Annotated in this window: 42 protein-coding genes (2 of these 42 cut by a window edge); 35 read left to right on the top strand and 7 right to left on the bottom strand. The window is 66.3% G+C overall.

Annotated elements, in window-relative coordinates:
• Positions 1–943, top strand: partial view of an FAD-dependent oxidoreductase gene (locus BBTA_RS22670; RefSeq protein WP_012044843.1) — the 3' portion only. The gene continues 497 nt to the left of window position 1, outside the view; 943 of the gene's 1,440 nt are visible here — the last part of the coding sequence; its start codon lies off the left edge, out of view; it ends in the stop codon at positions 941–943.
• A gap of 82 nt (positions 944–1,025) precedes the next feature.
• Here the strand turns inward: BBTA_RS22670 and BBTA_RS22665 are convergent, their stop codons facing one another.
• From BBTA_RS22665 to BBTA_RS22650, 4 genes are read right to left on the bottom strand one after another with little or no spacing between them, the layout of a single operon-like run.
• A complete protein-coding gene (locus BBTA_RS22665) occupies positions 1,026–2,744 on the bottom strand; it encodes an ABC transporter ATP-binding protein (protein WP_012044842.1) in 1,719 nt (572 codons plus the stop codon).
• On the bottom strand, positions 2,723–3,565 hold the full coding sequence (locus tag BBTA_RS22660; RefSeq protein ID WP_012044841.1) for an ABC transporter permease: 843 nt from the start codon (positions 3,563–3,565) through the stop codon (positions 2,723–2,725). The genes BBTA_RS22665 and BBTA_RS22660 overlap by 22 nt, the downstream gene beginning before the upstream one ends.
• On the bottom strand, positions 3,562–4,563 hold the full coding sequence (locus BBTA_RS22655; RefSeq protein ID WP_012044840.1) for an ABC transporter permease: 1,002 nt from the start codon (positions 4,561–4,563) through the stop codon (positions 3,562–3,564). Before BBTA_RS22655 ends, BBTA_RS22660 begins: the two co-directional genes overlap by 4 nt.
• Before the next feature lie 34 nt (positions 4,564–4,597).
• The gene (locus BBTA_RS22650) at positions 4,598–6,241 is read right to left on the bottom strand and encodes an ABC transporter substrate-binding protein (protein ID WP_041751556.1); all 1,644 of its coding nucleotides are present in this window, start codon (positions 6,239–6,241) and stop codon (positions 4,598–4,600) included.
• Between the two features lie 375 nt (positions 6,242–6,616).
• On the opposite strand from BBTA_RS22650, the gene BBTA_RS22645 reads away from it, so the two are divergent.
• From BBTA_RS22645 to BBTA_RS22500, 30 genes are all read left to right on the top strand, one after another.
• A complete protein-coding gene (locus tag BBTA_RS22645; RefSeq protein ID WP_012044838.1) occupies positions 6,617–8,200 on the top strand; it encodes an ABC transporter substrate-binding protein in 1,584 nt (527 codons plus the stop codon).
• 527 nt (positions 8,201–8,727) lie between these two features.
• Positions 8,728–9,708 carry an ABC transporter permease gene (locus BBTA_RS22640; protein WP_041750829.1) on the top strand — a complete coding sequence of 327 codons (981 nt, stop codon included), beginning with the start codon at positions 8,728–8,730 and terminating at the stop codon, positions 9,706–9,708.
• A gap of 55 nt (positions 9,709–9,763) precedes the next feature.
• Complete coding sequence (locus BBTA_RS22635) at positions 9,764–10,783, top strand: sugar ABC transporter substrate-binding protein (RefSeq protein ID WP_012044836.1); 1,020 nt, start codon at positions 9,764–9,766, stop codon at positions 10,781–10,783.
• An 87-nt stretch (positions 10,784–10,870) separates the two neighbouring features.
• Positions 10,871–12,994, top strand: a complete 2,124-nt coding sequence (locus tag BBTA_RS22630; protein ID WP_012044835.1) for an SMP-30/gluconolactonase/LRE family protein — start codon at positions 10,871–10,873, stop codon at positions 12,992–12,994.
• A complete protein-coding gene (locus BBTA_RS22625; protein WP_012044834.1) occupies positions 12,991–14,088 on the top strand; it encodes a strictosidine synthase in 1,098 nt (365 codons plus the stop codon). Before BBTA_RS22630 ends, BBTA_RS22625 begins: the two co-directional genes overlap by 4 nt.
• Complete coding sequence (locus tag BBTA_RS22620) at positions 14,088–15,587, top strand: sugar ABC transporter ATP-binding protein (RefSeq protein ID WP_012044833.1); 1,500 nt, start codon at positions 14,088–14,090, stop codon at positions 15,585–15,587. The genes BBTA_RS22625 and BBTA_RS22620 overlap by 1 nt, the downstream gene beginning before the upstream one ends.
• 33 nt (positions 15,588–15,620) lie before the next feature.
• Positions 15,621–16,748: a zinc-dependent alcohol dehydrogenase family protein gene (locus BBTA_RS22615; RefSeq protein ID WP_012044832.1), complete on the top strand. Its 1,128-nt coding sequence runs from the start codon at positions 15,621–15,623 to the stop codon at positions 16,746–16,748.
• 27 nt (positions 16,749–16,775) lie between these two features.
• Positions 16,776–18,254: an aldehyde dehydrogenase gene (locus BBTA_RS22610; RefSeq protein ID WP_012044831.1), complete on the top strand. Its 1,479-nt coding sequence runs from the start codon at positions 16,776–16,778 to the stop codon at positions 18,252–18,254.
• A gap of 32 nt (positions 18,255–18,286) precedes the next feature.
• Positions 18,287–19,423 carry a CaiB/BaiF CoA-transferase family protein gene (locus BBTA_RS22605; protein ID WP_012044830.1) on the top strand — a complete coding sequence of 379 codons (1,137 nt, stop codon included), beginning with the start codon at positions 18,287–18,289 and terminating at the stop codon, positions 19,421–19,423.
• A 189-nt stretch (positions 19,424–19,612) separates the two neighbouring features.
• Positions 19,613–20,608 (top strand): LysR substrate-binding domain-containing protein, encoded by a 996-nt coding sequence (locus tag BBTA_RS22600; protein WP_012044829.1) that lies wholly within the window; start codon positions 19,613–19,615, stop codon positions 20,606–20,608.
• Positions 20,609–20,875: 267 nt separating this feature from the next.
• A complete protein-coding gene (locus BBTA_RS22595; RefSeq protein ID WP_012044828.1) occupies positions 20,876–22,126 on the top strand; it encodes an ABC transporter substrate-binding protein in 1,251 nt (416 codons plus the stop codon).
• Between the two features lie 122 nt (positions 22,127–22,248).
• Positions 22,249–23,073: an AraC family transcriptional regulator gene (locus BBTA_RS22590; RefSeq protein ID WP_012044827.1), complete on the top strand. Its 825-nt coding sequence runs from the start codon at positions 22,249–22,251 to the stop codon at positions 23,071–23,073.
• Between the two features lie 199 nt (positions 23,074–23,272).
• Positions 23,273–24,283: a branched-chain amino acid ABC transporter permease gene (locus BBTA_RS22585; RefSeq protein WP_012044826.1), complete on the top strand. Its 1,011-nt coding sequence runs from the start codon at positions 23,273–23,275 to the stop codon at positions 24,281–24,283.
• 1 nt (position 24,284) lies between these two features.
• Positions 24,285–25,370: a branched-chain amino acid ABC transporter permease gene (locus BBTA_RS22580; protein ID WP_041750828.1), complete on the top strand. Its 1,086-nt coding sequence runs from the start codon at positions 24,285–24,287 to the stop codon at positions 25,368–25,370.
• On the top strand, positions 25,363–26,145 hold the full coding sequence (locus tag BBTA_RS22575; protein ID WP_012044824.1) for an ABC transporter ATP-binding protein: 783 nt from the start codon (positions 25,363–25,365) through the stop codon (positions 26,143–26,145). Before BBTA_RS22580 ends, BBTA_RS22575 begins: the two co-directional genes overlap by 8 nt.
• Positions 26,138–28,357, top strand: a complete 2,220-nt coding sequence (locus BBTA_RS22570; protein WP_012044823.1) for an ABC transporter permease — start codon at positions 26,138–26,140, stop codon at positions 28,355–28,357. The genes BBTA_RS22575 and BBTA_RS22570 overlap by 8 nt, the downstream gene beginning before the upstream one ends.
• 5 nt (positions 28,358–28,362) lie before the next feature.
• A complete protein-coding gene (locus BBTA_RS22565) occupies positions 28,363–29,208 on the top strand; it encodes a phosphoenolpyruvate hydrolase family protein (RefSeq protein ID WP_012044822.1) in 846 nt (281 codons plus the stop codon).
• A gap of 76 nt (positions 29,209–29,284) precedes the next feature.
• The gene (locus tag BBTA_RS22560; protein ID WP_012044821.1) at positions 29,285–32,179 is read left to right on the top strand and encodes a flotillin family protein; all 2,895 of its coding nucleotides are present in this window, start codon (positions 29,285–29,287) and stop codon (positions 32,177–32,179) included.
• A gap of 6 nt (positions 32,180–32,185) precedes the next feature.
• A complete protein-coding gene (locus BBTA_RS22555) occupies positions 32,186–32,623 on the top strand; it encodes an SRPBCC family protein (RefSeq protein ID WP_006609919.1) in 438 nt (145 codons plus the stop codon).
• Positions 32,624–32,627: 4 nt separating this feature from the next.
• Positions 32,628–33,071 (top strand): SRPBCC family protein, encoded by a 444-nt coding sequence (locus BBTA_RS22550; protein ID WP_012044820.1) that lies wholly within the window; start codon positions 32,628–32,630, stop codon positions 33,069–33,071.
• 16 nt (positions 33,072–33,087) lie between these two features.
• Entirely contained in the window at positions 33,088–33,909 is an 822-nt protein-coding gene (locus BBTA_RS22545; protein ID WP_012044819.1) for a xanthine dehydrogenase family protein subunit M, read from the top strand.
• A gap of 3 nt (positions 33,910–33,912) precedes the next feature.
• Positions 33,913–34,392, top strand: coding sequence for a (2Fe-2S)-binding protein (locus BBTA_RS22540; RefSeq protein WP_012044818.1), 480 nt, complete (start codon positions 33,913–33,915; stop codon positions 34,390–34,392).
• Positions 34,393–34,403: 11 nt separating this feature from the next.
• Complete coding sequence (locus tag BBTA_RS22535) at positions 34,404–35,975, top strand: xanthine dehydrogenase family protein molybdopterin-binding subunit (RefSeq protein ID WP_012044817.1); 1,572 nt, start codon at positions 34,404–34,406, stop codon at positions 35,973–35,975.
• A gap of 1 nt (position 35,976) precedes the next feature.
• Positions 35,977–36,999, top strand: coding sequence for a xanthine dehydrogenase family protein molybdopterin-binding subunit (locus BBTA_RS22530; RefSeq protein WP_012044816.1), 1,023 nt, complete (start codon positions 35,977–35,979; stop codon positions 36,997–36,999).
• Between the two features lie 6 nt (positions 37,000–37,005).
• A complete protein-coding gene (locus tag BBTA_RS22525) occupies positions 37,006–37,887 on the top strand; it encodes a MoxR family ATPase (RefSeq protein WP_012044815.1) in 882 nt (293 codons plus the stop codon).
• Positions 37,884–39,002, top strand: coding sequence for a VWA domain-containing protein (locus tag BBTA_RS22520; protein ID WP_012044814.1), 1,119 nt, complete (start codon positions 37,884–37,886; stop codon positions 39,000–39,002). Before BBTA_RS22525 ends, BBTA_RS22520 begins: the two co-directional genes overlap by 4 nt.
• Complete coding sequence (locus BBTA_RS22515) at positions 38,999–39,886, top strand: amidohydrolase (protein WP_012044813.1); 888 nt, start codon at positions 38,999–39,001, stop codon at positions 39,884–39,886. The genes BBTA_RS22520 and BBTA_RS22515 overlap by 4 nt, the downstream gene beginning before the upstream one ends.
• 39 nt (positions 39,887–39,925) lie before the next feature.
• Positions 39,926–40,774, top strand: a complete 849-nt coding sequence (locus BBTA_RS22510; RefSeq protein WP_012044812.1) for an MBL fold metallo-hydrolase — start codon at positions 39,926–39,928, stop codon at positions 40,772–40,774.
• A 17-nt stretch (positions 40,775–40,791) separates the two neighbouring features.
• A complete protein-coding gene (locus BBTA_RS22505; protein ID WP_012044811.1) occupies positions 40,792–42,393 on the top strand; it encodes an isochorismatase family protein in 1,602 nt (533 codons plus the stop codon).
• A gap of 3 nt (positions 42,394–42,396) precedes the next feature.
• Positions 42,397–43,023, top strand: coding sequence for an FMN-dependent NADH-azoreductase (locus BBTA_RS22500; RefSeq protein WP_012044810.1), 627 nt, complete (start codon positions 42,397–42,399; stop codon positions 43,021–43,023).
• A gap of 89 nt (positions 43,024–43,112) precedes the next feature.
• On the opposite strand, the gene BBTA_RS22495 is transcribed toward BBTA_RS22500, so the two are convergent.
• Positions 43,113–49,616 carry a non-ribosomal peptide synthetase gene (locus BBTA_RS22495; protein WP_012044809.1) on the bottom strand — a complete coding sequence of 2,168 codons (6,504 nt, stop codon included), beginning with the start codon at positions 49,614–49,616 and terminating at the stop codon, positions 43,113–43,115.
• 234 nt (positions 49,617–49,850) lie between these two features.
• Positions 49,851–50,831, bottom strand: a complete 981-nt coding sequence (locus BBTA_RS22490) for an LLM class flavin-dependent oxidoreductase (RefSeq protein WP_041750827.1) — start codon at positions 50,829–50,831, stop codon at positions 49,851–49,853.
• Positions 50,832–51,252: 421 nt separating this feature from the next.
• On the opposite strand from BBTA_RS22490, the gene BBTA_RS22485 reads away from it, so the two are divergent.
• Positions 51,253–53,856, top strand: a complete 2,604-nt coding sequence (locus tag BBTA_RS22485; protein WP_012044807.1) for an ATP-binding protein — start codon at positions 51,253–51,255, stop codon at positions 53,854–53,856.
• 157 nt (positions 53,857–54,013) lie between these two features.
• Here the strand turns inward: BBTA_RS22485 and BBTA_RS22480 are convergent, their stop codons facing one another.
• A complete protein-coding gene (locus tag BBTA_RS22480) occupies positions 54,014–54,682 on the bottom strand; it encodes a helix-turn-helix domain-containing protein (protein ID WP_012044806.1) in 669 nt (222 codons plus the stop codon).
• A 206-nt stretch (positions 54,683–54,888) separates the two neighbouring features.
• Here BBTA_RS22480 and BBTA_RS22475 point away from each other — a divergent pair, with 206 nt between their 5' ends.
• The 3 genes in view from BBTA_RS22475 to BBTA_RS22465 are tightly spaced (at most 37 nt apart) and all read left to right on the top strand, a layout consistent with a single transcriptional unit that may run on beyond the window.
• Positions 54,889–56,385, top strand: a complete 1,497-nt coding sequence (locus BBTA_RS22475) for an amidase (protein WP_012044805.1) — start codon at positions 54,889–54,891, stop codon at positions 56,383–56,385.
• Between the two features lie 37 nt (positions 56,386–56,422).
• A complete protein-coding gene (locus BBTA_RS22470; protein ID WP_012044804.1) occupies positions 56,423–56,773 on the top strand; it encodes a RidA family protein in 351 nt (116 codons plus the stop codon).
• 17 nt (positions 56,774–56,790) lie between these two features.
• On the top strand, positions 56,791–57,671 hold the 5' portion of the coding sequence (locus tag BBTA_RS22465; protein ID WP_012044803.1) for an FAD-binding oxidoreductase. 358 nt of this gene lie beyond the right edge of the window; 881 of the gene's 1,239 nt are visible here — the first part of the coding sequence; the start codon lies at positions 56,791–56,793; its stop codon lies beyond the right edge, outside the window.

Genomic DNA, 57,671 nt, shown 5'->3' with positions numbered 1-57,671 from the left:
GCGGACGGAGACCACGCGCAAGGTCGTCCTCGCGAACGGCTTTCTCGGCGCTGGTGGACCTTACGTGCCGGAGGTGATTGCGCACAGGCTGCCGCCCTCGCTCTATGCGCATACGTCGCAGGCGATCGACTTTCCGGCGTTGCGGGGCAGGTCGGTGGCAGTGGTCGGAAGCGCGGCGTCGGCGTTCGACGCGGCGGCGGTCGCGCTCGAAAGCGGGGCGGCCGAGGTGCATCTGTTCGCGCGCCGTCATGAGCTCGCTTCGCTGCCGGTGATCCGCATCCGCGGCTATCCTGGCGCCTATGACAATTACGGCGCGCTCCCGGATGCGATCCGCTGGCACCAGGCCATCCGCTTCCGTCAGGCCGGCTCGACGCCGCCGCCGGATGCGATCGCTCGTGCCGTCAAGCATCGCAATTTCCATCTGCATCTGTCGTCCCCTTGGACCGATGTGAGGACCGAAGACGAGCGCGTGGTCGGCGTGACGCCGCGCGGCGACTTCAAGTTCGACTTCGTCATTCTCGGCACCGGGTATACCGTCGATGCGCATCGCCGGCCGGAGCTGGCGGACTTTGCCGACCACATTCTGCTGTGGCGCGATCGCTTCACGCCGCCGTCCGACGAGCAGGACGATGGCCTCGGCACCTATCCGTATCTCGGCGCCGGTCACGAATATCTCGAGAAGCAGCCGGGCCGGGCGCCCTATCTGAAGAACATCCACGTGTTCAATCCGGCGGCCTTCGTCAGCTATGGTCTGCCGGTCGGCGACGTCCCGAGCTTCAAGCGTGACATTCCGGGGGTGGTGTCGCGAATCAGCCGTGATCTGTTCCTCGACGACCTGCCGGCGCACGAGGCGCGCATCAACGGCAGCGTCGATCCAGATTTCGGCGGCGAGCTGTACGCGTCGGCGATCTGGCGCGGGCCCCTCAACGTCGCGGCGGAATAGATGGCAAGGGCCGGCGTCATGACGTCGGCCCTTGCCATTGCCTGCTGTCCACGACTCTCTTGGTGTCGACGAGAGCGTTGGTCTAGCCCGGCGCATCCGCCGTCACGACGGCGCGAGGCCGCGACGGCGACACGCGGCCGGTGGTGCCGGAAGGGATCGAGGCGAGCAGCGACCGCGTGTAGGGCTGCTGCGGATGATCGAAGATCTCGCCGACGGAGCCATGCTCGACGATACGCCCGCGATGCATCACCGAGACGGTGTGGGCGAGCTGGCGCACCAGCGCCAGATCATGCGACACGAACACGTAAGTGAGACCCAGATTGGCCTGCAGCGAGAGCAGGACCTCGACGATGTCGGCCTGGACGGTGACGTCCAGCGCGGAGGTCGGCTCGTCGAGCACGATCACATCCGGCCGCAGCACGAGCGCGCGCGCGATCGCCACGCGCTGGCGCTGGCCACCGGACAGGGCACCCGGTTTGCGCGCGAGCAAATGCTCGCCGAGACCGACATCGGCCAGGGACTGCCGGACCTGGGCGTTGCGCGCCTTGCGCGTACCGATCCCAAAGCGATCCAGCGGTTCGCGCACCAACTTCTCCACGGTCCAGGTCGGATCGAGCGAGGTGAACGGGTTCTGATAGATCAGCTGCAAATGCCGCCACGCCGCGCGCAGCGTGGCCGGCGACCGGCCGCTGAGCTGCTCGCCGGCGACCGAGATCGTCCCGCTGTCGGGCGTCTCCAGTCCGAGCAGCAGCCGGATCGTCGTGGTCTTGCCGGAGCCGGATTCGCCGACCAGCGCGTGCGTCGTGCCTGCCGGCACGGCGAACGAGACATTGTCGACGGCGGTCAACGTCCTGCCGTCGACGGCGAATGTCTTGGTGACGGCGCGCACCTCGATCTTCGCCGTGGCACCAGCCTCGCGGCGGCGGAAGCCCGGATCGCGCAGCGCACGGTAACGGTCAGGGTTGAGCGCGGGGACGTCGGCCTGCAGCTCGCGGGCATAGGCCGAGCGCGGCGAGGCGAAGATCGCAGCGGTTCGGCCGGCTTCCTGGATGACGCCGTCCTTGAGCACGACGAGTGCATCGGCGCGCTCGGCCGCGATCGCCAGATCATGGGTGATCAGCAGCAGGCTGATGTCGAGCTCGGACTGCAACCGCGTGAGCAGGTCGAGGATGCGCTTCTGGATCGTGACGTCGAGCGCGGATGTCGGCTCGTCGGCCACCAGCAACGCCGGCCGTGGCAGCACCGCGAGCCCGATCAGCACACGCTGCAGCATGCCGCCGGACAGCTGATGCGGATAGGAGTCGCAGACGCGCTGCGGATGATCGAGCCCGACCTGGGCGAACGTCTCGAGGATACGCTGCTTGCGGACTCTGTCATCCGGCTCGTCCAGCAGGGCCGCCGCCTCCATCGCCTGCGCCCCGATGCTGCGAACCGGATTGAGCGCATTGCCGGGATCCTGCGGCACGAAGCCGATGGCGCGGCCGCGCAGCGGCCGGAAGCGACGCTCGGACAGTTCGAGCACATCCCGGCCGTCGAACGTGATGCGGCCGGTGGCATGTCCGCCATTCGGCAGCAGCCGCAGCACCGCGCGTGCGATGGTCGACTTGCCCGAGCCGGATTCGCCGATCAGCGCCAGGCTCTGGCCGCGGCTGAGGGCGAAGCTGACGTCGGAGACGACCTGCTGCCGGCCATAGGACACCGACAGGGCATCGACGCGGAGCAGGGGAGTCGCCGGCTGCAGAGACGGCGCTTCGATGTCGTCACGGCGCGGCGTGGCGATCAGTCTGTTTGGCGAAGCCATCGGCTGATCCTGTTCAATGAGAGGACGGTCCCGATCGTGACGAAAGCGGGGGCGTACACCAGCCACGGCCATTTCAGGTAATCCTTGCCGATCGAAATCAGCAGGCCCCAGTCGGAGGCGGGCGGCGGGTCGCCATAGCCGAGGAAGGCGAGGCTGGCGATCACCAGGATCGACAGGCCGAACTGTAGCACCGCGAGCGGCAGCACCGAGCGCGACGCATTCGGCAGCACGTGACGCAGCAGGATGTGCCAACGCGAGCCGCCGAGCAGGAACGAGGCCTCGACGAACACAGCCTGCCGGGTCTTGATCACCTCGGCGCGCATCACCCGGGCGAACACTGCCACCGCCGAGATGCCGGTGGCGATCGCCGCATTGGTGGTGTCGAAGCCGAGCGCAGTGACGATGATCACGGCGAGCAGGAAATGCGGGATCGCCAGCAGCACGTCGACGAGACGGGCGAGCACGATGTCGACCCAGCCGCCGAAGAAGCCGGCGAGCAGGCCGATCAGGCCGCCGGCAACGGCCGCGATGACCACCGCGATCAAGGCCGAACTCACCGACGAGGACGTGCCATGGACGACGCGCGCATAGAGGTCGCGGCCGAGATGGTCGGTGCCGAACCAATGCGCGGCGCTGGGGCCGAGCAGCTTGTCGGCAGGAACACCGTTGATGGGACTGTGGCTGGTGAAGAGACCCGGTGCGACCGACCAGGCGATCACGAGCGCAATCACCACGAAGGAGAGCTGGACGGTCGGCGGTACCTTGAGGGCGGCGAGCCGGCTCGTTGTCGTGACGGGGGCGGTTGGGGAGAGCAGGCTCATGGTGTCACCGCCTGGGAGGCGCCGTCGTCAGCCGTGGTCGGACGTCGGCTGGCGGCACCGACGAGTTTTACGCGCGGGTCGAGCAGGGGGTAGACCAGATCGGCCAGCAGGTTCACCAGCACGAACACGACCGCGGCGAGCGAGACCACCGCCTGCAGGACCGGCAGATCCTGCGTGCTTACCGAGCGCTGCACCAGGCTGCCGATGCCGGTGCGTCCGAACACCGTCTCGGTGATCAGCGAGCCGCCGAGCAGCTCGCCGAGCGTGAGCGCGATGATGGTGACGACCGGCAGCGACGACGGCTTGAGCAGGTGTCTGGCGAACAGCCGGAATGGCCCGAGGCCGCGGCTGCGGGCGACGGCGGCGTAGTCCTGCGCCCGCTCATGGTCGAGATTGGCGATCAGCACCTCGGCGATCTGCGCCGATACGGGAATGCCGAGCGCGATCGCGGCGAAGACCGTCGCCCAGAAGCTGTTGGGCGCGATCACCCTGAACAGTCCGAGCTGAAAGCCGAACAAATGGATCAGCACCAGGCCGATGACGAAATTGGGCACCGACAGGAACAGCGATGGAAAACCGCGCAGCAGCCCCTGGCCGTATCGCTTGGGGACCAGCTGGGTGCCGTAGGCAATGCCGGTCGCGAGCACGAGCGCGACTGCGAAGCCCGACGAAGCCAGGATCAGCGTCGAGGGAAGAACCTCGGCGATCAGTGTGCCAACCGGCCGGCTCGAGCGCATCGACAGCCCGAAATCGCCGGTCAAGAAGCGCGTCAGCGACGTCCACAGCTGGACCAGCACCGGCTGGTCCAGGCCCTGGGCGGCGATGATCTGCCGGATCTCATCCTCGCTGAAGCCGTTCTGCGGATCGCGCAGCACGTTGGTGATCGGATCGCCCGGCAGGATGCTGACGACGACGAAGGTGAAGACATAGGCCAGCAGGATGACGACGAGCGCCTGGACGAGGCGCCTTGCCGCAAAGGCAGCGTAGGCGTTGTTCATCCAGGCCGTCTCCTCGAACGTTCGTTTCGCACGGCTACTCGCCCTTGGTCGCCGTGTAGTAGCTGGCATAGGCGATGCCGTTGTAGACCTCGCCCTTGAGCCGCGGCGACTGCACGTAGATGCGCTGGACGATCTGGGTGCGCGGGATGAAATAGCCCTGCTCGAGCACATAGCGCTGCAGCTCGTCGAGCAGCGGAGCGCGGATCTCGGTGGTGCCGGCGCCGGCGATCCTGTCGCGCAGATCGTTGAGCTTGCCGTCGCTGTCGCCGAGCGCGAACCAGTTCTCGCCATTGTTGGCATTGGTCAGGATGCTGGCGACCGTGCCGGCGTCGATGAAGCTGCGCGTCACCTCATAGGCCGGCACAGCCGGGCCGCCGAACTGCACCTTCTCGCCGAAGGTCACGACGTCATAGGCGCGGATGAAGACCTTCCAGCCGATCTTGCCGAGCTGCTGGGCGATGAGCTCGTCGACCGCCTTGGCGGTTGCGAGATAGGGATTGGAGTAGAGTGTCAAGGTGAGCGGCTTGCCGTCCTTGCTGCGAACGCCATTGGCGCCCTTGATCCAGCCGGCTTCGTCGAGCAGCTTCCGGGCCTTGTCAGGATTGTAGGCCAGCAGCGCACTCTGGTCGGTCGCGCCGGGGACGTTGCTCTGGATGAACGATGTGGCGAGTTTCCATTCTGGCGTATAGACGGTATCGATGATCTCCTGGCGGTTGATCGACGCCTGCAGCGCCTGGCGCACCTTCACGTCGTTGTAGGGCTCCAGCCTGGTGTTGATCGCCCAGCCATTGACGAAGCCGAGATAACGCGGCGTCGCGATGGTGAAGCCGGCCTGCTTCAGCGATTTCAGCTCCTGTGGCGAGGCATTGTAGGCGACGTCGGCCTGCCCGGACTGAACGGCGGCCACCCGCAGCGACGGCTCGGAGACGATCTTGTAGGTGATCGACTCGAGGAAGGCCGGGCCGGTGTGTCCAACCGCCGCGGGCCCCCAATTGTAGTCCTTGCGCTTCACCAGCTTGACGAAGTCGCCTTCCTTCCAGGACTCGACCACGTAGGGACCGCTGCCGGAGGTCTTGCCGAGATCGGCCTGCTGGCTCGCCGGTTGTGCGAGCGTCTTCGGCGAGATCAGGATCGAGCCGTGATAGCCGAGCGTCGGAATGAAGCCCAGCGTCGGCGCCTTGAAGGAGACCTTGACCGTGCTTGCGTCGATCGCCTCGGCGCTCTTGTAGGTCTTCGGAAACAGGCCGATCGGGTTGATGCCCTCGCTCTTGCGTCCGGCGTACCAGATGTCGAGATTGGCGACCACGGCGGCGGCGTCGAGCGGCGTGCCATCGGAAAAGGTCACGCCTTTCTTCAAATGCAGGATGAACGAGGTCGCGTCCTCGTTCTGCTCCCAGCGCTCGGCGATCCAGGGGCTGACCTTGCCGTCGGCATCGACATAGACGAGCTTGTCGGTCACATGGCCCCAGATGTGGCCCTGGAAGCTCGAGATCGCGCTGTTGTTCGGGATCCAGGTGCCCCCCAAGGAGTCGATGAGGAAGACGATGTCGCCACCATTTTTCGGCGCGCCGGCCTCGCAGGCCGCCGGCAGCGCCGTCATCGCGACCAGGGCCGCGGCAAATCCGCTCATCAGCACACGGCGCCGTGAGCGCGTGAGCAAAGCAAAGCGCGAGTTCATCTTGTCAGCCATCCGCAGCAAGTGATTTCAGAAGCGGCCTAGCAAAAGCGGAAACGGCGGATCTGGCCATTCCAAATTTCCGTCGCGATCGGCAACAAACGCCTCTCGATCGCATGAGCGTCAGTGCGGCTATCACTCCCGTCCTGTGAGGCCGCCTCTGTAGAACTTGCTCCGAGCGCGGCGTGCTGATGTGCCCTCGATTGTGGTCGAGCGCCAGGCCGAAGCGCTCATTCTCCGATCGACGAACAACGCGCTGCGATCGTTCCGCGCTGACGGCATTCATCAGCAAGAATTCGGTCCGTCGTTTGTAGTAGAGCTGACGTATCGGCGGAATCGCCGGTCGTGATGCGTGTCGCTCGAATCAAGGAAGGCCCCATGAGCTCTCGTGCTCTCGGTTTGAATGGTGTTGCTGTCGCGCTGTCGCTTCTGCTTGGACTGACCTGCGGCGACGCCGCCGAGGTGCCGCGCGGCGGGACGCTGCGCTTCCTCGTCGAGCAGGAGCCGACCACGCTGGTGACGATCGCGCATACGGCTGGTCCATCGACGCGCATCTCTCCGAAGGTGACCGAGGGCCTCCTGACCTACGGTTTCGGCTTCAAGCCGCAGCCGGCGCTGGCGACCGAATGGGAGGTTACCCCAGATGGGCTGCGCTACAGCTTCAAGCTGAGGCCCAACGTGAAATGGCACGACGGCAGGGATTTCACCTCGGCGGACGTGGCCTATTCGGTCAAGCTGTTGAAGGAGAACCATCCACGCGGGCGCGGCACCTTCGCCTTCGTCCAGGAGGTTCAGACGCCGGACCCGCTGACCGCGATCATCATCCTGTCCAAGCCGGCGCCGTACCTGCTCAAGGCGCTCGATGCGTCGGAATCGCCGATCGTGCCGAAGCACGTCTATGAGGGGACCGATCCGCTTGCCAACAAGAACGCCAGCGCGCCGATCGGCACCGGGCCGTTCGTGTTCAAGGAATGGGTCAAGGGCAGCCACATCATTCTCGACCGCAACCCGAATTATTGGGATCCCGGCAAGCCTTATCTCGACCGCATCATCGTGCGCTTCATCGCCGACCAGGCGGCACGCTCGGTCGCGTTCGAGACCGGCGAGCTCGACCTCGGCGGTGGGCCGCCGGTGCCGCGCTCCGATCTCGCGCGGCTGCAGGTATTGCCGCATCTCGGCTCAGAGACGCGCGGTTACGAGTACAATGCCGGCATGACGCAGCTCTATTTCAACTATGACAACCCGATCCTCAGGGATAAGCGGGTGCGGCTCGCGATCGCCCATGCGATCGACTATGGCCGGCTGCTCGATTTCGTCTATTTCGGCTATGGCAAGGTCGCGCCGTCGGCGGTCAGTCCTGAGCTGGCCGAGTTTGTCGATCCGTCGATCAAGCCCTATGCGCTCGATCTCGCGAAGGCGAACAGGCTGCTCGACGAGGCCGGTTATCCGAAGAAGGCCGACGGCACGCGTTTCCCGATCCGGCTCTACGCCAATCCGTTCAACCTGCAGGCGGCCGGCGACTTCGTCAAGCAGGCGCTGACGAAGCTCGGCATCGCCGTCGATTTCCAGTTCTTCGATTTCTCGACCTACATCAACAAGACCTATACTGGCCGCGAGTTCGACATCACGCTCGAATCGCTGTCCAACACCTTCGATCCCACTCCTGGCATCCAGCGCGCATTCTGGTCGAAGAACTTCAAGATCGGCCTGCCGTTCTCGAACGCCTCGCACTACGCCAATCCGGTGGTCGACCAGCTGCTCGAAGATGCCGCCGTCGAGCCGGATGCCGAGAAGCGCAGAGCGCTCTGGTTCAAGTTCCAGAACCTGATCTATGACGACGTTGCAGCCATCCATCTGGTCGCGCCCGACGGCGTCACGCTGTTCAACAAGACGATCAGGAACCACACGCTCGGCGTCACCGGAATCAATGCGAGCTTCGCCGACATCTATTTCGACAAATAGGGGTGCGAGGCACAATCCGACCTTGGGCAAATCTCGGTGAGATCTGAGAAACAGGTGGTCACGTCGTGATTGAGAATCCGCCGAGCAGGAAGGGGCGGTCCGGAGGCGCTGAGCGGTTAGGCCACGGGCGGGTGGGTGGGCGCACCGGGTGGAGATGGGGCGTCGAACCGGATCTGTGATGGCCGTCGAGCCAGTCGGGAGATGACGGCGGCTCGCGCGGTGGCTCCGATGTCAACGCCCTGGTCCGCGCCGCAGATTGACGGCGCGTGCGAGAAAAAGTGATTCGGTGCCGCCGCCGAACGCCAAGTTGCTTGCGCCTTGATCACGGCGAGCGCTGATAACGCGACGATATAGCCGCTAGCTCAAATCCGTATTTCCGCGCGCCATCGGTCGTCGCCTAGCGTCGATCCTCAAATAGCTCGACCGCCGCAGCCGGTCCGCGAGTCCTGCGCGATCAGCAGAGGACACGCTGATGCCATCTGCCGCCGGGGCGAGCCGGGATGAAGCGACAAGGTGACGGGCGGCGAATGCGCGTTTGGACTCGCTATTTCAACCAGGAGCGGATCGTCTTCGCCCTCACGGTGCTGCTGCTGATCCTGTTCGCGCTGACGTTGCCGAAATTCCTGGCGCCGAGCAATCTGCTCTCTCTGGTTCGCAGCGTCGCAGTGCTCGGAATTCTCGGACTAGGCATGCTGGTCGTGGTGCTTGGCCGCGGCATCGACCTGTCGTTGGTGGCGACCATGGCGATCTCGGTGGCGTGGAGCCTGCAGCTTGCGGCCAGCGGCCTGTCGGTCGCAAGCGCGATGGGCATCGGGCTGCTGCTCGCGCTCGGCATGAGCCTCGTGACCGGCATCCTGATCGCCTATGCCGAGATCCCGTCACTGTTTGCGACCTTGGCGATGGCGACCTTCGTCTACGGCTTCGGTCGCGCCCATCTGATCACCGGCACCGATGTGGTCTATCTGCCACCCAACATCGGTATGCTTGCGGGTCTGGGGCAGGGAGCGCTGTTCGGCATTCCCATGCCGATCGTGGTCGCGGCCGTTGTGGCGCTGATCGCCTATCTGTTCCTGCGCTACACCAAGCCCGGACGCTTCATCTATGCGATCGGCGACAACCTCGCCAGCGCGCGGATCGGTGGCGTGCCGGTGCGCCCCATTCTCGTTGCGCAATATGTCATCGCCGGCGGCATCGCCTTCGTGGCCGGTCTCGTGACCGCGACCTCGGCGGAGGCGATGAACACCCGCGTCGTCAACTCCAACATGATCTACGACGTCATCCTGGTCGTGGTGCTCGGCGGCGTCGGCCTCTCCGGCGGCCGCGGCAATGTCCGTAACGTGATCGTCGGCGCGCTTCTCATCGGCGTGCTGATGAACGGCATGACGATCATGGACGTGCAGTACACGATCCAGAACGTCATCAAGAGCCTGATCCTGCTGCTCGCCATCGTCGTCGACAGCATCCTCAACCCGCGCGACGAGCAGACGGGCCAGCAGGGGGACATCTGACGTCCCCGACAACGAGCCTCAATCAACAATATCGGAGGAGACCATCTTGAAGACCATGCATCGTTTGGCCCTTGCGGCCACTGCGTTCGTCGGAATTGCTGCGGCCGCCATCGGTGCCGCCCGCGCCGACGACATGAACGATCCCTATCGGCAGCCGGCGCTCGACGCGCTCAAGGGCAAGTCGATCGTCTATCTGCCGATCTCGATCGGCTTCGACCTGGCGCAGGCCTGGGGCGGCGTCGTTAAGACCGAAGCCGAGCGTTACGGCATGAAGTTCAAGTCGCAGGATCCGAACTGGAACACCGGCGCGATGGCGCAGGGCCTGACCTCGCTGATCGCCGAGAAGCCCGACGTGATCGTGACGCAGAACCCGGACCTGCAATCGCTGGCGCGGCTGCTCAAGCAGGCCAATGCCGCCGGCATCGTCGTGATCCAGATGAACATGCAGGGCGCGGTGCAGACCGACGCTTTCGTCGGCCCCGACTTCATCGCCATGGGCGAGCAGGCAGCCAAGATGGTCGTCGCCAAATGCGGCAAGGGCACCGAGACCTCGCACAAGGTCTCGATCGTGCAGGGCGTGCTCACCGGCGGCGTCAGCTACTACCAGGTTCAGGGCATCAAGAAGGTGTTCGAGGCCAACCCCGAGATCAAGGTGGTGTCGAGCCAGGCGGCCGATTGGGACGCCTCCAAGGCGCGCGCCATCACTGAGACGGTGCTGCAGCAAAATCCGGATCTGTGCGGCGTCATCGACGTCTGGGATGGCCAGGGCGTTGGCACGGGGGCCGCGATCAAGCAGGCCGGCAAGCAGGACCAGGTCTATTTCGTCACCTCGGGCGGCGGCGCGCAGAGCATGTGCGACCGGCTTGCCGACGGCACCTTCTCGGCCGCGATCAATTATGACGCGCCGGGCATGGGCCGCGACGCCTTCACCGCGATCTCCGCGGTGCTGCAGGCCAAGCAGAAGGCCGGCACGATGAAGTTCCAGCTCTATTCGCCCACGCGCGTCATGACCAAGGCCGACGTCAAGGCCGGCACCTGCTGGGATCCCGAGCAGTACGCCAAGCTGCTGCGCTGATCTGCCTCATTCAGGCGTGGCCGCCGGTCGCGGCGGCCACGCGCTCTCCTCGACAATGATTTCCAGCGATCGCGTGCAGAGGCTGCCTTGGCGTCGACCCATACTTTCACGAAGCTGAGATATCGCTTCATCCCGGACCACGTCATCGGCGAACTGCTCTCGAAGAAGTGGATCGACAACGCGATCCCGTTTCTGGTGCTGCTGTGCGTGATCGCGATCTTCGGCTCGTTGATCCCCAACTTCTTCGGCGGCGCCAACCTCGCCATCAGCGCCCGCGAGCTCGGTGAGTTCGGCCTCGTCTGCATGGCGATGATGGTCGTCATCATCGTCGGCGGCATCGATCTCAGCGTCGGCTCCAATTTCGCGCTCGGCAATTTCATGACATTGGCGCTGCTCAATCTCGGCGGCTGGCCGGTCGGCCTCGCGATCCCCGCCGTCGTCCTGATCTGCGGCGGCGTCGGCCTGCTCAACGGCTACCTGATCGGCTTCCTCCGGCTACGCGCCTTTCTCACCACGCTGGTGACGCTCATCATCGTGCGCGCGATCGTCGACATGCTGCTCCTGAAATATGCGCAGGCGATGTCGGTCAGCTTCTACCAGTCCGACGTCTGGGACATGATCGGCCTCGGCGGCGTCGCCGAGGTGCCTTCGAGCTTCATCATCCTGGTGATCGTCGCGCTGATCGGCCACGTGCTGCTGACGCGCAGCCGTCCGGGCTGGCGCATGATGGCGATCGGCGGCTCGCGCCGCTCGGCGCACAACATTGGTCTTTCCGTCCGCGGTATGGTCTGCGCCGCCTATACGATCTCCGGCATGCTGTGCGGTCTGGCCGGGGTGCTCTACGCGGCGCGGCTCAGCGGCGCCGGCACTGACACCGGCATGGGCCTGGAGATCTCGGCGCTGACGGCGGCCGTGCTCGGCGGCAACAGCCTCGGTGGCGGCCGCGGCTCGGTCGCCAAGGCGCTGATCGGCGCCGTCATCGTGCTGGTCATGACCAATGGCGTGCTGCGCATCGGCCTGAACAGCGGTTCCGGCCCGATGGTGCTCGGCCTGACCCTGCTGCTCGCCGTCTTCATCGACGTGCGCTGGCTGAAGAACCGCGACAAGCTGCTGTCGAAGGTCTACGTGTCGCCGACCTATGTCGAGCTGCCGACACCGCGCTCGACGTCGGTCGAGACCGGCGGCGCGTTCGCGCTCAATGACCGGCTCGGCCAGGTCGAGATCATCGGCCTCGGCGAGGTCGAGTCGCCCGAGGACGTCATCCTCGATGACGACGATTATCTCTATTGCGGCACGCGCCACGGCGACATCGTCCGCTTCGCGCCGCCGGACTACACGAGCTGGGAGGTTTACGCTCATATCGGCGGCTCGCCGCTCGGCATGGCCTTCGACCGCGCCGGCGACCTGCATGTCTGCGTCGGCGGCATGGGCCTCTACAAGATCGACCGCGCGCGCAACGTCGGCAAGGTCACCGACGAGACCAATCGTTCGGCCTTCTCCGTGGTCGACGATTCCCGGCTGCGGCTCGCCGACGATCTCGACATCGCGCCCGACGGTCGGATCTATTTCAGCGAGGCCACGATCCGCTACGAGATGCATGACTGGCCGGTCGACGCGCTGGAGAGCCGCGGCAACGGCCGCATCATCTGCTACGATCCGAAGAGCGGCAAGACACATACGGCGTTGCGCAACCTGATCTTCCCGAACGGCGTCTGCCTCGCCCATGATGGCCAGTCGGTGCTGTTCGCCGAGAGCTGGGCCTGCCGCGTCAGCCGTCTGTGGATTGCAGGGCCGAAGGCAGGGCAGGTCGAGCGCGTGCTCGATGCGTTGCCCGGCTATCCCGACAACATCAACCGCGCCTCGGACGGCTCCTATTGGTGTGCGATCATGGGCATGCGCTCGCCGGCGCTCGACCTCGCACTGCGCATGCCCGGTTTCCGCCGCAGGATGGCGCGTCGCATCGCGCCGGACCAGTGGCTCTACCCGAACCTCAACATCGGCTGCGTGATCCGCTTCAACGACAAGGGCGAGGTGCTGGAGTCGCTGTGGGATCAGGGCGCCAAGAACCACCCGATGATCACCTCGATGCGCGAGCACCGCGGCTATCTCTATCTCGGCGGCATTACCAACAACCGGATCGGCCGCATCAGGCTCGACAAGGCTGATCCGAACTGGAGCGGCATGCGCAGCTATTGGGGGCAGCGGGCATGAGCGCCTTGGTCGGAAGCTGGCTGGAGCGTTTCCTCGGACGTGGCCGGGCCGCGGTCACGGTGCCGCCGCTGGATGGGGCGCTGAAGCCGAACAATCGTCTCGAAGATGCGCCGCGCGGCCTCGCGAGCCACGCGCCGGACAATCTGGTGGCCTGCGGCGGCGCGGTGTTGTGGTCGAGCGGGACGAGGCTGTTCCGTGCCGCCGCCGGAGCCGAGCCGGAGCCGGTCGCGACACTCGATGGCGTCATCTCGGCGCTGGCTGTGTCGCCACGCGGGCAGATTGCCGTCGCTTGCGACGGCAAGGGCATCTCGATCCTGGCACGCGACGGCACGGTGACCGACACCGGCCGCAGCAGCGGCTGGCCGTCCGCCTGCATCACCGCGATGACGTTCGTCGACGAGGCGAGCCTCGTCGTCTGCGTCGGCTCGGTCCAGACCGCGCTGGACGCCTGGCAGCGCGACCTGATGGAGCACCGCCGCGCCGGCGAATTGTGGAAGCTCGATCTCGCGGCGCGCACGGCCAAGCGGCTGGCTGCTGGGCTCGGCTACCCCAACGGCGTCGTGGTTGCGGCCGATCAATCGTTGATCGTCAGCGAGGCCTGGGATGTCCGCCTCGTGCGCCGCGCGCCGGACGGTCGTGAGCTCGCTATCGTGCTCGACGATCTTCCGGGCTATCCGGGCCGCATCGCCGCATCCGCGCGCGGCGGCTATTGGCTCACGGTGTTTGCGCCGCGCAGTCCGTTGATCGAGTTTGTGCTGCGCGAGGACGACTACCGCCGCGCGATGCTGGCCGAGGTGCCGCCGGCCTATTGGATCGCGCCGGCATTGCGCAGCGGTGTCTCGTTCCACGAGCCGATGCAGGGCGGCGCCTTGAAGCAGATGGGCATCCTCAAGCCATGGGCGCCGACCTTGTCCTATGGTCTCGTCATCGCGTTGGACACCAATTTCGTCCCGCTGCAGAGCCTGCACAGCCGGGCCGGCGGCAAACGCCACGGCATCACGTCGGCGGTCGACATCGATGGACGGCTGTGGCTGACCGCCAAGGGCGGCGACGAGATCGTCGCGATCGATCGTGCGGCGGGGGAGGTGAGGTGATGCAGCCGGTCGTCGAGCTCAAGAGCGTTACCAAGGAATTCCACGGCATTCCGGCGCTGCGCGACATCTCGTTCGATCTCAGGCCCGGTGAGGTCCATGCGCTACTCGGCGAGAACGGCGCCGGCAAGTCGACGCTGACCAAGATCATGGCGGGCGTCTACGAGGTCACCAGCGGCGAGCTGATCGTCAACGGTACCAAGGTGTCGTTCAAGACACCGGCGGAGGCGCTGCGCAGCGGCATCGCGATGGTGTTCCAGGAGACCAGCCTGGTGCCGTCGCTGACGGTCGCGCAGAACATCTATCTCGGCAATGAGAGGTTCCTGAACCGCCTGCGCGGCATCTATATCGCCGCCCAGCAGTTTCTGCAGTCGCTGAATTTCGGCGTCGATCCGACGATGTATGTGTCGCAGCTCGGCGCGGCGCAGAAGCAGATGGTCGAGATCGCGCGCGCCGTGCACCACAAGGCGCGCGTCATCATCTTCGACGAGCCGACGGCAACGCTGACGCCGGAGGAGAAGCACCATTTCTTCGCGCTGGTGAAACGACTCAAGCGCGACGGCGTCTCGATCATCTTCATTTCGCATGCGCTGGAGGAGGCGCTGTCGATCTCCGACCGCATCACCATCATGCGCGACGGCCAGCATGTCGTGACGGACGATGCGAAGAATTTCGACCGCGACAAGATCATCACCGCGATGGTCGGCCGCACCTTGTCGGACGAGCTCTATGGCAAGGCCGGCGACGGCCATGCGACGCGGCCCTATGGGCGCAAGATGCTGAGTGTGCAGAACTTGTCGATGGGCCGCATGGTCCGCAACAACTCGTTCTCGGTCTATGCGGGCCAGATCACCGGCATCTTCGGGCTGATCGGCTCGGGCCGCACCGAGACCGCGAAGATCATCTCAGGCGTGGTCAAGCGCGATTTCTTCCATGGCGGCGAGGTCAAGCTGGAGGGCCGCTCGGTGCGCTACCGGGTGCCACGCCAGGCGGTGCGCGACGGCATCGTCTATGTCACCGAAGACCGCAAGATCGAGGGCTTCTTCGAGACCAAGTCGATCGCCGAGAACATCTATCTCAATCTCCTGGCCGCCGATCTCAACAAGAGCGTCGTGATCTCCTATGCGGAGATGATGGAGCTGGCAGCAACCTGGACCAAGCGGCTCAATGTGCGCGCCATCAGCAATGCGGCGCGCGTGGTCGAATTGTCCGGTGGCAACCAGCAGAAAGTGGTGATCGCGCGCGCGCTGGTGCAGCAGCCCAAGCTCGTTATCTTCGACGAGCCGACCCGCGGCGTCGACGTCGGCGCCATCGCCGAGCTGCATCACGTCATCAACGAGCTGGCGGATGCCGGGCTCGCGGTGGTCGTGATCTCGTCCTACCTGCCGGAAATCCTCAACCTGGCCGACCGCATCCTGGTGTCGCGCCAGGGCCGCGTCGTCGAGGAGTTCTCGGCCGACGAAGCGACCGAAGAGAAGATCATGTACGCGGCCGTCCACTGACCGACGCGCCGACGTTTTCGAAGGAATGACCGCATGAAGATCAAGGCCGCCATTCTCGAGGACATGGGCCGCGCCGGACCCTATGCCGCCTCGCGTCCGCTGAAGATCCTTGACGTCGAGCTCGACGGCCCCGGTCCGGGCGAGGTGCTGGTGCGCATCGCCGCCGCCGGCCTGTGCCATTCCGATCTCTCGGTGATCAATGGCGACCGGCCGCGTCCCTTGCCGATGGTGCTGGGTCACGAAGCCTCGGGCGTGGTCGAGGAGGTCGGTGCCGGCGTCGATGATCTCGTGCGCGGCGATCACGTCGTTTGCGTGTTCGTGCCGAGCTGCGGGCATTGCGCGCCATGTGCGCAAGGGCGGCCGGCGCTGTGCGAGCCGGGCGCCGAGCACAATGGCAAGGGCGATCTGCTCAGCGGCGGCTTCCGTCTGCATCGCGGCGAGGCGAGGGTGCACCATCATTGCGGCGTGTCGTGCTTCGCCGAATACGCCACGATGTCGCGGCGCTCGCTGGTGAAGGTGCAGAAGGAGGTGCCGCTGCACATTGCCGCGCTGATGGGCTGCGCCGTGCTGACCGGCACCGGCGCCGTCTTCAACGGCGGCGATGTCGGTCCCGGAGGCAAGGCTGCGATCATCGGACTCGGCGGCGTCGGGCTGGCCGCAGTCATGGGCGCGGTCGCGATCGGTGCCGAGACCGTGGTCGCGATCGACATGTTCGAGCCGAAGCTCGCGCTGGCACGCGAGCTCGGCGCCACCCACGCCTTCAACGGTTCTGATCCGGACCTCGTCGCGAAGGTCAAGGAGGCGACCAAGGGCGGCGTCGATGCAGCGCTGGAATTCGCAGGCTCCGTCAAGGCGCTGGAGATGGGCTACGCCATCACGCGGCGGGGCGGCACCACGGTGACGGCCGGCCTTCCAAATCCCAAGGCGGTGCTGTCGCTGCCGGCGGTGTCCTTGGTTGCGGAGGAGCGCACGCTGAAAGGCAGCTATCTCGGCTCCGGCGTGCCGTCGCGCGACATTCCGCGCTTCCTGGGCCTCTATCATCGCGGCCGGTTGCCGGTGGACAGGCTGCTGACGCACCGCATCCGGCTGGACGACATCAATGCCGGCTTCGATCGCCTCGCCGACGGCAGTGCGATCCGCCAGGTCGTCGAATTCAACTGAGAGGTTTGCATGAGCAGGATCGAGCCGATGCGGCGCTATCAATGTTTCATCGGCGGCCAATGGCGGCAGCCGGCCTCCGGCGACTATTTCGAAAGCTTCGATCCATTCCTCGCCCAGCCCTGGGCCTTGATCCCGAGATGCGATGCCCGTGATGTCGATGCCGCCGTCGCGGCGGCGCGGCAGGCGCTGGAGCAGGGTGAGTGGGCCAACATGCATCCGTCGCAGCGCGGGCAATTGCTGCGCCGGTTCGGTGATCTCATCGCGCGCGATGCCGACCATCTGGCCCGCATCGAGGTGCAGGACAACGGCAAGCTCTATGCGGAGATGCGCGGCCAGGTCGGCTACATCCCGCAATGGTTCCACTATTTCGGCGGGCTCGCCGACAAGGTCGAGGGCGCGGTGGTCCCGATCGACAAGCCCGACATGTTCACCTACACGCGCCACGAGCCGGTCGGCGTGGTCGCCGCGATCACGCCGTGGAATTCGCCGCTGCTGCTCGCGACCTGGAAACTCGCGCCGGCCTTGGCAGCCGGCTGCACCATCGTGATCAAGCCGTCCGAATTTACCTCGGCGTCGACGATCGAGCTGATGCGGCTGGTGGAGGAAGCCGGCTTTCCGCCCGGCGTGCTCAACGTCGTCACCGGGTTCGGGGCTGACGTCGGCGAGCCGCTGACCAGCCACAAGGGCGTCGACAAGATCGCCTTTACCGGCGGAGAGAATTCCGGCCGCCACGTGTTGCGCAATGCCGCCCAGACCTTCAAGCGGACTACGCTGGAGCTTGGCGGTAAATCGGCGCAGCTCGTATTCCCCGACGCGGATCTCGATAATGCGGTCAAGGGCGTGGTGTCCGGCATCTTCGCTGCCACAGGGCAGACCTGCATCGCAGGCTCGCGCCTGCTGGTGCATGAGAGCATCCACGATGCGTTCCTGGACAAGTTCGTCGCGTTGGCGCGGACGGCGCGCATGGGCGATCCGATGAACATGGATACGCAAGTCGGGCCGGTGACCACGCAGCCGCAATATCGGCGCGTGCTATCCTGCATCGCGATGGCGCGCGAAGAGGGCGCCGAATGTGTGATGGGCGGCAAGCCGGCGGACCGTCCGGAATGCGGCCAGGGCTGGTTCGTCGAGCCGACCGTGTTCGCCGGTGTCAACAATGCGATGCGGATCGCGCAAGAGGAGGTGTTCGGGCCGGTGCTGTCGGTCATCAAGTTCCGTGAGGATGACGAGGCCTATGCTGTTGCCAACGACACCGCCTACGGCCTTGCCGCCGGCGTCTGGACCAACGACCAGCGCCGGGCCTTCACCGCCGCCCGGCGGCTGCGCGCCGGCACGGTCTGGACCAACACCTATCGTGCGGTCAGCTACATGGCGCCGTTCGGCGGCTTCAAGGCGTCCGGGATCGGACGGGAAAGCGGTCAGGACGCGATCATGGAATATCTGGAAACGAAATGCGTCTGGATGTCTTATGGCAAGGACGTGCCGAACCCGTTCGTGATGCGGTAAGCGCGTGCCGCTGCCGGAAGCGATGAGGACCCATGGCTGCCGATTTCGAGGGACTTCTGGTTGTTTCGATCGAGCAGGCGGTCGCGGCGGCCTATGCCTCCTGCAAGCTGGCCGATGCGGGCGCGCGCGTCATCAAGATCGAGCGCCCCGAGGGCGACTTCTCCCGGGAGTACGATCATTTCGTTCATGGCGAGAGCGCCTATTTCGTCTGGCTCAATCGCGGCAAGGAATCGATCTGCCTCAACCTCGCGGATGACGCCGACAAGGCGGTGCTGGCAGCGATGCTGGCGCAGGCTGACGTGTTCATCCAGAACCTCGCGCCGGGCGCCATCGACCGGCTCGGCTTCTCGATGCAGGCGTTGCGGGCCCGGCACGAGCGGCTGATCACTTGCGCCATCTCCGGCTATGGCGACGAGGGGCCGCTGCGCGACGCCAAGGCCTATGATCTCCTGGTGCAAGGCGAGTGCGGCCTCGCCAACATCACCGGCAACGAATATGGCGCGGCGCGGGTCGGCGTCTCCGTCTGCGACATCAACGCCGGCATGACCGCGACGCAGGCGATCTTCCAGGCGCTCTATGCGCGCGAGCGCACCGGGAGAGGGCGGCACATCGCGGTCTCGCTCTTCCATGCCATGGCCGACTGGATGAACGTGCCGTATCTGCAATATGCCTATGGCGGCGTGCCGATCGGCCGGGTCGGGTTGCATCATCCGACGATCGCGCCCTATGGCAGCTACGCCTGTGGCGGTGGCCGTTCGATCCTGATCGCCATCCAGAATGAGCGGGAATGGGTCATTCTCTGTCGCGACGTACTGAAGCGCCCCGGCCTCGCCAGCGACCCGCGCTTCGTCAACAATGGCGAGCGGGTCAAGAACCGCGCGGCCCTCGATGCCGAGATCGGGCCGATCCTGCTCAGCATGGACCTCGATCGCGCGATCGAGCTGCTCAGCGCCGCACGGCTCGCTTTCGGGCGCGTCTCGACCCTGGCCGATTTCGCCGAGCATCCGCAGAACCGCTACATCGAGATCGACACGCCGACAGGGCCGGTCGTGATGATGGCCCCGGGGGCGGTGGTCGATGGTCAAGTGCCCGCGTTCGGGCCGATCCCGGCGCTCGGGGCGCATGGCAAGCGGCTGCGCCGCGAATTCGCGCCCAAGCCGCAGGAGTGACGCGGACCCCTCGGGTGGCCGGGGGGAGCGGCCAGCTTGACGGCAAAGCGGTATGGCTGCCGCGCCGAGCGTGCGCAGCCCCTGTGCTTGACAGCCTCATGATGCCGTTGATCTATAGCGCCCGTCGATCGGCTGCGCGTTTGCCATACAGAAAAGATATGGCCTGCATAGAAGAATGTTGGGGCGGAAATGGATCTGCGGCAGCTTCGCTATTTCATTGCGATCGTCGAGCAGGGGTCCTTTTCCAAGGCAGCCGAGACCCTCAACGTGGCCCAGCCCGCGCTCAGCCTGCATGTGCGCAACATGGAGGCCGAGCTGGGCTCGGCGCTGTTATTTCGCAGTCCCCAGGGCGTGGTGGCGACCGAGGCCGGTGAGATCCTGATCCGCCACGCGCGCATCGTCATCGACCAGCTGTCGATCGCGCGTCACGAGATCAAGGGGCAGGAGGCCGAGCCGTCCGGCGAGGTGCGGCTCGGGCTGCCCGGCACCATCAGCCAGATCCTGTCGGTGCCGCTGATCCTCGAGGTGCGCAAGCGCTTTCCGAAAATCAAGCTGTGCATTGCGGAGGCGATGAGCGGCTTCGTCACCGAATGGATCCGGGAGGGACGCATCGATCTCGCCGTGCTCTATATGCCGGTCAGCGACAATGCGCTGAACTCATCGGAGGTGATCAGCGAGGAACTGTGGCTGCTCGGACCCATGAAACCGCCGTCCGGCGTCAAGCCGCCCGCCTCGGGCGCCGTGGCCTACGCCAAGGTGACGCAGCTGCCGCTGATCCTGCCGAGCGCCGACCACGGCCTGCGCATGCTGCTGGAGCGCGAGGCCTCCGCGCGCGGCCTGTCGCTCGATCCCGTGATCGAGGTCGACTCCTACGCCAACATCAAGGGGCTGGTCGAGGAGGGCATCGGCTATTCGGTTCTGCCCTATAATTCGATAGCGCGTGACGTGCAGAGCGAACGGCTTCTGGCCTGGCCGATCACCCAGCCCGAAATCAAACGGTCCGTTCATCTGGCCCATCCGGTGGACCGGCCGCTCAGCCATGCCGTGTCGAGCGTCCATGCGCTGTGTCGCACGACGCTGCTCAACCTCGTCGTGAAAGGCAAGTGGAACGGTGCGCGCGCCGCGGCGGATGCGTCGGCTGCGGACGGCACGGCCTGCCGTCCGACCGCGAAGAAGCGGTCTTGAACCTCCGATCTTGAAGCTTCGCGTCCTCGACGCGCGGTGGAGCGTCAGCTTCCGTCGCATCGATTGCGTCGCACCATGGAAAATGAGACTCCCCGTCAAGATGACGAGGAGGACCACGCACGCCTCTCTCGCCCCATCGGATAGCGTTCCCCGCAGATCGTGGGTCGCCGGCATGTCGAGCATGTGCCGGCGAAGTCCACGACGAGGCCAGCAACGACTGGCCGGCACGTTCCAAGTGCTTCGGCGATTTGCAAAGGGAGGAGTTCGATGGTCATGCGAAGTGTGGGGTTCGCTGCGCTCACGGCATTGCTGCTGTCAGGCACGGCCTCTGCCCAGGAGAAGATCAGGGTCGGGGTCACCGCCACCCTTGAGGGGACCTACACCGTGCTCGGCGAGGACGGGATGCGCGGTCACGTCACCGCCGTCAACGTGCTCGGCAAGAAGATCGGCGACAAGGAGCTCGAATTCGTCGTGGCTTCGACGGATGCCACGCCGGACTCCGCCGTCCGTGCGGTGCGCAAGCTGATCGAGCAGGACAAGGTGCAGATCCTGCTGTCGCCGCTGTCCGGCGACGAAGGTATCGCGGTCAAGAATTTCGCCAAGACGCACCCGGAGCTGACCTTCGTCAATGCCGCGTCAGGTGCACAGGAGACGACCTATGTCGATCCGGCGCCGAACTTCTTCCGCTACAACATGGACGGTGCCCAGTGGCAGGTCGGTCTCGGCAAATACGCCTATGAGACCAAGGGCTACCGCAAGATCGCGACCGTCGGCGAGGATTACTCCTTCATCTATACCCAGGTGTTCGGGCTGGCGCTGGAGTTCTGCGGCCTCGGCGGCAAGATCACGAGCCGGCAATGGGTGCCGCTCGGCACCAAGGATTTCGCCTCCGTCATCGCGGCGCTTCCCGACGATGTCGACGCAATCTATCTCGGCCTCGGCGGCGCCGATGCGGTCAACTTCCTCAATCAGTATCAGCAGGCCGGTGGCAAGGCGCACCTGATGGGCGGCTCGATCATGATCGATCAGACCATCCTGTCGTCGAAGGGCAATGCCAAGAACGCGCTGATCGGGACCATCGCGGCGTCGGGCCAGGCCGACACCTGGGAAGACCCTCGCTGGCAGAAATTTGTCAAGGCCTATCAGGATTCATTCCCGCCGGAGAAGCGTTTCCCGAGTCCGTCCCTGCTTGCGACCAACTACTACGGATCGACCATGGCGCTGATCCTGGCGCTGCGGGAGGTAAATGGCGATCTGTCGAACAACCAGGCCAAGCTGAAAGAGGCGCTCGCGAAGATCGAGATCGACGCGCCGAACGGGAAGATCAAGCTCGACTCCAATCGCCAGGCGATCGGCACCAACTTCGTGACCGAGGTCGTCGACGACGGCAAGGGCGCGCTGTTCAGCAAGGTCGTGAAGGTGATTCCCGACGTCAACCAGACGCTGGGCTATGATCCCGCGACCTTCGCCAAGATCGGGCTGCCCAGCCGGACTGTTCCTGAATGTAAGAAATATTGACCTTTCCGGCCGGAGCGGCGCGGCTCGAGCTTGCTCGGGCCGCGTCGTCGCGTCGCTTGCTTTTGACGGAGCAATGATCGACGCTGAGCGATAAGCAAGAAACCAATGTCAGTGGGGGAGTGATGAGTAGGGCTCTCGCCGTCTTTCATGCTCGCTTTGGTCGCGCAACGGTTTATCAGCTCAATCGGCCGTTCAATGTGCATGCCCATCGTGAAGGGCATCTGATCTTCCACGTTGGCGGCACGCCGGCCGACATCGATGTCTGCGAGCAGCGCTATCAGATCGGTGAAGATTGGATCGTCGCGGTCAACCCCTGGGAACCGCATAATTTCCTGCCTAACGACGTCGACAATGGCGCGATCTTCTTTGTGCTCTATGTCAACGCCGACTGGTTTGCGCCCTCGGCCGCCCGCGAGCAGGGCCTCCGCTTCGGCCGAACCTGTTTTAGGCGCACGGCGGCGCTGGACCGCTGCATCCGCCGCACCGCAGCGTTGGTATGTGGCGCGCCATCGCTCGGCTGTCTCGACGGCGAGCTGCGACAGCTGATCGATAGCTGCTATGAGGAGAGCTGGCGGATCGTCGAACTGATGCCGGAGCGGCGCTGCGCCGAGGTGACTGATTTCCGTGTTCGCAAATGCATCAAGCTGATGTCCGACAGCCCCTGCGCGGAGATCGAGCTCGATGACATCGCGCGCGAGTCCGGACTGTCGCGGCCGCATTTCTATCGTCTGTTCCGTAGCCAGACCGGCGTGACCCCGAACCTCTATCTCAACACGCTGTTGATGGAGCGGGCGTTGGATGCGCTTGTGGCGACGGAGTCGCCGATCGCCGACATCGGCTTCGATCTCGGCTTTTCCTCGCAGAGCGGCTTCACGCGCTTCTTTGCCGGCAATGTCGGCATGGCGCCGACCGACTATCGCCGCGCTGCAAAAGTGCTGCGCGCCTGACGTGCTGCTGCGCATCGCGCGAAAAGAGACTGTCGATCAAATACCGACGCTGGTCCCCCGCTACACTGCGAGCAACGTGATCCGCCAAAGGATCCGACGAGGGAGGACGAGCGATGGCCGGTACACCCGGCGATCTCCGGCTGAACGCGCCTTGCCGCGCCGCTGACGGACCGGTCCGCCTGCGCGTGAGGGAGGACCGATGAGCCGCTTCATCGAGCGCCAGCCGATCTGGTCGCTGGTCATTCTTCTGGCCATCGCGCTTTTCACCTGGTTGATCTTCGCCGTCTGGCCGCCCGGGCTGGAGGATGCGATCGGCCGGAAGAAGGTGTTTCTCAGCGCGGTGTTCAACGGGATCACGCTGGGTGGACTGTACTTTCTCGTGGCGAGCGGCTTCACCCTGATCTTCGGCCTGATGCGCAACGTCAATCTCGCGCACGGCTCGCTCTATCTGTTCGGCGGATATGTCGGCTATGGCATCTCGGCTGCGACCGGCTCATGGATCCTCGCCTTCGTCGTCGCCTTCGTCGTGGTCGCCGCGATCGGAATTCTGCTTCAGTTCCTGGTGTTCCGCCGCATGGAGGGCCAGGACCTGCGCCAGACCATGGTGACCATCGGGCTGTCGATCGTGTTCGCCGATCTGATGCTGTGGGCGTTCGGCGGCGACTTCTACCAGATCCAGACGCCGGCATGGCTGATCGGACCGGTCCAGCTGCCGCTGATGACGGCCATGAAGTCATCGGGCGAGGCGGTGTTCCTGCAATATCCGCTGGTGCGCCTGGTGATCTTCTGCGGCTCGGTGGTGATCGGTGTCCTGATGTGGCTGGCGCTGAACCGCACGCGGGTCGGCATGATCGTGCGCGCCGGTGTCGACGACCGCGAGATCCTTGCCGCGACCGGTGTGCACATCCAGCTCGTTTTCGTCCTGGTGTTCGCGCTCGGCGCGGGGCTCGCTGGCATCGCCGGGGTGGTGGGCGGAACCTTCCAATCGATCTCGCCGGGGGAAGATACGCGCTTCCTGCTGGCGTCGCTCGTCGTCGTCATCGTCGGCGGCATGGGGTCGATTCCCGGTGCCGCGCTCGGCGCGCTGATCATCGGGCTCGCCGAGCAATTGGGGTCGGTCTACATCCCGACCTACGCGATCGTCGTCACCTTCCTGATCATGGTGCTGGTGCTGGCGCTGCGGCCCCAGGGCCTGTTGGCGAGGCGCTGAGATGTCGCTGATCCAGGAGGCGCGGGCGAGAGAGGGCATGCTGGCGCAACCGGGCACCGCGCCGCAGCCGGCCGCGTGGTCGGTCACCGAGCAGCCGTGGGCCTGGGCCGTAGCGGCGCTGCTACTGATCATGCCGCTCATCGCCAATGGCTTCTTCCTGATCGAGATCTTTGGCACGACGCTGATCCTCGGCACCATCGCGCTGAGCCTGATGTTCCTCGCCGGTTATGGCGGCATGGTCAGCCTGATGCAGCTCACGATCGCCGGCTTTGCCGGCTACATGGTTGCCGTGTTCGGTGTCAGCGGCAACGCCAATATCAGCCTGGGTTGGCCATGGTGGCTGGCGACGCCGACGGCGCTGGTCCTCGCGGTGCTGTTCGGCACGCTCGGCGGCGCGCTGGCGGTACGGACCGAGGGCATCTACACCATCATGATCACGCTCGCGATCGGCGCGGCGTTCTACTATTTCACCAACCAGAACTGGGCCATCTTCAACGGCCATACCGGCATCAACACGATCGCGACGCCGCATTTTATCGGCATCGACTGGCGCTCCGACATCGCCTTCTATTATTTGACGCTGGCGGTCGCGGTCGCCTGCTATGGCGTCGTGCTCTATCTGTCCCGCGCACCGTTCGGCCTGGCGCTGCAGGGCGTCCGCGACAATCCCAGGCGCATGGCCGCGCTCGGCTTCAACGTCAATGCGCATCGCATCGCGGCCTATGCTTTCGCCGCCCTGATCGCCGGCCTCGGCGGCGTGCTCCAGGTCTGGAATTACCGGCAGATCTCGCCAGGCTCTGTCGCCGTCGAGCGTTGCATCGACATTCTGATCGTTGCCGTGGTCGGCGGCGTCACCCGGCCGGTCGGCGCCTATATCGGCGCCTTCATCTTCGTCATGCTGCGCACCTTTGCGCTCGATTTCCTGGTCAAGGTCGGGCTTGACGGCAACCGCTTCCGGCTCTTGATCGGCCTCGGCTTCCTCGCGATCGTATTCTGGTCGTCGGACGGCGTGATCGGTCTCTATGAGCGCTGGCGCAAGCGCGGCCAGCACAGGGACACACGGCCGGGAGGTCACGGCCATGGATAGAGTGGCGGACCGGCTCTCGGCACTCGGCTCGACGGCGGCACTCGAACTGCGCGGCGTCACTCGCATGTTCGGCGCGCTGGCGGCGTTGACCGATATCACCATCACGGTTCGGCCAGGCGAGCGGCGCGCGGTGCTGGGCTCGAACGGCGCCGGCAAGACGACGCTGTTCAACTGCGTCACCGGCGATTTCCTGCCGACCTCGGGCACGATCCGCTTCTTCGGCGAGGACATCACGGCCTTTCCGCCCCATGAGCGGATCCGCCGCGGGCTGCGCCGGACCTACCAGATCTCCGCGCTGTTCCTCGGCCTGTCGGTGCGGGACAACGTCTATCTCGCCTGCCGCGGCGTGTCGCGTGCGCGCTTCTCGATGCTGCGCCCCCGCGCCAATGATGCGCTGATGCAGGCGACCGAGCGGCTGATCGAAGCCGTGCATCTCACGTCGGTTCGCGAGCGGTTCGTCTCCGAGCTCGCCCATGGCCAGCAACGGCAGCTCGAAATCGCGCTGGCGCTGGCCGGGGCGCCGCGCTTCATCCTGTTCGACGAGCCGGCCGCGGGCCTGTCGCCGACCGAGCGGCGCGAACTGGTGGAGATCCTGACCGCGCTGCCGGCGCATATCGGCTACATCATCATCGAGCACGACATGGACGTGGCGCTGCGCGTCGTCGAGAGCGTGACGATGATGCACAATGGCCGCATCTTCAAGGAGGGCGCGCCGCACGAGATCGAATCCGATCCGGAGGTGCAGGAGCTGTATCTCGGAGGCGGCCATGAATGATCGCAGCCGCTCCGTTCCCGCACTCGACGTCCGGGGACTCGATGTCTACTACGGCCATTCGCATGCGCTGCAGGGCGTCGACCTCCGCTTGGAAAGCGGCGTGTTCTCGCTGGTCGGCCGCAACGGCATGGGCAAGACGACGCTGTGCAAGGCCATCATGGGTCTGCTGCGCCCGTCCGGCGGATCGGTGCGGCTGCGCGGGGAGGACATCACCGGGCTCAATCCCGCCCGCATCGCGCGGCTCGGCGTCGGCTACGTGCCGCAGGGACGGCGTCTGTGGCGCTCGCTCAGCGTCGACGAGCATTTGCGGCTCGCGGCCGGGCTGCGCCGTGGCGCCTGGACCGTCGACCGCGTCTACGAGACCTTTCCGCGGCTGGCCGAGCGCCGCAACAATGGTGGTGGACAATTGTCGGGCGGCGAGCAGCAGATGCTGGCGATCTCGCGCGCGCTGCTGACCAATCCGCAGCTCCTGATCATGGACGAGCCGACCGAGGGGTTGGCGCCGGTCATCGTCACCCAGGTCGAGGAGATGCTGATCCGCCTCGGCCAGGACAGCGACATCGCGGTGCTCGTGATCGAGCAGAATATCGGCGTTGCCACGGCGGTCTCGCCGCGCGTCGCCATCATGGTCAACGGCCGCATCAACCGCATCATCGACTCCGCGCGGCTCGCCGCCGATCGCGAGCTGCAGCAGCGCCTGCTCGGCGTCGGCCAGCATGCCGGGGACGAGACCGACCTCGGCACGGAGCAGGTGAGGGGGGAGCCGGTTGCCGGCGTAGTCCCACCTGCAACGCCCAAGGCCGGGCCGGTCAAGATCTACCTCTCCAATCCCGTGCTGCCGACGCGGTGGTCGCAGCCGGTGCCGATCGCGCAAATCGAGGCCAAGGCGCGCACGGTCTCGACCAGTGTCACCCGGCTCGCCGAGGCGACGAGTTCGAGCGGGGAGCGCGCCGGGCCGATCACATCCGGGCCGCCGGCCGTGATCGTGGTCGGCACGCTCGACACCAAGGGCGACGAGCTGCGCTTCATCCGCGACATCATTGCCGGCCATGGCCTGCGCACCCGGCTGGTCGATGTCTCCACCAGCGGCAAGCAGGGAAGCTGCGACGTCTCGGCCCAGGAGATCGCGCTCAATCATCCCCGTGGCGGCTCCGCCGTGTTCGGCTCCGATCGCGGTGCCTCCGTCACCGCGATGGCCGACGCCTTTGCACGCTGGCTGCGTCGACAGGACAACGTCGCCGGCATCATTTCCGCGGGCGGCTCTGGCGGTACGTCGCTGGTCGCACCAGGGATGCGCGAGCTCGCCATTGGCGTGCCCAAGCTGATCATCTCGTCGGTGGCGTCGGGGGACGTCGGCGCCTATGTCGGCCCAGCCGATATCGCGATGATGTACTCGGTGACCGACGTGCAGGGGCTGAATTCGATCTCGCGTGCCGTGCTCAGCAACGGCGCCCATGCGCTGGCCGGCATGGTTATGGCGCGCCAGCAACAAGCCGCGACGGTCGACCGCGCCAAGCCTCAGATGCCCGCGATCGGTATCACGATGTTCGGCGTCACCACGCCCGCGGTGCAGAGAATCACGGCCGAGCTGGACGACGAATATGAGTGCCTCGTGTTCCACGCCACCGGCGTCGGCGGCCGCGCGATGGAGAAGCTGGTCGACTCCGGCATGCTCGCCGGCGTCATCGACCTCACCACGACCGAGGTCTGCGACCTCCTGATGGGTGGCGTGTTCCCGGCCACCGAAGACCGCCTCGGCGCCATCATTCGCACCCGCGTGCCCTATGTCGGCTCGGTCGGTGCACTCGACATGGTCAATTTCGGCGCGCCGGACACGATCCCCGAGCGCTACCGCGGCCGCAAGTTCCACGTCCACAATCCACAGGTCACCTTGATGCGCACGACGCCTGCGGAGAACACGCAGATGGGGCGCTGGATCGGCGAGCGGCTCAATCGCATGGATGGACCCGTCAGGTTCTTCCTGCCTGAGAAAGGCGTCTCGGCACTCGATGCCCAGGGGCAGCCGTTCTTCGACCGCGATGCGGATGAGGCGCTGTTCCGCAGCCTGGAGCAGACCGTGCGGCAGACCTCGAACCGGCGCCTGATCCGCGTGCCGCATCATATCAACGATCATGAGTTCGTCGCCACGATCGTCGGCGCCATCAGGCCGATGCTCGGGCGGCTGCCGGCGCGGCGCAGACAGGTGAGGTGATGGTGATGCCGAGATATGAGCGCGCACCGCTGCTGAAGAAGTTTCGCGACATGGTCCGCCGGGGTGTGCCGATCATCGGCGGCGGCGCCGGCACCGGCCTGTCGGCCAAATGCGAGGAAGCCGGCGGGATCGATCTGATCGTGATCTACAATTCCGGCCGCTACCGCATGGCCGGCCGCGGCTCGCTCGCCGGGCTGATGGCCTATGGCGATGCCAATGCGATCGTGGTCGAGATGGCGGCCGAGGTGTTGCCGGTCGTGAAGAGCACGCCGGTGCTCGCCGGCGTCAACGGCACCGACCCGTTCCGCGACATGGACGTGTTTCTCGACGAGCTGAAGACACTCGGCTTCTCCGGCGTGCAGAACTTTCCGACCGTCGGCCTGATCGACGGCACGTTCCGGGCCAATCTCGAGGAGACGGGCATCTCCTACGCACTTGAGATCGATATGATCGGGCGCGCCCATGACAAGGATCTGCTGACGACGCCCTACGTGTTCAACGAGGCGCAGGCGACGGGCATGGCAATCGCAGGTGCCGACATCATCGTCTGTCATCTCGGGCTGACCACGGGTGGCTCGATCGGTGCGCAGACCGCGCCGAAGCTGGAAGACTGCCCCGGCCTGATCGACAGCTGGGCCTCTGCCGCGCTCAGCGTCAATCCCGAAATCCTGATCCTGGCGCATGGCGGCCCGATCGCCGAGCCCGCCGATGCCGACTTCATCATGAAACATACGAAGAACTGCCACGGCTTCTACGGCGCGTCCTCGATGGAACGGCTGCCGGTGGAGCGGGCGCTGACGCAGCAGGTACGACATTTCAAGGCGATCAGCTCGCGGCCGCGCCGCGTCTGATGCGACACCACGTGATCCGACGGCGGCGGCGCCTCGCGTCCCGCGCGTCGGACGGAGGACTGAGGGAGGAAAACGGATGTCCGGGGTTCTGATCGGTGAGCTGATCCTGTGGCTGATCGTTGCGATCATCGTCATCGTGGTCGCCGTCTACATCGTCAACTGGCTGTACCACCGCTCCTCGAAGGAGGTCTCCTTCGTCCGCACCGGCTTCATGGGCGAGCGCGTCGTGATCAATGGCGGCGCCTTTGTGATGCCGTTCATTCACGACTACACCCCCGTGAACATGAACGTGCTGCCGATGGGCATCACGCGCGCGAAGCAGGACGCCGTCATCACCCGCGACCGCATGCGCGTCGACGTCGAGGCCGACTTCTACGTTCGTGTTCAGCCGACCCGCGAGGCCGTGTCGATTGCGGCCGCGACGCTCGGCCGCCGCACCCTGGAACCAGAAAAACTGCACGCGCTGCTCTCCGGCAAGTTCATCTCGGCGCTGCGCTCGGTCGCCGCTGAGATGACGATGGAGCAGATGCATGAGCAGCGCGGCGACTACGTGTCCCGCGTGAAGGCCGCCGCCTCCGAGGCGCTGGCTCAGAACGGCCTGGAGCTGGAATCCGTCGCGATCACCGATCTGGATCAGACCGACCTGGAGTTCTTCAACCCGTCGAACCGGTTCGACGCCGAAGGCCTGACCCGGCTGATGGAGGACATCGAGAGCAAGCGGAAGCTACGTAACGACATCGAGCAGGACTCGATGATCAAGATCCGCACCCGCAATCTCGAAGCCGAGCGCGAGGCGCTGGACATCGAGCGCGAGAGCGAGACGGCGCGGCTGGACCAGGAGCGTGACATCGAGATGCGTCGCGCCCTGCAGCGGACCGAGGTGGCGCGCGAGCGCGCGCTGCGCGAGACCGAGGCCGAGCAGGCGCAGATCATGGCGCGCGAGACGATCGAGAAGGCGCGCATCGCCAATGAACTGACGATTGCGGAAGCCCGCATCGCCGCTGAGCGCGACACAAGGCAGCGCGAGATCGAACGCACGCGCGCGGTCGAGGAGCGCGAGCTCTTGGCGCGCGAGGACATCGAGAAGGCCCGGATCGCCAATCAGCGCGCGATCGACGCCGCGCGCATCGAGTCGGAGCGCGAGGTGCGCCAGCGCGACATCGAGCGGACCCGCACCATCGAGGAAGCGGAGATCGCCGCGCGCGAAGCGGTGGAGAAAGCCAGGATCCAGCAGGATCGCGTCGTCTCCGATGCCCGCATCGCCAATGACGAGGAGACGCGGCGCCGCGAGATCGAGCGCACCCGCGCGATCGAACAGGCGGAGATCGCGGCCCGCGAGGCAACCGAGAAGGCGCGGATCGCGCAGACGATGATCGTCAATCTCGAACGCATCAGCTCCGATGAACGAACCCGCGCGACCGAGATCGCGCAGGTGCGCGCGATTCAGGAAGCGGAGATCGAGGCGCAGCAGGCTGTCGAGGCCGCCCGGATCGCCCGCGAGCAGGCGTTGTCAGCGGAACGGATCGCCGCCGAGCATGCGACGCGCAAGCTGGAGATCGAGCGCAATCAGGGCATCGAGATCGCCGGCATCGCTGCGCGCGAGGCCACCGAAGCCAGCCGCATCGCGCAGGAGGAGCGGGTGCGTGCGCTGGAGATCGCGCGGATCAGGACCATCGAGGAGGTCGACATCGCCTCGCGCGAAGCGATCGAAGCGGCCCGGATTGCCCAGGAGCTTGCGGTGGCCGCCAGGCGGATCGAGTCGGAGAAGACGACGCGCAGCCTGGAGATCGAGCGCACCGAGGCCGTCGAGGCCGCCGATCTGAAGCGGCGCGAGGCGGTCGAGCGGCGCCGCATCGAGGTCGAGCTGGCGCTGGAGGCCGAGCGCATCGCCTCGTCGCGCACGCGCGAGGTGCTGAACATCGATCAGAAGAAGGCGATCGAGCTCGCCGATGAGGTCAGGGTGATCGAGCTCGCGGCCAAGCGCGCCGAGCGCATCGATGCCGACCGGCAGGTCAAGGAGGCCGAGATCATCGCGCGCAAGCAGGTCGAGACCGCCGACGTGTCCCGTGAGCAGGCGCTGGAGGCTGTCCGGCTGGAGCGCCGCCGCGCCATCGAGCAACTCGAGGTCGCCCGCGTCCAGTCGCTGCAGGAGGCGGAGATCGCGGCGCGCGAGGAGGTCGAACGCGCGCGTATCGCCTCCGATCGCGGCCTTGACGAGGCACGCATCGGCAGGGAGCGCGAACTGCGCAAGCTCGAGGTCAACCGTGAGAAGGACGTCGAGACCGCGCTGATGGAGAAGGCGATCGCGCTGTACCAGAAGTCGCTCGAGGAATCCGCGGCCAAGGTCGCGGCCGAGGAGGCACGCACCCGCGCCACCGAGGCGACGGAGAAAGTCATCACCGCGCGCGAGAGCGAGATCGCCCGCCGGCGCAAGACCGTCGAGGTGCTGATCGCCGAGAAGCAGGCTGAGGAAACCCGGATCGCCGCGGAGGCCGAGCGCGTGCGGGCCGCGGTCGAGGCCGAGGCGCAGCGGCTGCTCAACGAGGCGGAGAACGTGCTGACCGACCAGGCGCGCTATTCGCTGTTCCGCCGCAAGCTGCTCGACCGCATCGAGGGCATCGTGCGCGAGAGCGTCAAGCCGATGGAGAAGATCGAGGGCATCCGGATTCTCCAGGTCGATGGCCTCAACGGCCATGGCGGCAATGGCAATGGCGGCCGCAGCGCCACCGACGAGGTGATCGACTCGGCGCTACGCTACCGCGTCCAGGCCCCGCTGATCGACTCCATCCTGTCCGACATCGGCGTGGAGGGCGGCAGCCTCGCCAAGATGCCTGGCCTGATCCGCGAGGCCAGGGACATGCAGGGCATCCGCAAGGAGGCGTCGGCGCGCAAGGATGCCGGGGGTGGCGGGGGTGAGGGCGGCGGCCCGTCCGAGCCGCCGTCCGATCGCGGTCCGCGCAAGAAGGGTTGATGCGAGATGGCGAGGGTCTATGTCTCCACTGTCGTCAACGCCCGCAACGACCGGGTGTGGGCGCGCGTCCGCGACTTCAACGGCCTGCCGAACTGGCATCCCGCAATCGCGGAAAGCCGCATCGAAGGCGGCGAGCCAGCCGACAAGATCGGCTGCGTCAGGGATTTCCGCCTGCGCAACGGCGACCGTATCCGCGAGAAGCTGCTCGGCCTGTCCGACTACGACATGTTCTGCACCTATTCGATTCTGGAATCGCCGATGGGGGTTTCGAACTATGTGGCGACGCTGCGGCTGACGCCGGTAACGGATGGCGACAAGACCTTCCTGGAATGGACCGCCGAGTTCGACTGCGCGCCGGAGCGCGAAGCTGATCTGGTTGGCTCGATCGGCGGTGGCGTGTTCCAGGGCGGCTTCGACGCGCTCAAGCGGGCATTCGGAGGCTAGAACGGTGCCGCACGTCGTCAAGAGCACGATCATCGATGCGCCGACCGAGGTCGTGTGGGAGGTGCTGCGCGACTTCAACGGCCATGATCGCTGGCATCCGGCCGTCGCCACGTCGGCGATCGAGCGCTCGCAAACGTCCGACAAGATCGGCTGTGTCAGGCGTTTCCGGCTGAAGGACGGCTCGGAGCTGCGCGAGCAGCTGCTCGCGCTGTCGGATCTCGAACAGACCTTCAGCTATTGCCTGCTCGATACGCCGCTCCCGATGTTCAACTATGTCGCCCATGTCCGGCTGCTGCCGGTGACCGACGGCGATCGCACGTTCTGGCACTGGGAGAGCCGCTTCACGACCCGCCCCGAGCAGGCCGAGACGCTGGCGCGCATGGTCGCGGAAGACATTTACCAGGCCGGCTTCGAATCGATCCGATCGCATCTCAAGCAGGCGGCATGAACAACGAGGTGAACCGATGCCGGTGACGGTGAAGACCTTCCAGGCTCTGAGCGAGGTGGCGTCGGCGTTGTCGTCGGACCGTGCTGCCCGTTATCTCGGCGGCGGCACGCTGGTGATGCGCGATCTCAACGAGGGCGATGTGTCGATGACGACCGTGGTCCGCGCCACCGATCGGAGCTTGCAGACCATCGACGGGTCTGGCGCGCGCGTCCGCATCGGCGCCGGAGTGACTTTTGCGCGCGTGCTGGCCGAGCGCGATCTCGGCTTCCTGCATCCGGCCGCGCGCTCGATCGGCGGGCCTGCGGTCCGCAACATGGGTACCGTCGGCGGCAATCTGTTTGCGCCCGCGCCATTCGGCGACTTTACCGTCGCGCTGCTCGCACTCGACGGCTTGGTCGCCGTGCAGGGCGGCTTCGGTCTGCGCGACATGCCGCTCGAGGAGTTCCTGCAATCGCGCGACCGCCAGGCCGGCGCGCTGGTCGTTGCCGTATCCTGCATCCGGCCCGCGTCGGCCGATGCGTTCCGTTATCGCAAGATTTCTCGCATCAAGCCGAAGGGTGGATCCGTCATCACGCTTGCGGCGCATGTTCCGCAAAGCGGCGGCCGCGTCAGCGGCGCCCGCATTGCGCTGGGCTCGATGGCGCCGACCGCGATCCGCGCCAAGGGCGTCGAGCGCGCGCTCGAAGGCCGTCCGCTCGACGCCAGCACGATCAACGCCGCCGCCGCCGCGGCAAGCGAAGGGACCGCTCCGACTGACAATGCGCTGGCCAGCGCGTGGTACCGGCGCGAAGTCGTCGGCGTGCATCTGCGGCGGCTTCTGTCGGGACAGGAGAGCTAGAGCGTGACCAAGACTCCTTTGCAATTCCGTCACAACGGCCGAGAGGTCGCGCTGTTCGTCGACGGCGGGACAAATCTTCTTGTCGTCCTGCGCGAGATGCTCGGCGACGTCACGCCCAAATTCGGCTGCGGGCAGGGCGGCTGCGGCGCCTGCACCGTGCTGATCGACGGCGAAGCGCATCTCTCCTGCCTGACGCTCGCCGAGACCGTTGAGGGGCGCGCGGTCGAGACGCTCGACGGCATCAAGACCGGGCCCAATCTGCACCCGCTGCAGCAGGCGTTCGCCGAAGGGTTCGCGGCACAATGCGGCTATTGCACGCCGGGCATGCTGATGGCCGCCAAGGCGCTGCTCGACAGGATCCCGCAGCCGAGCCGTGAGCAGGTGGTGGAAGCGATCTCCGGCAATATCTGCCGCTGCACCGGCTACGAGCCGATCATCAACGCGGTGCTGGCGGCCGCCGCATCGCGGCGCGCGAGCGCGTAGAGGAGATTGCCATGTTGGAATTGCGCAAGGACATCTTCGCCGACGAGCGCGACGACAATCTCAACGAGGTCGGCAAGGGCACCCAGCGTCAGGACATGCTCGGCCACGTCACGGGCACCTCGACATATTTCAACGATCACAAGCTGCAGGGCATGTTGCATCTGAGGGTCGTCAGGTCGGCGCAGCCGCATGCGCGGCTGCGCCGCATCGACACCAGCGAGGCCGAGCGGAGCGAGGGCGTGCGGCGGATCATCCGCGGCAGCGACGTGCCGCGCAACCTGAACACGCTGCTCAGCCTGATCAATTTCGGCAAGGATGACGAGCCGACGCTCGCCGTCGACAAGGTGCGCTATCGCGGCGAACCCATCGTCGCTGTCGTCGCCGAGACGCCGCGTGCGGCGGCCGAAGCGGCGGCCAAGGTGCGCATCGATTACGAAGACTTGCCGGCCGTGTTCGACGTCGAGGAGGCGCTGAAGCCGGGCGCGCCCACGGTCAACGAGACCTATCCGAAGAACACGTTCATTTATCACGAGCGCTACGACCACCAGAAGCTGCGCTTCGGCGATGTCGAGCGCGGTCTTGCCCAGGCCGATCATGTGCTGGAGCAGCGTTACCAGATGTCGCCGATCGAGCACGCGCCGGTCGAAACCAACGGTTCCATTGCCGCGCCGGATACGAATGGGCGCTACGTCGTCTACACCTCGACCCAGGCGCTGTTCTTCTCGCTCGATACCTGCGCCAAGATCCTCGATCTGCCGTCGAACACCTTCCACTTCATCGGCGGCACTGTCGGCGGCGGCTTTGGCGGCAAGGTCGATACCCTGACCGAGCCGCTCGCCATCCTGGCCGCGATGCTGACCGGGCGGCCGGTGCGCTATGTGCTCGGACGCGAGGAAGAGATGCAGTTCGGGCCGCCGCGCGGCGCCGAGCGCATCTACATCAAGGACGGCGTGATGCGCGATGGCCGCATCGTCGCGCGCCAGATCCGCGGCTATTTCGATTCCGGCGCCTATACGCGGCTGTCGAGCTATGCCGTCGTCAAATGCGCCGCGCATCTGCCTGGTCCCTATACGATCCCGAACGTCCACGGTGACATCTACTGCGTCTTCACCAACCGCACGCCGGCCACTGCGATGCGCGGCTTCGGCATCACCGGCATTGACTTCGCGCTCGAATGCCAGATGGACAAGCTCGCGCATCTCATCGGCATGGACCCGATGGAGTTCCGCATCCTCAATGCCTATCGCGACGGCGACATGAAGGCGCATCGGCGCGAGGCCAAGAACACCGCGCTGATCGAATGCGTCCAGGTCGCGGCCGAGAAGGCGAAATGGCCGATGCGCGAAGAGTTCCGCAGGATGTCGTCGCGCAAGGATGGCGGCGGCGCGCGGGCCGCCGTCCCGTCCACGCCGCGTGAGACCGCGGCGACGCGGCCGGCACCGGCGCAGCAGCGGACCAGCTATGACCGCGGGCTCTCGTCGCCACCGCTCGAGCCGCCGCCACCGCCGCCGCAGAGCCCGGCGCCGTCATCGTCGCACGGCGCAACGCGGTTCTCATCGGTGTTCGGCACGAGGAGGCGCTGACATGACCAGGCACCGCGGTCGCGGCATGGCGGCCATCAACTATCCCATCGGCATGAATCTCGGCGGTGATCCCAGCCAGGCGCTGGTGCATTCCAATCCGAGCGGCAAGTTCACGGTGGCGCTGTCCTCGATCGATCTGGGACAGGGCATGAAGTCGGTGACCCGGCAGATCTGTGCCGAGACGCTCGGCGTGCCCGTCGAGGACGTCTATGTCGACACGGCCGATTCCGACACCGGGCCGCACTGCATGGGCTCATTCGCCTCGCGCGGCACGCATCGCGTCGGCAATGCCGTGATGGCGGCGGCCAAGGAGGCGCGCGGCGTGATGATGGAGGCGGCGGCCGAAGAGCTCGAGGTGAACGCTGCCGATCTCGAGACCGATGGCCGCGGCAACATCCACGTCAAGGGTGCGCCGCATCGCGCGATCTCGGTGAAGGACGTTGCCATCGCCGCGCAGTTCCGCCAGGGCAAGACCATCTCCGGCCGCGGCATCTTCCTCGTGCCGCTGTCGGACGTCGATCCCGAGACCGGCGAGATGTCTCCCGCCACCTGCTACGCCCACGCCTGCCTCGTCGCGGAGGTCGAGGTCGATGACGAGACCGGCGAGGTCGGCGTGATCAGGATGGACAGCGCCTATGAGCTGGGTCGCGCGCTCAATCCGCGCCTGGTCGAGCAGCAACTGGTCGGCGGCGCCTGGATGGGGATGAGCCACGCCCTGTATGAGACAACCGAGCCGTATTATCCGGATCCCAGGCAGGGTCCGCGCGACTTCGTCGAATATCTGATGCCCGGCCCCGGCGACATCTGCCCGCACGACATCGCCGTGCTGGAGCGGCCGGCGCCGGACGGTCCGTTCGGCGGCAAGGGGCCGGGCGAGATGTGCGCCAATCCGGTGCTGCCGGCACTCGCGAATGCGATCTTCAATGCGGTGGGCGTCCGCATCGACGAGTTGCCGATCACGCCGGAAAAAGTGCTGCGCGCGATCAGGGCCCAGGGCGGCGCGCGGCCGCAGACGCGGCGGTAAAGCGAGATGGTGGTCCGCAGCAATATTGTCGGCATCGACTCGCCGCAGGCGCTGGAGAAGGCGCTGCGCGCGGCCTATTACCTCGCCGATGACGGGCTGTCGACCGCGGCCTATCTCGCGCTCGCGCTCGGCAAGCCGCTGCTGCTGGAAGGCGCGCCCGGCGTCGGCAAGACCGAGGCGGCCAAGGCCATCGCCGCAGTGCTCGGCCGCAAGCTGATCCGGCTGCAATGCTATGAGGGGATCGACGCCGCGGCGGCGCTCTACGAGTGGAACTATCCGCGTCAGATGCTGGCGATCCGCCAGGCTGGCGAGGAGAGCATCGACATCTATGGCGAGAGTTTTCTGATCGAACGGCCAATGCTGGCCTGCCTGCGTGCGCCCGACTCGACGGTGCTGCTGATCGACGAAATCGACCGCGCCGACCAGGAGTTCGAAGCGTTCCTGCTCGAATTCCTGTCCGACTTCCAGATTTCGATCCCCGAACGCGGCACGGTGCGCGCCGCCGAGCGGCCGATCGTCGTCCTGACCTCGAACCGCACCCGTGACCTGCATGAAGCGCTGCGCCGCCGCTGCGTCTACCATTGGATCGACTATCCCGACGCGGCGCGCGAGGCGCGCATCGTCATGATGCGGGCTTCCAGCGTGGCCGAGGCGACTGCGCGCGCAGTGGTGTCGGCGGTGGCGAAGCTCAGGCGCGAGCCGTTGAGCAAGGCGCCGGGGATCGCCGAAGCGGTCGACTGGGCCGAGGCCGCGACGCTGCTGAACCAGACCGGCGCGCGCTGGCCTGATGCGTTCAAGCGCTCGATTGGCGTTGCGCTCAAGGACGAGGAGGATCTGTCCTTCATCGCCCCCCGGCTCGATGCGCTGCTGGCGGAGGTGATGACATGAGCGAGCCTCGCCTGCCCAATGCTGTCGTGATCTTCATCTCCTTCGCCGCGTTGCTGCGGCGGAACGGCTTCGCGATCGCACCGGAGCAGACCACTTCGTTCCTCGAAGCCATCGCGCTGCTGGGACCGACCTCCCTCGACGACATCCGCCGTGCCGGGGCGGCGACCCTGGCCCCGCCGCCGGAGCGGCGCGCGACCTACAATCTGCTGTTCGACATCCATTTCGGTGTCACTGAAGCTGCGGCCCTCAGCGAGTCCGACCAGCGTGACGACATCGTGCGGCTGCAGGAGGAGGGCGACGGCGCCGTCGACCGCGATCTCGCCGAGGAGCAGAACGAGTCGGGGTTGGCGGCGACGCGCGCCGAGGCGCTGGTCGCGCGGCGCCTTGCCGGCTCGACCGGCGGCAATGCCTTGCAGCGCCTCGCACGACAGGCCCGGGCAACGCTGCCGAAGCGGCGCGGTCACCGGCGGATGCGCGCGCGACAAGGCGGCTTCGTCGACCTGCGCCGAACCCTGCGCGAGAGTGTGCGGCATGATGGCGAGGTGCTGTCCTTGCGCCGGCTGAGGCGGCGGCCGCGGCTGCGCCGGCTGCTGCTGCTGATCGACGTGTCCGGCTCGATGAAGGCGCGCACCGAGGACAACATGCGGCTCGCCCATGTGCTGGTGCAGGCCATTCCGCAAGCCGAGGTGTTCACTTTGGGCACGCGGCTGACGCGCGTGACGCCTCCGCTGCGGCTGAAGCGGCGCGAGCAGGCGCTGCTCGCGGCCTCACATCTCGTCAGCGATTGGGACGGCGGCACGCGGATCGGTGAGGCGCTGCAGGCGTTCCTCGCGGTGCCGCGCTTCTCGACCTACGCGCGCGGCGCCTCGGTGCTGGTGATCTCGGATGGGCTGGAGCGCGGCGACCACCAGGCGCTCCGCGATGCCGTGTGGAAGCTGTCGCTGCGCGCCTGGCGCCTGAGCTGGCTGACGCCGCTGGCGACGGGACCCGGCTTCAAGCCGCAGACCGCAGCGTTGCAGGCGATCGCGCCGTTCGTCGATGACATCGTGCCAGGCGGCTCCGACGAGGCCATCGTTGCCCATCTGCTGTCGCTGGCGCCGAGGAGGGCGGCATGACCGGATATGTCGACGCGCATCATCACATCTGGCGCCAGGCCGATCTGCCTTGGCTGGTCGGGCCGATGCAGCCGCGCATCTTCGGACCCTATGAGTCCATTCGGCGCGACTACACGATCGCGGAATATCTCGGCGACGTCGCCGGCAGCGGCGTGACGCAATCGGTCTATGTCCAGACCAACTGGGCCAAGGACGGTTTCGATGACGAGGCCGCCTGGGTGCAGAGCACGGCCGAGGAGCACGGCTTTCCGCACGCGATCGTCGCCTATGCCGATCTCGCCGTTGATGACGCGCGGCCGCAATTCGATCGGCTCGCCCGCTATCCGTTGGTCCGCGGTGTGCGCATGCAGCTGCATTGGCACGACAATCCGCTGTATCGCTTCGCTGCGTCGCCCGATCTGTGCAACGATCCCCATATCCGTGCCAATGTTGCGCGACTGGCCGACTATGGTTGGTCGTTCGATCTGCAGGTGTTCGCCGGGCAGATGGCCGACGCCGCCGCGCTGGCGGAGACCTGTCCGTCCGTCACCTTCATCCTGCAGCACGCCGGCATGCTGGAGGACCTGTCGCCCGCGGGGCGCGAGGCCTGGCGCGCCGGCATGCAGCGGCTCGCCGCCCGCCGCAACGTCGTCAGCAAGCTCTCCGGCCTCGGCACCTTCATCCGCCGCAACGACCCCGGCCATGTTGCAGGCATCGTAGGCGAGACGATCGGCCTGTTCGGCGCCGAGCGCTGCCTGTTCGGCTCGAACTTCCCGATCGAAAAGCTCTGGACAGACTATCGCGCGCTGGTGGCTGCCTATGAGGCTGCAATCCAGGATCTTGATGCGCATGCGCGGGCGCAGGTGATGGGAGAGACCGCGCGGCGGATCTATCGGCTTGGATGACGCCCCGCGCAACGACACCAAACGCAACAGGGAACGCTCATGGCGCTGGAAATCAAGATCCTCGACTATGGTGATATCGAGCTGGAATCGAGCTTCCTGGTGCTCGGCCGCGACTGCGGCCGCACCCGCCGCGTGCTGACGCTCGGCTTCCTGATCCTGGGCGGGCCCTATCCGGTCGTGGTCGATACCGGCTACCGCTCCAACCAGATCATGGAGACCTTGGGCATGCGCGGGCTGCAGTACCACGAGAACATGATCGAGAACCAGCTGGCGCGGCACGGCGTCCGCATGGGCGATGTCCGCTATGTCTGCCACACCCATCTGCACATCGATCATGCCGGCAAGGACGATCTGTTCCCGATGAACACTACGGTGGTGCTGAACCGCCGCGAGCTGGAATATTCCGTCTCCGGGCTGATGCATCCGCAATATCCGGCGCCCGACATCAAGCATCTGATCGACCGGCTGCATACCAAGAGCGCGCTGCGCTTCCTCGACCTGGAGCTCACCGGCGCGATCGAGTTGATGCCCGGCGTGTATTGCGAGGCGGCCAATGCCCACACCGAGGGCTCGATGAACATCCACGTCCACACCGCTGACGGCATCGCCACGATCTGCGGCGACGTCATTTACGATTTCAACGACCAGATCGTGACGCCGTTCAACGAGATCCAGGACGGCGAGCCGCGCACGACAGGCAATCACGGCACCAGCAAGCGCGCCGAGAAAGCCGCGATCAAGAAGCTGCTGTCGAGCTCGCGCTATTTGCTGCCGGTGCATGATCGGCCAGCCAAGATCGAGGGCGGAATGGTGACGGGGCGGCTGCACGACCAGGTGCCGGGCCCGGTCGTGCAGTCGCTGCCGCAGCGTCACTGGTTTCCGGCGTAAAGGCGTGAGGCGTAGCCATGACCCACGTGACCTTGCGCAGTGAGTTCGAGAGCCTGATCGATCCCTACGCACCTGTGGCGCAGGTCGCGACTGGCTTCGATTTCACCGAAGGACCGATCTGGCATCCGATCGAGCAGTACCTGCTGTTTTCCGACATGCCGGCCGACGTCCGCCGCCGCTGGGATGCGACGCGCGGCGTGGTCGAGATGCGGCGGCCGTCGAACAAATGCAACGGCATGACCTATGATGCCGACCTCAATTTGATCGTCTGCGAGCACGCGACATCGTCCCTGGTGCGCGAGCGTCCCGACGGCCGGCGGGAGATTGTGGCGTCGCATGTCGAGAACCAGGAGCTCAACAGTCCGAACGATGTCTGCGTCCATTCCAGCGGTGCGATCTACTTCTCCGACCCCTGGTATGGCCGCATGCCGGTCTATGGCGTTGAGCGGCCGCGCCAGCTCGGTTTCCAGGGCGTCTATCGCGTGCCGCCCGGCGGCGGCGCGCCGCGGCTGCTGGTCGACCGTTATCTGTTCGATCAGCCGAACGGGTTGTGCTTCTCGCCCGACGAACGGCTGCTCTATGTCAACGACACCGTGCAGGCATTGATCCGCGTCTTCGACCTCGGCAGCGATGGCGGGCTGTCGAATGGCCGCGTCTTCGCCAGCGGCATTCGCTCCGAACTGGAGCCGGGCGTTCCCGATGGCATGAAATGCGACCAGCGCGGCAATGTCTGGGTGACCGCGCCCGGCGGCGTCTGGGTCTATGCCCCCACCGGCGAACTGCTCGGCAAGGTGCGCGTGCCGGAACTGGTCGCCAATCTGGCCTGGGGCGGTGCGGATTTTCGCACGCTCTATCTCACCGCCACGCATTCGGTCTATGCGATCGCGACCAAGGTCGGTCCGCGCCACGAGCCTTACATGGGCGCACGGTCTCGCGGGGCGGCGACGGCGGGTTCGGCTGCATCGAGCGCAAGCTCCGCAAGCGCGCCAGCGGCGCCGCAGCTGGCCTCCGGCGACATGCAGCTCGATCCGCGCCGCTGCGCCATGATCATCCAGGACCTGCAGAATGACGTGATCATGGATGGCGGCGCCTTCGCCGATTCTGGTGCCCCCGGTCATGCCAAGCAGCAGCGCGTCGTCGACAATGTGCGGCGCCTTGCCGAGGTCGCCCGCGCTTGCGGCGTGGTCATCATCCACGTCTGGTTCGTGGTCGAGCCCGGCGCGCCCGGCGTGACCTTGAACGCGCCGCTGTTCGAGGGGCTGGTCGATAGCAAGGCGCTGGTGCGCGGCAGCTGGGGCGCAGCGCCGGTGCCGGGCCTCGAGCCGCGAAGCGGGGACTTCGTGGTCGAGAAGATGCGGATGAGCGCCTGGGAGGGCACCCGGCTCGAGACCATCCTGAAGGCCACCGGCCGCGACATCCTCATCAACACCGGGGCCTGGACCAACATGTCGGTCGAGCACACCGCGCGCACCGGTGCCGACAAGGGCTACTTCATGGTGGTGCCGGAAGACTGCTGCTCGACCATGAACGCCGACTGGCACCGCGCGTCGATCAACTTTGCGCTCCAGAACGTCGCCGTGGTGACCCGGGCCGATGCGGTGATCAAGGCGCTGGGGTGAGACATGCCCAAGCTGTTTCATCTGATCGCCTCGCCGCGCGGGGACTCCGAGTCCAGCGCCGGCGCGCGTGCCTTTCTCGATCGCTTCAGACAGGCGCGGCCCGGCTGGGACGTCGATGAGGTCAACCTGTGGCGCGAGCAGTTGCCGGAGTTTGACGGCGAGATCCTGCAAGCCAAATACGCCCGGATGGGCGGGCGCGCTTTCACCGACAGCCAGCGCGCGGCGTTCGCGATGGCCGAGCGCATGGCGGTGCGGCTCGACCTCGCCGAGCGCGTCGTGATCTCGACGCCGATGTGGAATTTCGGCATCCCGTATAAGCTCAAGCACTGGCTCGACATCGTCAATCAGCCGGGCCTCACCTTCCGGTTCGATCCGGCCCGCGGCTATCTGCCGCTGCTGAAGGATCGTCCGACGCTGGTGGTCCTGGCGAGCGGCGGCGATTTCTCGACCGGCATGAGCCGCGGCCGGACCGATCACGCAACGCCCTATCTCCGCGAGAGCCTTCGTTTCATGGGCATTCGCGACGTGACGTTTGTCGCGATCGGCCCGACCAGCGGACCGACCGAGCGCATCCATACGGCACGCGAGCAGGCGCACCGCAGGCTCGTCGAGCTCGCGACGCGGTTCTGATGGGATCCACACGGCTGCCGCGCGGGGAGCATGGCCCGCGCGGCACGGTTCTCAACGTCGTCGCGATGCAGCCGATGCATGGTCCTGGGCTATTCGGCCTGGCTTTGCCTGGTGTGATGGTCGGCTTGGCCAACCAAGCGCGAGGCTGGCAGGAGGTGAAGCGGAGTGTCCGGCCGATCGGCGCCGTCTGCCAGGATCGCCAAATAGTCATCGAGCCAGGACGTCACGTTTTTTTCGCTGAGCTGGTCCGGCTTGTAGATGCAGGCGCCGGTGAGCCCGGTCGGCAACTCCTCGACCATGATGGTCAGGTAGGCGCTGTCGACGGGCAGCACGGGCCGGCCCTCGGCCGTTGCGCTGTCGAAACGCTGCACGTCGAGTCCGGACAGCTCGAACGGCTTCGGAATCGCGTTCTGGAAGATGAAATACACTTGCGTGAGCGCCGCCAGGTCGAGCTCGGCCGCGCCGGAAAACTCCGCGACCAGGGTTTCGAACGGCAGCTCCTGCCGGGCATGCGCGTCCAGCAGGCTGTCGCGGACGCGCCGAAGCATCTCGCGGAACGACAGCTCGGGTTCGAGCTGGGTCCGCACGATCGTCGTGTTCTCGACGGGGCCCACGATGCGCTCCGTCCAGCGCTCGAAGCGGTTGGCCATGGTGGTGCCGACGCAGATGTCGCCGCGGCCCGTGCGGGCCATCAGCATCGCCTTGAAGCCCGCCATCAGCGCCATGAATATGGTTGCGCCGTCGCCATGGCTCAGCCTGGTCAGCCGGTCGATCAACCGCCGCGGCAGATGAAACGCTGCAGTGGCGACACGCGGGCTCGGCTGCTCTCCGGCCTGGCCGGCGGGCGCGTTGAAGAGGGGCGAGGCGCCGCGCAGGCGATGCGTCCAATCAGCAAGTTGCCGGGCAGCGGCCGCGCTGATGCACCATTTCGCCTGCCAGGCAGCAAATTCGGAGAATGCGACAACCGGGGTCGGCAGCGATGCCTCGCGACCGCCGATGTGAGCTGCATAGAGCGCGGCGATCTCCTCGAACAGGACACCCATCGACCAACCGTCCACGATCACATGATGCATGATCAGGACCAGGACATGGTCGTCCGGACCGAACCGCAGCAGCCGCGCCCGCAGCAGCGGGGCGCGCGCGAGGTCGAACGGACGCCAGGCCTCCTGCGCGATGCGCAGCTCCGCCTTTTTCAGCATGAGCGTCCGGGCTCGCTTGTCTCCCGGAGGCGCGGGGATCGCGATGGTCTCGGTCTCGAGCACCGACGTGATCGCCGCGCTGTCCAGCACTTGCGGCTCCGGGGCGGCGTCAACCGAGTGGAAACTGGTGCGCAGGGACGGGTGCCTGCGGATGACGTCCACGAGGCTGGCTGCGAGCGCCCGGGCGTCGAGCGGGCCGCGCAGCCGGTAGGCATAAGGCAGGTTGAATTGCGGCAGGCCCGGCAGGTCACGCTCGGTACGGACGATCTGATCCTGCTGGATCGAGATGACGGTACGCTGATCGGATCGCCATTGCACCTGCAGCGTTTGGGGTGCGGCCGTGGCGCGGGCCTGGTCGACGCGTAGCGCCAGCGCTTCGATCGTGCTGGCCTCGAACAAGGTTCGGATCGGCAGGGAGACGCCGAGTGTGCTCGCCACGCGCGCCAGGACGCGGCCTGCGAGCAGCGAATGTCCCCCAAGATCGAAGAAGTTGCTGGTCACCCCGCATTCCCCGCATCCGAGCACGTCGACCCAGATGCCGGCGAGCAGTTGCTCGGTCGGGGTCCGCGGCGCAACGTGGTCACCGCCTGTCGTTGCCGGGAGCGATCCCAGCGCCGCCAGGGCGGTGCGGTCGAGCTTGCCATGCGCGGTCACCGGCAGCTGATCCAGCATGACATAGCCGGCTGGAATCATATGTGCCGGAAGCCTGCTCCGGGCGAAGCCGTTGAGGTCATCGACCGCTGGCGGCTGGCCGTCGGCGGCGACGATATAGGCGGTCAGCTGCGTGTCGCCATAGCGCGTGTCGCGCGCCAGGATGGCCGCGGCTCGCACGGCCGGATGCTGCGCCAAAGCGTGCTCGATCTCTTCGAGCTCAACCCGGCAGCCACGGACCTTCACCTGCTGATCGACCCGGCCGAAGCATTCCAGCGTGCCGTCTGCGCGCCAACGTGCCAGGTCGCCGGTGCGATACAGGCGCGCGCTGCTGTCCGGCGAGTACGGGTCAGGCAGGAAGCGGCTGCGTGTCTGGCCGGGATCGTTGAGATAGCCGAGCCCGACGGCGACGCCGCCGACATAGAGCTCTCCGGCAATCCCGATCGGCACAGGCTGCAGGTGCCGATCGAGGACGTGCAGCCGTACATTGGCGATGGGACGGCCGATCGGCACCGTGCTTGATGCAGACGGTGGCGCGACCATGCGATGGGTCGCCACGTCGTCGGAGCATTCGGTGGCGCCATAGGCATTGATGAGCGGCACCTGCGGGAAGTGCCTGAACCAGTCCTCGCACAGATCCGGCGCCAGGCTCTCGCCGGTCGCGATCAGTGCGCGCAGCTGGCCGAGTGCGCGCGTCGTGGCGGCATCCGGAGCCGGCTGCAGGAAAGCGCGCAATTGGCTCGGCACGATCTCCAGCACCGTCGTGCCCTCGCGCGCCATCTCGTGCACCAGCCGCGCCTGGTCCTGAACATCGTGATCACCGATGATATGGACCTGGGCGCCGACCATCAGCGGCGCGAGACATTGCCAGATTGCGATGACGAAGCTCTGCGGCGAGGTCTGCGCGACCACGTCGCCGGATGACAGGCCAAGATCGGCGATCTTGGACAGGAGATGATTGACCATGCCGCGCTGCGCGATCATCGCCCCCTTTGGTTCGCCGGTGGAGCCTGACGTGTAGATGACGCAGGCGAGCGAGGCGGGCGATCGCGGTGAAGCCGGGACCGCCCGCGTCGTCTTCGGGGGCGCGATGTCATCCAGCAGCAGCACGTCGGGCTGCGCCGTGCGCGGCAGGTCAGCGAGTGCGGCTCGTAGCGCCGCGGCGCTCCGCTGCGTGGCGAGGACGATCCGCGCGGCGCTGTGCCGGAGAATTTTCGTCAGCCGGAGTGCCGGCAAGCTGGGATCGAGCGGCAGGAACGCCGCCCCGGTCTGCTGCACGGCGATCAGCGCCGCGACATAGTCGACGCTGCGCTCGGCGAACAGCACGACGATGTCGCCGTCGCTGATTGGCGTGCGTTGCAGCCCGCCTGCAATGGCCTCGGCGCGCTGCGCCAGGCCGGCATAGCTGAGCTTCGTCTCGCCGCAGGAGACGGCCGGAGCTGCAGGTGCGCGCTCGACCTGGCGCGCGAAGCGCGTGAGGACATCGTCTGAGTTTGCCGGCGTCGCCGAGGTGGGGGTCCAGCCCTCGACGAGGTGCCGTTGCTCCGCCGGTGACAGCAAGGGCAGCTCCGAGAATGGCAGATCGGGAGCCGCGATGACCTGCTCCAACAGGGTGCGGAAATGGCCGACCATCCGCTCGATCGTCGTCGCTTCGAACAACTCGCTGCTATATTCGAGCCAGCCGCCCAGCGCTCCGCCATCGTCGATCAGCTCCAACACCAGGTCGGATCGCGCGATGCCCGGGTCGGGATCGATGGCGCGCGCCGACAGGTTCTCGAGCGCGAGCGGCTTCGCCGCCTTCTGCAGGATGAACATCACCCGGAACAGCGGGTTGCGGTCCAGCCTGCGCGGCAGACGCAGCGTGCGCAGGAGCTCCTCGATCGGCAGCTCCTGGTGGCGATAGGCCTCCAGCGTCACGTCGCGGACCCGCTTCAGCACTTCGCGGAAGGTCGGATCGCCGGTCAGATCGGTCCGCAGCACGATCGCGTTGGCGAACATGCCGATCAGCCGTTCGATCTCCAGCTGACTGCGATTGGCGATCAGCGAGCCCACGGCGATGTCATGATGGTCGGTGTAGCGGCAGAGCAGGCATTGAAACGTGCCCAGCAGTGTCATGAACAGGCTGGCATGGTTGGCGCGGCTGAAGCTGCGCAGCCGCTCCGACAGCTTTGCCGACAAACGAACCGGGATGCGGGCGCCGCGGCCGGTCCACTGCTCGGGCCGCGGCCGGTCGGTTCGCAGCGGCAGTTCCGTCAGGCCCTCCAGCCGGCGGCGCCAATGGCTCAATTGCGCCTCGGCCGCCGGCGTGGCGAGCCACGCGCGCTGCCACTGCACGAAGTGCCGATATTGCTGCGGCAGCTCGTCGAGGCGGCACGGCTTCCCGTGGCAATAGCCATTGTAGAGTCGTTCGAGCTCGTCGAAGAACAGCCGGTGCGACCAACCATCGGTGATCAGATGATGCAGCTTGACCAGGAGGACATGCTGTTGATCACCGAGCTGCAGAAGCTGGATGTGCACCGGCGGGGTGGTCTCGATCTCGAACGGGGACCGCAGCAGGTCGAGCATGTGAGTCCGGACGGCCGCCATCTGCCCGGATTGAGGGACGGCGCGAAGATCGCACCGCTCGATCGAAGGGTGCCGGGGGGTTACCGTCTGCCGTACCTCTCCCTGCTGGTCGGGAAAGATCGAACGCAGCGTCTCGTGGCGGTCGCAGACCGACGCGATGCTGGCGTCGAGCGCACCGATGTCGAGCGGGCCGGTCAGCATGAGTCCCGAGATCACGTGGTATCGGGATGGATCGGGATCGATCGCGGCGAGCAGATGGATGCGCTGCTGCTGGAGCGACAGGGGGCCGCTCTGCTCCGGAGCGCTGGCCGTCTGCAGGCGCTGCGCACCCGCATGGTCTCGCAGCATCTCGACACGTTCAGCGAGCGCGGCCACCGTCGGCGCGTCGAAAATGTCCTTGAACGAGATCTCGGCGTCATAGCGCGCCCGGAGGCGGGCGATCAGCTGGGTGATCGTGAGCGAATCCGCGCCGAGCGCAAAGACGTCCTCATTCACACCGATTTCATTGAGCCCGAGCAGGTCGGCCCACATGCTGGCGAGCTGCCACTCGGTTTCGGAGCGCGCCGGCACCAGCTGTCCGCCGCGATGGATGTGCGAGCGTGGCGCCGCGATCGACAGCTGGCCGGCCAGCTCACCGCGAACAACCCTGCCGTCGGCGTCTTTCGGGAAAGCCGTGACGACGCGGATCAGGCCGGGGACCTTGAACCGCGCCAGCCGCTCGCTGGCGAAGCGCCGGAGCTTCTTGATGTCGATCTTGTGCTGCGGCCTCGCAATAACCGCGGCGGCGACGTCCTCACCGAGCCGCGTATGCGGAATCGGAAACACCACCGCTTCGGCCACGTCGGGGTGGCGCATCAAGGCATTCTCCACCTCCCTCGGCGAGACCTTCTGTCCACCGCGATTGATGATGTCGGCCTTGTTGATGCGGCCGAGCAGGAAGAGATAGCCATCGGAGTCGAGGTAACCGAGATCGCCGGTCCTGAACCAGCCGTCGCGGAACGCTGCGCGTGTCGCGGTCTCGTTCTTGTAGTAGCCGCGGGTGATCGCGGGCCCCTGGAGCACGACCTCGCCGCGTTGCCCGGCCGCGAGCACGCGGCCCTGGTCATCCATGATCGCGATGGCGGCGCCGGCGGGCTTGCCGACCGAGCCGGGCTTGCGCCGTTCGAGGGGATTGGCAGCGATCTGGCTTGCGGCTTCGGTCATGCCATAGGTCTCGATGACGGGAACGCCGAACAGGCTTTCCAGCTCGTCGAGGACGCTGGTGGGCAGCGAAGAGGATGCGGATCGGATCAGCCGCAGGCGGGTCTTGACGGCGTCCTTGCGCCGGTGCGCCGCTGCGATCAACGCGCGGTGGATCGGCGGCACGGCCGTGTACCAGCTGGCCTCGAACGCCGCCAGCCAATCCAGGAACGCCGCGGCGTCGAATTCCGGCGGACAGACCACGCTCGATCCCGATGCAAGCGCCGTCAGCAGGCCGGAGATCAGACCGTGCGCATGCACCAGCGGCTGGACGTTGATCAGCCGGTCGTGCGGCGCGAGCGCCAGAGCAACGCCCGCGCTATAGGCCGAGTGGCAAATGCCGGCCTGTGTCAAAGGCACCAGCTTCGGCTGCGCCGTGCTGCCGGATGTCAGGAGCACGAAGGCGTCGTCCGACGGTTGCGGCATGTCGCAGGTTACGGCCGGCCGCGGCGCCGGGCAGGTGAGATCGAAGGATCCGATCGCCGCGTCGGCGCGGAATGACAGATCGATGACCGGGATCGCCATGGCATAGGCCACGCTGCGGCTGACCGATTCGATCCCCGGACAGGTCAGCAGCGCGGTGATCTCGAGGTCGCTCAGCGCGCGCCGCACTTCGTCCGACGAAAAACCCGCATGGAGCGGCACGCAGACGGCCCCGCAGGCGACGGCGACCGTCGCCACGGCGGCATCGGCGCCGTTCGGCAACACCACGGCCACGCGATCCCTGGCGCCGAGACCGAACCCGCGCAGCTCGGCGATGATCTCGGTCGTCCGCTGCCACAGGCCGCCATAGGTCAGTGCGATTCGATCGGGCGCCAGAATGGCGAGGCGATCCGGTTGGACCCGTCCGTAATGGGCGAGGGCATCGGCCAGTGAACAGAACTGCGGCTGCACGCCGGACGTCGTGGCGGCCGATGATGTGGCTGGAACGTTCGACATGTCTGTCCCGAGTGATGCAGGCTTTCGCCTGCGCGCCGTCTGATCGTGCGCTTGGTGAAGGATGGCGCGGGCCGAGACCGTCGTGAGGATTGGGAGAGGCTCATGGCGCGCGTCCGGGCGAACAATGAAGGGCCCGATGGAAGCGTCCGGTCAGCCCGGACGCTCGAAATCTGTGGGGTACGCTTGCTACATGAAATGGGCGGACGAAGACGAGTTCGTCTTGCGCTCAATCCATCAGATTACCCCACAAGACGCAAGCGCTTTACGGATGTGTGCAAGCTCGTGGTCGCTTGCGACCACGTCGAGGATCATGGTCGTCACATTCTGCTCGGTGAATTGGCGCAGCCGCGCGCCGATCTCGTCATAGCTGCCGACGAGATAGGGGCAGTCGGCTTCGAAGGTGAGATAAGGCAGCAGCCAATAGCCGTTGTCATGGATGTCGCCGGTCTCGCCCGAATCCCTGAGGCGCCGTTTCCAGACCGAATCGGTCTGCGCCATGCTGTAGTCGAGCAAAGCGCGCTTGTCGGCATTGTCCCGGAACAGCAGCGTCGCCTCGTGCCGCGCCTGATCACGCGTTGGCCGCGTGAAAATTCCGAGATTCACGCCGGGGGAGGTGATGCCGTGATCGAGGTCGGGCGGCAGCATCTGCATCATCAGGCAGCCGGTGTCCTGCGCCACCCGGTGCGCGGCATCGGACTGTCCCGCGATCAGGAACTCCGGCATCAGTGCGGGCGGCAGAGACGGACGCAGCTGCAGATGTTCGACGCCGTAGAACCGCCCTTTGAACGTCAGGGGCCGTGCGCTGGTCAGAAGCTGCCGGACGACATGCACGAATTCGCCGAGCCGCGCATAGCGGTCGTCGTGGGAGAGCGTCTCGCCGAGGCTTTGCAGGTCGCTCATGGCGGCGCCTGTGATCATGTTCAGAAACACTTTCCGGCCATGAAGAAGCGCCAGCGAGGAGACGAATTTCGCGACGGTGAACGGATGCATGTAGGCCGGATTGACCGCGATCAGCGGCGAGCAGCGTTGGGTGTTCGCCACGATGTGCTGCGCCATCGGCCACGGTTCGACCACCGTGTCGTTGCCGGCGAACAGCAGGATGCCTGTCAGCCCGCTGTCATCGCTGAACCGGGCGAGGCGCAGCAGCTGGTCGACATGATCGCGCGGCGGCAGATTGCGCGGGACGGTCGGAAAGATGCGAAGCGTCGTGCTCATCTGCCACCTCACCGAGGCGAATTGTTGGACGGACTCCGGGCGCGCGAATGAACGCCGTCAGGCTTGATCATAGAGCTTCGTTGCTTGCAAGCAGGTTGATGCTGAGCAGCATTCGCAATTGCCGAATCGGGGCGAGCCGTGCTCTCCACCGCCAATGACGAGGCAGGACCGCTCCGGGCCAGGATTGAGGCCATCGACCATGTGAAAGGCGTCCGGCACGTGCCGATGGCGTCACGCCGGACCGCTGTCTGCGCTTGGCCGCCAAAGATGACATCCCGCGACAAAACATGCTACCACGAGATCGGGAAATGTTGCGCGGCGTCAACTCCGAGATGTCGCATCGTTCCGAACCGTCAGCTGACCCTGGCACATCATTCAACCGATCATCGAACCGCTCGACGGCCTCCTGAATTCTGGCGCCATGTTGGATCAAACCAAAGCGCAAGCTGGCGATCAGCCCGCTTCGCGGCACAAGGGCTTCGCCGGCGCCCTGACGAGAGCAGAGGCTCGGCTTGGCTTGAACCGGCGCTGGACGCCGCGGATCATCATCCTGAGCGGCCTCGTGCTGGCGGTTCTGTGCGATGCCTTCGTCGCGCACATGCTCTCCGTCAACTATCGGGAGACGTATCGGACCATCAAGGCCGCGAATGGCGATCTGGCCCGCGCTCTCGAAGAATACATGTTGCGCAACATCCAGGGCGTCGATGTCCTCTTGAGCGGGACGATCAATAATCTGGCGAAGAACCCGGCGCTGCTGACCGCCGGCAACCCGGCCCTGATCGACGAACTGAAGCAGCGGGTCGCGCCATATCCGATCGCGAATGCGATCGTCGTTCTCGACGCCGATGGAAAGCTGCTGGGCGACAGCCTCGGGAATGGCGGCCCGGGCCGGGAGCAGAATTTTGCCGATCGGACGTACTACAAGGCCCAGCGGGATGACCCCGGCCGCGGCCTGTTCATCGACGTGCCGGTGTTCTCCCGCGTTCGCAACAGCCTCGTCCTCGTAGTCAGCCGCGCATTCCTGACGCCGGAGGGGCGTTTCGGCGGCATCGTCTTCGTGCCCATCGACTATGAGAATCTCCGGCAGTTCTTCCTGTCGCTGAACGTCGGCCAGCGCGGCACCGTGACGCTCTACCGTGACGACGGCACGATCCTGCTGCGCACGCCGAATGCCGACGAGTTTGCCGGGCGCGATGTCCGCTCGAACCGCCTGTTCACCTACTATCTGCCACAGGCGCAAAGCGGAAGCTTCGAAGGAAGCGGCATGACGGACGGCACGTCCCGGAGCATCAGCTACCGGCGTGTCGCAGGCATGCCGCTGGTGGTGACGATCGCCCGCGACCCGGTCGAGTTTCTGGCGGGCTGGAAGAACAATGCGCTGTATTACAGCGTCATCGCGGCCGGGCTCAATCTGCTGATCGCGGGGTTCGGCTTCGGCCTGGCGCGGCAATGGCGTTTGCGCGCCACGTCGGAACAGGCATTGCGGGACAATCTGGAGCAGCATCAGCTGGTCACGGAAAACGTGCCGGCCTTGATCGTCCATGTCCTGGAGGATGGCCGCATCCGCTATGCCAACCGGGTCGCACGCGACTGGTATGCCGCGCCGTCCACCGACACGATCTGCGGCCGCAAGATCGAGGATTTCATCGATCCCTCGCATCTGGACGAGGCGAGAGCGAAGATCGAGGCCGCGCTGGCCGGCCGAACCACGGGGGGCGAGGAGGAGACGACATTTCCCGACGGCCGTGAACGCTGGTGCGAGACCATCCGGGTGCCGGATTGCCGCCAGGATGGCACGGTGCGCGGCTATTTCGTGCTGTCGGTCGACATCACCGAGCGCAAGCGGATCGAGGACGAGTTGCGTCAGGCGCAGAAGATGGAGGCGATCGGACAACTCGCCGGAGGCATCGCGCATGACTCCAACAACATGCTCGCGGCGACGCTCGGCAATCTCGATCTCCTGCTCGATGCGCTGCCTCAGGCCGAGGTCTCCGCCCGCAGCCTGGCCGAGCGCGCCGCCGAAGCGGCGGAGCGGGTCGCCGATCTCAATCGCCGTCTGCTGGCATTTGCGCGTAAGCAGACGCTGCGGCCGCAGGTCACCGACGTCAACCAGCTGGTCTGCGCGATGACGACGATCCTGCAGCGGACGCTCGGAGAGACCATCGAGATCGAGGTCGCGCAGGACCCGATGCTGTGGCAGTGCCTGATCGATCCGACGCAATTGCAGAACGCGCTGCTCAATCTGGCGCTGAATGCGCGGGATGCGATGGCCGGCCAGGGACGACTGACGATCACGACCGCAAATGCCGTGCTCGATCAGCCGCTCGATGACGGCGACGAGCGCATCGGCCCCGGCGAATACGTGACCATTGCGGTGGCCGACAGGGGCGCCGGGATGCCGCCCGAGATCGCGCGCCGCGCCTTCGAGCCGTTCTTCACCACCAAGGAGTTCGGCAAGGGCAGCGGACTTGGGCTGTCGATGGTCTATGGCTTCGCCCGGCAGTCGGGCGGCACCGCAGTGATCGCGAGCCAGGTCGGGCAGGGCACACAGGTCACGCTCTACCTGCCGAGCGCCGGGCCAGGAGCGAGCGGGGAGGCGCGCGCCGGCACGACGCGGCTGCCGCGGCCCGACCGCGCCGAGCGGATCCTGGTGGTGGAGGACAATCCGCTGGTCGGCGCGATGGCCTCCACCATGCTATCGTCGATGGGCTACAGTCCGGTCGTCGTCGTCAATGCGGCCGCGGCGATCGCCGAATTGGAGCGGCCGGAGCCGGTCGCGTTGCTGCTGACCGACATCGTCCTGCCGGATGGGGTGACCGGCATCGACCTCGCGCGCCAGGTCCGCCACAGATGGCCGGAACTGCCCATTGTCTTCATGTCCGGTTTCGCGGACCCCTCGCTCGTCCCCGAAGATTTCAGGGCCACGACCAAGCTTCTCGCCAAGCCGTTCCGGCTCGGGCAATTGTCGGAGGCGATCGTGTCGTCCCTGGCGGGCCGGCCGGCCGCTGGCAGAACCGCGACATGAGCCCCGTGCCATGATGGTGTGATCCGCGCAGGTCATGCCATCTCGCGGCGCCGAAGCCTCCGAGTTGGGCCGGTCGTCTCGCCCTCAATCCGACGAGGGGGCAGCCGGGCGCGCCGCAGCCAACGTGGCTAGCGACGAGGCCGCTTCGATCCCACGCTCACTCCACCGCGTCCTTCTTTGCGATCCGGTGCAGCTGCTCGAACAGGTCGGCCTGCTCGCTGGTGCACAGACACACGCCCTGCGCCGAGTCCGCTTCGCCGGCGTTGAGATAGGCGTGGCCCATGGTGCTGTCGAGGTAGATGCCGTCGCCCTCGTGCAGGATCTCCGGCGCGTAGAACTCGGTGTGCACGGCGATGGTGCCGCGGGTGACCAGGAAGTACTCCTCGCCGCTGTGGCGGAGCAGGGGACCGAACTCATCGAGCGTGCGCGCGCGCACCTCGGTGATCATCGGCACCATGCGTTTCCCGATCAGATCGGTGCACTGATAGACGTAAGTGTAGAACCTCGTGTTCACCACCTGGCCCTGGCCGGCGCGGCTGATGCTGCGGCGGGCGGTCACCGGCCGGCCCGGCTCGGGCCGCGGCGCAGCCGGGCTGAACAGCTCGGCGATGTCCATCTGCAGGCCCGAGGTCAGCTGCAGCAGCTTGTCATAGGTCAGCGACATCAGGCCGTTCTCGACCTTGGACAAGGTCGACAGCGCCATGCCCGTCTTCTCCGCCACCTGCTTCAGGGTCAGCCCGCGCGCCTGCCGGGCGGCCTTCAGGCAGTGGCCGAGCTGGGAATGGGGGCTTTCGGAGGCGGACTCGCTGACAGCGGTATCGGTCACTGGGGACTCCGGAAAATCCGTTAGCGGATCGCGTTTCTTGGTTGCGCGGCGCGGACGGGTAATCTCGCGCGAAACGCCAGGCAATTCAATCAGCTGCCTCGACCGCCAGCGGTCATGCATGAGCAGCGGTGGAACATTGCGTTTTCACATCGTGCATTTGATTTCGTATATGCTAAATAGTTTTCCGAAACGGAAAGAGAAGTCCCTTGGCATCGATTTGCGACAACACCGCCAGCGATCTGGTCAAGCTCCTGAAAACAAAGGCGATCTCCCCCGTCGCTTTGCTCGATTCGTGCCTCGAACGGATCGCCGCGGTCAATCCGGCGGTCAATGCTGTCGTGACCCTGGACGAGGCGGGCGCCCGGGCGGAGGCCAAGGCCGCCGAGGCCGAGCTCGTCAGGGGCGAGGACAAGGGGCCGCTGCACGGCCTGCCGGTGCTGATCAAGGACACCCAGGACACCGCCGGGATGCGCTCCACCTATGGCAGCCCGATCCTGGCCGACAATGTACCGGTGGCCGACCAGGCGTCGGTGGCGCGGCTGCGTGCGGCGGGCGCCATCATCTTCGGCAAGACCAACACGCCGGAATGGGCGGCGGGCGGCAACACGCGTAATCCCGTGTTCGGCGCCACCGGCAATCCGTTCGATCCGCTGCGCTCAGCCGCCGGCTCCTCCGGCGGCTCGGCGGCGGCTTTGGCCTGTGGCATGGCGCCGTTGGCCTCGGGCTCCGACACCGGTGGCTCCTTGCGCAATCCGGCCGGCTTCTGTGGCATCGTCGGCATGCGGCCGTCCTACGGGCTCGTCGCCAGCGACAAGCGCGCCCATGGCTGGTCGTGCCTGTCGACCGACGGACCGATGGCGCGCAATGTGGCCGATACGGCGCTGATGCTGTCAGTGATGGCGAGCGACGATACGCGCGATCCGCTTGCCTACACGCTGCCCGGCGAGGCGGTGCGTGGCACACCCGCGCGCTGGGCCGTGCCGCCGGCCATCGACCTCGGCAGGCTGCGCCTCGCCTTCACCGAGGATTTTGGTTTTGCGCCGACGGAAGCGCTGATCCGCCGCGCCTTTCGCGCGCGGGTGAGGCGCATCGCGCCGCTGTTTGCGGACGCCAGCGAAGCGACACCCGATTGCAGCGGCGCCGACGAGACCTTTGCGGTGCTGCGCGCCTCGCTGTTCCTCACCCAGCATGGCAAGAATTATCGCGAACGGCCTGAGATGCTGGGGCCGAATGTCCGCGCCAATGTCGAGGAGGGGCTGTCCTACAGCCTCGAGGATTTTTCGCGCGCGGCGGCCAACCAGACCAGCATCTACCGCGCCTATCAGAGCTTCTTCGCCGCGCATGATGTGCTGATCAGCCCGACCATCACGCTCAGCCCGCGGCCGTGGTCCGAGCTCTATCCGGCCGAGATCGACGGCGTGCCGACCAGATCCTACTTCCATTGGCTGGCGCTGGCCTATGCGGTGACGCTCGCCGGCCATCCCGCGCTGAGCCTGCCGCTCGGCCGCGACGAGAACGGCTTGCCGTTCGGTCTGCAGATCGTCGGCCCGCGGGGCGGCGATGCGCTGGTGCTCGGCATTGCCGCGGCCCTGGAACAGGCTTTCGCTGGCGACGCCGAATTGTGCCGGCCGCAGCCGGATCTCGCCGGGCTCGCCGCGCTGCCGCCGCTGGCCCAGGCGCCCGGCTTCATGGCGTGGGATTGAAGCGCGCCGTCATGATCAACACCTTCTGGAGATAGCGATGTCCGATTCACCCTCATGGCCGTTCTCGCTGGTGCGCCGCGCCGGCGGGCTGGTGTTCCTCTCGGGTGAGGTGCCGGTCGCCGATGACGGCACCATCCCGGAAGGGATCGCGGCGCAGACCGACCTGACGTTCAAGCTGATCGGCGAGACGCTCGCCGGCGAGGGCCTGTCGCTCGACGATGTCGTGTCCTGCATGGTGCATCTCGCCGACAAGGCCGATTTCGCGGCGTTCAATGAAGCCTATCGCAAGCATTTCAAGGATCCGCTGCCGGTGCGGACCACGGTGCAGGCGCAGATGATGGCGGACGTGAAGATCGAGATCACGGTCGTCGCGGCGGCGCGAAGCTGACAGCAGGAGTGATGACGATGCGAAGCGCGATCGTTCTCGGAGGTGGCATGGTCGGCGTCGGCACGGCGCTGCATCTGCAGAGCCGTGGCTGGTCGGTCGCCCTGGTCGACCGCAAGGAGCCGGGCCGCGAGACCAGCTATGGCAATGCCGGGATCATCCAGAGCGAGGCCGTCAGGCCCTATGCGATGCCCTATGATCTCGCCGGTGTCCTCGACATCGCGCTGGCACGCACCAACGACGTTCATTATGAGCTGACGGCGCTGCCCTATCACATGCGGCCGCTGCTGCAATATTGGTGGAACTCGTTTCCCGCCCGCCACGAGGTGCTGACACGCACCTATGCGCAGTTGATCGCCCGCGCCGCGCCGGAACATGAGCCGCTGATCACCGCCGCCGGCGCCGGCAATCTCGTGCGTCGCGACGGCTTTCGCGTGCTGCACCGGAACCAGGCGCAGTTCGACAAGGAAGTGAAGGACGCCGAGGCCGTGGGGACGGCGTTCGGCGTCAAGTTCAAGGTGCTCAGCGCAAGCGAGCTGGCCAAGGCCGAGCCAGGCCTCAACGACAGCGGCATCGGCGGGCTGCATTGGCAGGAGCCGTGGACCGTGTCCGATCCCGGCAGCCTGGTGACGTCCTATGCTGAGCTGTTCGTGCGCCGCGGCGGCAAGCTCGTGCGCGGCGATGCGACCACGCTGGCCCAGCAGGGCAGCGGCTGGAGCGTCATCAGCGATGAGGGCCGGATCGAAGCCGAGGCCGCGGTCGTGTCGCTCGGGCCGTGGTCGCCGACATTCCTGCAGCGCTTCGGCTATGATATCCCGATGGTGCGCAAGCGCGGCTATCATCGGCATTACAGCGGCGGAGCGCCGCTCGACCTGCCGCTGCGCGATGCGGCGTTCGGCTA

The sequence above is a fragment of the Bradyrhizobium sp. BTAi1 genome, from assembly GCF_000015165.1.
Classification (GTDB): Bacteria; Pseudomonadota; Alphaproteobacteria; order Rhizobiales; family Xanthobacteraceae; genus Bradyrhizobium; species Bradyrhizobium denitrificans.
The sequence above is the reverse complement of the archived record's forward strand: the minus strand, read 5'-3'. Positions and strand labels throughout refer to the sequence as shown.

Excerpts from the sequence above, each read along its gene's own strand:
- BBTA_RS22665 (WP_012044842.1), bottom strand. The coding sequence starts at position 2,744 with ATGGCTTCGCCAAACAGACTGATCGCCACGCCGCGCCGTGACGACATC.
- BBTA_RS22660 (WP_012044841.1), bottom strand. The coding sequence starts at position 3,565 with ATGAGCCTGCTCTCCCCAACCGCCCCCGTCACGACAACGAGCCGGCTC.
- BBTA_RS22655 (WP_012044840.1), bottom strand. The coding sequence starts at position 4,563 with ATGAACAACGCCTACGCTGCCTTTGCGGCAAGGCGCCTCGTCCAGGCG.
- BBTA_RS22650 (WP_041751556.1), bottom strand. The coding sequence starts at position 6,241 with ATGAACTCGCGCTTTGCTTTGCTCACGCGCTCACGGCGCCGTGTGCTG.
- BBTA_RS22645 (WP_012044838.1), top strand. The coding sequence starts at position 6,617 with ATGAGCTCTCGTGCTCTCGGTTTGAATGGTGTTGCTGTCGCGCTGTCG.
- BBTA_RS22640 (WP_041750829.1), top strand. The coding sequence starts at position 8,728 with ATGCGCGTTTGGACTCGCTATTTCAACCAGGAGCGGATCGTCTTCGCC.
- BBTA_RS22635 (WP_012044836.1), top strand. The coding sequence starts at position 9,764 with ATGCATCGTTTGGCCCTTGCGGCCACTGCGTTCGTCGGAATTGCTGCG.
- BBTA_RS22625 (WP_012044834.1), top strand. The coding sequence starts at position 12,991 with ATGAGCGCCTTGGTCGGAAGCTGGCTGGAGCGTTTCCTCGGACGTGGC.
- BBTA_RS22620 (WP_012044833.1), top strand. The coding sequence starts at position 14,088 with ATGCAGCCGGTCGTCGAGCTCAAGAGCGTTACCAAGGAATTCCACGGC.
- BBTA_RS22615 (WP_012044832.1), top strand. The coding sequence starts at position 15,621 with ATGAAGATCAAGGCCGCCATTCTCGAGGACATGGGCCGCGCCGGACCC.
- BBTA_RS22610 (WP_012044831.1), top strand. The coding sequence starts at position 16,776 with ATGCGGCGCTATCAATGTTTCATCGGCGGCCAATGGCGGCAGCCGGCC.
- BBTA_RS22605 (WP_012044830.1), top strand. The coding sequence starts at position 18,287 with ATGGCTGCCGATTTCGAGGGACTTCTGGTTGTTTCGATCGAGCAGGCG.
- BBTA_RS22600 (WP_012044829.1), top strand. The coding sequence starts at position 19,613 with ATGGATCTGCGGCAGCTTCGCTATTTCATTGCGATCGTCGAGCAGGGG.
- BBTA_RS22595 (WP_012044828.1), top strand. The coding sequence starts at position 20,876 with ATGGTCATGCGAAGTGTGGGGTTCGCTGCGCTCACGGCATTGCTGCTG.
- BBTA_RS22590 (WP_012044827.1), top strand. The coding sequence starts at position 22,249 with ATGAGTAGGGCTCTCGCCGTCTTTCATGCTCGCTTTGGTCGCGCAACG.
- BBTA_RS22585 (WP_012044826.1), top strand. The coding sequence starts at position 23,273 with ATGAGCCGCTTCATCGAGCGCCAGCCGATCTGGTCGCTGGTCATTCTT.
- BBTA_RS22580 (WP_041750828.1), top strand. The coding sequence starts at position 24,285 with ATGTCGCTGATCCAGGAGGCGCGGGCGAGAGAGGGCATGCTGGCGCAA.
- BBTA_RS22575 (WP_012044824.1), top strand. The coding sequence starts at position 25,363 with ATGGATAGAGTGGCGGACCGGCTCTCGGCACTCGGCTCGACGGCGGCA.
- BBTA_RS22570 (WP_012044823.1), top strand. The coding sequence starts at position 26,138 with ATGAATGATCGCAGCCGCTCCGTTCCCGCACTCGACGTCCGGGGACTC.
- BBTA_RS22565 (WP_012044822.1), top strand. The coding sequence starts at position 28,363 with ATGCCGAGATATGAGCGCGCACCGCTGCTGAAGAAGTTTCGCGACATG.
- BBTA_RS22560 (WP_012044821.1), top strand. The coding sequence starts at position 29,285 with ATGTCCGGGGTTCTGATCGGTGAGCTGATCCTGTGGCTGATCGTTGCG.
- BBTA_RS22555 (WP_006609919.1), top strand. The coding sequence starts at position 32,186 with ATGGCGAGGGTCTATGTCTCCACTGTCGTCAACGCCCGCAACGACCGG.
- BBTA_RS22545 (WP_012044819.1), top strand. The coding sequence starts at position 33,088 with ATGCCGGTGACGGTGAAGACCTTCCAGGCTCTGAGCGAGGTGGCGTCG.
- BBTA_RS22535 (WP_012044817.1), top strand. The coding sequence starts at position 34,404 with ATGTTGGAATTGCGCAAGGACATCTTCGCCGACGAGCGCGACGACAAT.
- BBTA_RS22530 (WP_012044816.1), top strand. The coding sequence starts at position 35,977 with ATGACCAGGCACCGCGGTCGCGGCATGGCGGCCATCAACTATCCCATC.
- BBTA_RS22525 (WP_012044815.1), top strand. The coding sequence starts at position 37,006 with ATGGTGGTCCGCAGCAATATTGTCGGCATCGACTCGCCGCAGGCGCTG.
- BBTA_RS22520 (WP_012044814.1), top strand. The coding sequence starts at position 37,884 with ATGAGCGAGCCTCGCCTGCCCAATGCTGTCGTGATCTTCATCTCCTTC.
- BBTA_RS22515 (WP_012044813.1), top strand. The coding sequence starts at position 38,999 with ATGACCGGATATGTCGACGCGCATCATCACATCTGGCGCCAGGCCGAT.
- BBTA_RS22510 (WP_012044812.1), top strand. The coding sequence starts at position 39,926 with ATGGCGCTGGAAATCAAGATCCTCGACTATGGTGATATCGAGCTGGAA.
- BBTA_RS22505 (WP_012044811.1), top strand. The coding sequence starts at position 40,792 with ATGACCCACGTGACCTTGCGCAGTGAGTTCGAGAGCCTGATCGATCCC.
- BBTA_RS22500 (WP_012044810.1), top strand. The coding sequence starts at position 42,397 with ATGCCCAAGCTGTTTCATCTGATCGCCTCGCCGCGCGGGGACTCCGAG.
- BBTA_RS22495 (WP_012044809.1), bottom strand. The coding sequence starts at position 49,616 with ATGTCGAACGTTCCAGCCACATCATCGGCCGCCACGACGTCCGGCGTG.
- BBTA_RS22490 (WP_041750827.1), bottom strand. The coding sequence starts at position 50,831 with ATGAGCACGACGCTTCGCATCTTTCCGACCGTCCCGCGCAATCTGCCG.
- BBTA_RS22485 (WP_012044807.1), top strand. The coding sequence starts at position 51,253 with ATGTTGGATCAAACCAAAGCGCAAGCTGGCGATCAGCCCGCTTCGCGG.
- BBTA_RS22470 (WP_012044804.1), top strand. The coding sequence starts at position 56,423 with ATGTCCGATTCACCCTCATGGCCGTTCTCGCTGGTGCGCCGCGCCGGC.